A 55826-nucleotide genomic window follows, 5' to 3' on the forward strand; every position below is an offset into this window, starting at 1 on the left:
GTGATGCCCTTGAGCACCTCGTGCTGGCCATAGCGTTTGCGGACGTCTTCAAGGGCGATGAGGGGCATGCAGTTTCCTTTCCAGTCGGAGGGCCAGGCGGGACAGGGGCCAGCAGAGCACGAAGTACAGCAGCGCCGTATAGGCATACACGCCGAAGGGCTGGAACGTCGCGTTCACGATGATGGTGCTGGCCTTGGAGAGTTCGGTGAAGCCGATGATGGAGGTCAGGGCCGTGCCCTTGACGATCTGCACGGCGAAGCCCACCGTGGGCGCCACGGCGATGCGCAGCGCCTGGGGCAGGATCACGTGGCGCATCTGCTGGGCATAGCCCAGCGCCAGGCTGGCCGAAGCCTCCCATTGCCCCTTGGGAATCGCCTCGACGCAGCCGCGCCAGATTTCGGCCAGGAAGGCGGCCGACCACAGGATGAGCGCGGCGCCCGCCGCCAGCCAGGCCGGCACCTCCAGCCCCAGCAGCGCCAGGCCGAAGAAGGCGAGGAACAACTGCATCAACAGCGGCGTACCCTGGAACAGCTCGATGTAGGCGGTGGCGGCCCGGCGCAGGGCCGGCATGCGCGAGGTGCGCAGCATCAGCACCGCCAGGCCAAGCAGGGCGCCGCCCACGAAGGCCGCCAGCGACAGCAGCACGGTCCAGCGGGCCGCCATCAGCAGGTTGCGGACGATGTCCCACTGCGAGAATTCGATCATCGTGCGGGACTCCGGAACAGGCGCCGGCCGAGCTCGCGCAGGGCCTGGCGCAGCAGCAGCGACAGCGCCAGATAGAGGGCCGTGGTGACGAAATAGGCCTCGAAGGCGCGGAAGTTGCGCGACTGGATGAAGTTCGCCGCGAAGCTGAGCTCCTCGACCGCGATCTGCGAGCAGACGGCCGAGCCCAGCATGACGATGACGACCTGCGAGGACAGCGCCGGCCAGATGCGCGCCATCGCCGGCGCCAGCACGATGTGGCGGAAGATCTGCGCGCGCGACAACGCCAGGCTGGCGCCAGCCTCGTACTGGCCGCGCGGCGTGGCGTCGATGCCCGCGCGGATGATCTCGGCGCTGTAGGCGCCCAGGTTGATGACCATGGCCAGGCAGGCGGCCGGCAATTCGCCCATCTGCACACCGATGGCCGGCAGGCCGAAGAAGATGAAGAAAAGCTGGATCAGGAAGGGCGTGTTCCGGATCAGCTCGATGTAGGCCACGACGGGCGCGCGCAACCCGGCCGGGGCTGCGGTACGCGCCCAGGCGCATGCCAGGCCCAGCGCGATGCCGCCCACGCCGCCCACGGCGATCAGCAGCAGCGTCAGGCCCACGCCGCGCAAGAGCGCCGGCCAGTAGTCGAGGATGGCCCCGAAGGCGAATGCGTAGTCCACGCGCGCCCCGGTCTTACAGTTGCGCCGGCAGGGGCTCGCCCAGCCATTTCACCGCGATGGCGTTCAGCGAACCATCCTTCTTCGCCTGGGCCAGGATCTCGTTGACCTTGGCCTGCAGCGCGGACTGGCCCTTGTTCAGGCCGATGTAGCACGGCGAGTTCTTGATGAGGAACTTGGTCTCGGGCTTCTTCGGCGGCTTCCTGGCCAGGATGGCCGCGGCGACCACGTTGCCGGTGGCGATCAGTTGCACCTGTCCGGACAGGAAGGCGGTGATGGTGCCGTTGTTGTCCTCGTAGCGGCGGATCGTCGCCGACTCGGGGGCGATCTTGGACAGCTCGATGTCCTCGACCGAACCGCGCGTCACGCCGACGACCTTGCCGGCCAGGTCGCCGGCGTTCTCGGCCTTGATGTCGGCGGGACCGAACACGCCGTTGAAGAAGGGCGCGTAGGCGTCCGAGAAGTCGATGGCCTTCTCGCGTTCGGGATTCTTGCCCAGGCTGGAGATGACCAGGTCCACCTTGTTCGTCTGCAGGTAGGGCACGCGGTTGGCGCTGGTGACCGGCACCAGTTCGAGCTTCACGCCCAGGCGCTTGGCGATGAGGGCGGCCGTGTCGATGTCGTAGCCCTGCGGCTTGAGATCGACGGTGACCGAGCCGAACGGCGGGAAATCCTGGGGCACGGCGATCCTGATCGTGCCGGCCTTCTGGATGTCCTGCAGGGCATCGGCGCGGGCAAGGGGGCTTGCCAGCATCGCCACGGCGGCGAGGGAAGACAGCAGCAGGGTTCTGCGCAGCATGGAGGTTCTCCTGAGTGGCCTCTATTTATGCACACCAATACGGTATACAAAACTACTCAAGCAATCGCTATGCCAGGCTTGGTTCGCGGGGCTATGCCCGGTGTTTCCACGCAGGGAAGGGGATGACGGAGGCGTCGTGGTGCGCTCGCGCGCCACGCTGGTGCGGCGCGCCCCATCGTGGGGCGGGCCGCGTGCCGTCGTTCAGGTCAGCAGGGCCAGTACCAGATCGGCGTCGCCATCCTTGGCTTGGTCGCTGAAGTCGAGGGCTTCTTCGACGTGATGCAGGTGTTCGAGCATCAGCGCCACCGCGCGCTCGACGTCGCCTTCCTTGGCCGCGCCGAGAAAGGCGTGGTGTTCGTCGGAGGAACAGGCGGCGTCCAGCGTGGACTGATACAGCGCGGTGATGACCGCGCTGCGGGCCGACAGGTCGCGCAGCATTTCCGTCAGCACGGCATTGCCGACGACCTCGGCCAGCAGGATGTGGAAGTCCGACAGCAAGGTGTTGCGCAGGCGGGCATCCGTGCCGCCGATGGCCCGCCGCTCCTGGCGCAGGTGCTGTTCGAGGCGGCGGTAGTCGGCGGGCTTGGCCTTGGCCACGAATTCGCGCGCCAGCGCGGCTTCCAGGATGCGGCGCACCGAGAAGACCTCGCGAGCCTCGTTGATGCTGGGCTTGCTGACGAAGGCGCCCTTGTCGGGCACCGTGCGTATCAGCTTGTCCTTGGACAGCATGAGCAGGGCCGCGCGCACCTTGGTGCGGCTGACGCCGTAGGCGCGGGCCAGGGCTTCCTCGCGCAGGCGGGCGCCGGCCGGCAGGCGGCGGTCGACGATGGCCGATGCGATGTCCTGCGCGATCTGCTCGGCGCTGGCGTCGGAGGGGGGAGCGGAGCGGTCAGTCATGCCGCCTAGTCTAACCAAAATTGTGAAACCACTATTGAATACAAAATTTCCATCCAATATAGTGGTGGCGTTTCCGCTCATCCGCACGTGCGCCGCCGGCTGGCCATGCGTGCGCTTCTTCTCCGCCCCCGTTCATGCCCTCTTCCGTTTCCGCCCACATCGAGTCCTTCCTGGCCCGCGAGCACGGCCCGCAGATCGCCTTTCTGGCCGAACTGGTGCGCGTGCCTTCCGACAACCCGGGCGGCGATTGCGCGCCGCACGCCGAGCATGCGCGGGCATTGCTGTCGAATCTGGGATTGCAGGTCGAGGCGCACCCGGTGCCCGACGAGCAGGTGCGTGCCGCGGGCATGATCTCGGCGACCAACCTGGTCGTGCGCGTGCCGTTCGGTCCGGGCGGTCCCACCATCGCGCTGAACGCGCACGGCGACGTCGTGCCGCCGGGGCAGGGCTGGCGGCAGGATCCCTATGGCGCGCAGATCGAGCAGGACCCGGAGCACGGCCCGGTCATGTACGGCCGTGGCGTGGCGGTGTCCAAGTCCGACTTCGCCACCTATACCTGGGCCGTGCTGGCGCTGCGGCATGCGCAGGCCCAGGGCGCGGCGCTGCGCGGCACGGTCGAACTGCACTTCACGTACGACGAAGAGACCGGTGGCGAGATCGGACCGGCGCTGCTGCTGTCGCAGGGCATCAGCCGGCCCGACTATGCGATCTCTGCGGGCTTCGCCTACGGCATCACGTCCGCCCATAACGGTTGCCTGCATCTCGAAGTGACAGTCAGCGGCAAGCAGGCGCATGCCGCCATGCCGCACACCGGCGTGGACGCGCTCGAGGCCACCACCCACATCCTGCGCGCGCTGTACGACTTCCGCCAGCAACTGGGCCAGAAGCATTCCGCCACGCCGGGCATCGACACGCCGGGGCTCACGGTGGGCCTGATCCAGGGCGGCATCAATACTAACGTGGTGCCCGATCGCGTGGTGTTCCGTCTGGATCGCCGCATGATTCCCGAAGAGGCCGGCCACGATGCGCAGGCCGAACTGCGCGCCATCATCGAGGCGGCCGCCGCCCAGCGGCCGGGCATTTCGGTGGCGATCTGTCCGGTGCTGCAGGCCAGCCCGCTGGCGGAGCTGCCGGGCGCGCGCCCGCTGATCGATGCGTTGCGCAAGCACGCCAGCGAGGTGTTGGGATGCGATATCCCCGTGCATGGCGTGCCGCTGTACACCGATGCCCGCCACTACATGCAGGCGGGTATTCCGACCGTGCTGTATGGCGCGGGACCGCGGACCATCATGGAAGCCCGCGGACACAACTCGGACGAGAACTTGCGGCTGAACGACCTGGCGCGCGCCACGCGCGTGGTGGCGCTGGCATTGGCCGATCTGATGGCTTGATGAGGGCGCGTCGCGCACGTGCCCTGCGCACGGCTGGCCGACGAGGCATTCGCCCCGCCCGCCATGTGGCGGCGTGCCGCTCTCAGCCCGCCTTGCCCTGAGCCAGCAGGAAAGCGTGGGCCGTGCTCAGGCCCACGGCGACATCCGCGGCCTCGACCGTCTCCATCGGATGATGGCTGATGCCGCCCGCGCCGCAGCGGATGAACAGCATGCTGACGGGGGCGATCCGGGCGATCATCATGGCGTCGTGTCCTGCGCCCGACAGCAGTTCGTGCACGGGCACGCCTTGCGCCGCGACCGCTTCGCGCCAGGCCGCGCGTCCGGCAGCATCGCAGGCCACTGCAGGGGCGCGCAGCAGTTCTTCCGATTGCCAGGTCACGCCGCGGCGGCCGCAGGCCCGCGCAATGCACGCTTCGATGTCCGCCAGCGCGGCGTCCCGCACCGCATCCTCGGCGGCGCGCACGTCCAGGCTGAGGCGGCAGGCGCCCGGGATGACGTTGATCGATCCGCCCGGCACTTCCAGTTGCCCTACAGTGCCCACCAATCCGGCTTCGCGCGCGCAGCGCGATTCGACATACAGCGCGATCTCGGCCGCCGCGCAGGCGGCATCGCGGCGCAGCGGCATCGGGGTGGTGCCCGCGTGGCCGGCCAGCCCGGTCAGCGTCAGGCGGCGGCGCACGCTGCCCGCGATCGCGGTGACCACGCCGACGGGCAGGTCCCGGTCCAGCAGGACGGGGCCTTGTTCGATGTGGATCTCGAAGTAATGCGCCAGGCGGCTGGCGTCGGTGGCGGCCCGCGCGATGCCGTCCGAATCGCGGCCGGCATCCTGCATGGCCGTCCGCAGCGTGGTGCCGGCGGCATCGGTGGCCCGCATCAGCGCGCCATCGAAATGGCCGGCATAGGCCGACGACCCCAGGAAAGTGCTGCCGAAGCGCACGCCCTCTTCATCGGCGAAGGCCACGACTTCGAGGTCGTGGGGCAGGCGCAGTCCCTGCGCGTGCAGGTCCGCGACCAGCCCGATGCCCATGAGGATGCCCAGCCTGCCGTCGTACTTGCCGCCGTTGCGCACGGTGTCGTAATGGCTGCCCGTGACCAGGCAGGCGCTGGGCGCCGGGCCGGGACGCGCCAGGTAGCGGCCCACCACGTTGCCGATGGCGTCGATGCGCACGCTGTCGAAACCTGCCTCGCGCATCCATGCCGCCAACTGGTCCGCCACGGTCTGGTGCGCGGCGCCCAGGTAGGTGCAGGTCAGCTCGCCGGCAACATCGGTGTGCTGGCCCAGGATGTCGGCGCGCGCCAGGATCTGCTGGGCGGCGGGAAGAGCGCGTTCGGGCGTCATGTCGAGGAAGGCGAAGGACAGGGGGATGAGGGCATTAAACAATAATGCACAAATTTTGTATACATAATGATCCGGACCGCGAGGCGGCCCGGCCCCCCGTGCCGGGGCGTCCCTATACCGGTTCGGACACGCCCAACATCTCGCGCGCGTGGTTGCGCGTGGTGTCGGTGATGGTGACGCCGCCCAGCATGCGCGCCAGTTCCTCGATGCGCGCGTCGGGGCTCAGTTCGGTGATCTGCGAACGCGTGGTGCCGCGCGATTCGCTCTTGCTGACCCGGTATTGCGTGTTGCCGCAGGCCGCGACCTGCGGCAGGTGGGTCACGCACAGGACCTGATGGCGTTCGCCCAGTTCGCGCAGCAGCTTGCCCACCACCTCGGCCACCGCGCCGCCCACGCCGCTGTCGACTTCGTCGAAGATCAGCGTGGGAACGCGCGCGGCGCGGCTGGCGATGACGGACAGCGCCAGCGAGATGCGCGACAGCTCGCCGCCCGACGCCGCCTTGGCCAGCGAACGCGGCGTGGTGCCGGCATGGCCGGCCACGCGGAATTCGACCGTTTCGCTGCCTTGCGCGGACGGGGCTGCCTCGGCCAGCGCGGCGACGAAAGTGCCGCCCTGCATGGCCAGCGTCTGCATGGCCTGGCTGACTTCCTTGCCCAGATCCTTGGCGATCTTCTGGCGCGCGGCGGTGAGCTTGGCGGCCGCGGCGGTGTAGGCCGCCTGGGCCGTGCCGGCCTGGGCGCGCAGCGCCTCGATGTCGCCGGCGGCCTGCATCTCGTCCAGTTGGGCATGCAGGCTGTCGCGCAGCGCCGGCAGCTCCTCGGGCGTGGTCTTGAACTTGCGGGCCGTCTCGAACACCGCGCCCATGCGCGTCTCGACGTGGGCCAGGCGCTGCGGATCCAGTTCGACCTTCGAGAGGTAGTTGTTCAGGTCGGACACGGCCTCGCCGATGGCGATCTCGGCCGACTCCAGTTCGTCGCACAGCCCCTTCAGCGCGGGATCGTGGCGCATCATCTGCTGCGTGCGCTGCAGCGCCACGCTGACGCGGTGCCGCGCGGAGTCGTCTTCGCCGTCCAGCGCCTCGAGTACCTGTCCCGCGTCGTCCAGCAGCGACTGGGCGTGCGCCAGGCGGGTGTGTTCGCCCTGCAGGCTGTCCCATTCGTCGGGCGCCAGGGCCAGGGCGTCGAGCTCGTCGGCCTGCCATTGCACGCGTTCGCGGTCGGCGGCCAGCTTGCCGGCATCCTGTTCGGCCGTTTCCAGCTGGCGTTGCAGGTTGCGCCAGTGCTTCCAGGCGTGTGCCACCTTGTGGCGCAGTTCGACGTGGCCGCCGTGGGCGTCCAGCAGGTCGCGCTGGGCGTCGGGGCGCATCAGGCTCTGGTGGGCATGCTGGCCGTGGATGTCGACCAGGTGCTCGCCCAGGTCGCGCAGCAGGGTCACGGTGACGGGTGTGCCGTTCAGGTAGGCGCGGCTGCGGCCTTGCGCGTCGATGACGCGGCGCAGGGCCAGTTCGGGGCCATCGGCGTCCAGGTCACGCTCGGTCAGCCATTCCTTCAGATGGCTGGGCGTGTCGAACACCGCGGTGATGTCGGCGCGCGCCGCGCCTTCGCGCAGCATGCTGGCGTCGCCGCGTTCGCCCAGCGCCAGGGCCAGCGCGTCGATCAGGATGGATTTGCCGGCCCCGGTCTCGCCGGAGAACACGGTGAAGCCGGAGCCGAAGTGGATCTCGGTCTCTTCGACAATGACGAAGTCTCGGATGTGCAGGGTGCGCAGCATGGCGGGCGCGTGTGGCTATTCAACGTTATCGGTGGCCTGCGGCATCAAGTTCCAATGCAGCTTGCGGCGCAGGGTGGAGAAAAAGCTGTAGCCCTCGGGGTGCACGAAGCGCACGGTATGCGGGGCGCGCTGCACGGTGATGCGGTCGCCGGGCTGCAGGTCGGACCAGGTCTGCATGTCGAAATGCACGCTGGCGCCGACCTCGACGCGGCCCATGGCCACCAGGGTCATGCTGAGCACGCCCGTGTCGGGGATGACGATGGGACGGTTCGACAGGGTTTGCGGCGCCACCGGCACCAGCACCATGGCGTTCAGGCCAGGATGCAGCAACGGGCCGTTGGCCGACAGCGAGTAGGCGGTGGAACCCGTGGGCGTGGCCACGATCAGGCCGTCGGCGCGCTGCGCATACATGAAGGCGTCGTCGAGCTCGACGCGCACTTCGATCATGCCGCCGCGTCCGGCGCGGTTGAGCACCACGTCGTTCAGCGCCGAGGCCGAGAACATCTGCTGTTCGGCGCGCCATACGCTGCCCTGCAGCATCATGCGGTCTTCGATGCTGTAGTTGCCCTCGAGCACGCGGTTGAGCGCGGCGTGGGCGTCCTGCACGGGGATGTCGGTGATGAAGCCCAGCCGGCCATGGTTGATGCCGACCAGCGGCACGCCATAGGGGGCCAGGTGGCGCGCGGCGCCCAGCACCGTGCCGTCGCCGCCCATGACCACGGCCAGCGAGGCGCTGCGGCCGATTTCCTGCAGGTCGGCGACCGGGTACTCGTGGACCTGCGTGTTCCGGGCGGTGTCCGCCTCGATCAGCACCTTGCGGCCTGCCTGCGTGATGGCGTTGGCCAGCGCGCGCAACGCGCCGTCCAGGCCGCTGTCCTGGTGCCTGCCGATCAGGGCGACGGTGGGAAAATGCATGGTGGAAGTCTGTATGTATAGGTATGGGGAAAAGCGGGCGCGCCTGACGATGATTATAGGGGGCCGTTCGTGACGGACGCAGGAGAAAAGTCTCCCTTGCGCCGGCCGGCCGCCGCGCTTCCCATTTCCCCGGCTGTGCGAGGCTCCTTTTAGGGTTAACAGGCCCTAAGACGGCGCCGCGTCATCCTTCCACCTTGCGCGGGCGCCCGCTCGCCCGGCCTTCTTTTTCCCGTTATTTGCCGGTCATCGACCTCAGCACGCCGTCGCGGCGGATCAGGCCGTGATACAGCGCGGCCGCGAAGTGGGCCAAGAAGGTCGCGAAGAACAGGTACGCCAGCCAGCGGTGGGCGTGGCGCAGCCAGGCGAACAGCACCGGATCCGCCGGGGCGATGGCGGGCAATTGCACGCCCGCGCCCAGCACGATGGGATAGCCGCCCGCCGACTGCATGGCCCAGCCGATCAGGGGCATGGCGATCATCAGGGCGTACAGCGCGAGGTGCGAGCCATGCGCGGCCAGCCGCTGCCAGGCCGGCAGGCCCTCGGGCAACGCGGGCGGGGGCGAACGCCACCGCACGGCCAGCCGGATACAGGCCAGCACCAATACCGCGATGCCCAGGGGCAGGTGGATCGACACCAGCGCCGCGTGCCGTTCCGATATCGACGCCGTCATCCCCACGCCGATGAACAGCATGGCGACGATCATCGCCGCCATGAGCCAGTGCAAGAGGCGCGCGGGCAGGCTGAAAGTCGTCTTCATCATCGTTTCTCCGATTGCATGCGGGCGGCGCCGGGGATGCCGGCTTCTTCGCTGGTGCGCCGCAGGTAGGAATCCGCATAGGCGGCCGAACGGGCGGCCAGCAGCGGGTCGGCAGAGGCCTGCATGCCGCGCGGCAGGACCGTCGGGTCGTAGTTGACGTCGCGGCAGGGGCCGCTGTCCTGGGCCGTGACGGTATCGAGCACCAGTACGCCCGCATCGATCGTGGTGCGTTGCGCGGGCCAGTTCCGGGTGGCGTCGTCGACAGGATCATCGGCGGCCGCCAGGGTGAACAGCAGCTTCCAGCGTTGCGGGCCGGCGGCGATGCGGCGCGACAGGTCTTCCTGCAGGACGTCCGCGTCGCCGGCGGTGGCGGCGCTGCCCTGTGCGGCGGCCTGTTCCGGTTCCACGCGCCAGCGCACCGCCTGCCGCTTGCCCTGCGCATTCACCAGATAGAACGCATTCAGCGAGTAATACGTTTCGGTGGCATAGCTGGCGCTGGGCTTGGCCTGTTTCACCCAGGCCAGGAACGCGCGCATCTCGGGATGCCCGCCGACGAAGGCCTTGAGTTTCTCGGGGTCGGGCTTGCCGGTCTCGGGATCGGGGCGGCCGGCCAGCGCCTGCTCGTAGAACGCCTGCGGCGTCGCGAGCGGAAAGACGGGCATGCTGTTCATGCCGGTGCGCCATTGCTGCCCGTCGGGCGCGGTCAGCCGCAGCGCCAGGCTGCGTATCGGCACGCTGTTGTCCGGGGCGTAGGGGTTGCCGCCCGGCAGGGCGAAACGGCCGACCACGGGCGTGCGGGTGGCCTGGAAGAAGGGCGCGCTGGAATAGGCGCTGGCCGCGCCGTTGCCCTCGAAATAGCCGCTGACGCAAACCCCCTTGGCATGGTTGCGCCGATAACCGGGATGCTGGCCGCCGTTGGCCTGCAGCGCATCGACGACCTTTTCCGGTGTCAGCCGCTGCGGCGCCAGCCAGCCGCCCACGTAGCCGAAGGCGGCGGTCACGCCCGCCACGGCGACGCCGATCGCCGCCCAGCGCAGGCCATCGCGCCGGGGCGCGCGTCCTGAAGACATACGCTCCATGATATCCACTCCTGGGCCGCGGGCCCTGTGTCGAATTCCTGTAAGACGTTGGCCGGCCAGGCTTATTCCGCACGGAAGAAATTTTCTCGGACCAGGGAATAGTGCGCCGCCCGCGGCGTCTTACTATGTCCTGCGGCGTGCCGCATTCCCGCATTCACCATGGGCGACCCGCCTGCCATGTCCGTGACCGACCAAGACGAGCAACTGCGCGAAATGATCCCGCGTCTGCGCCGCTTCGCGCTCTGGCTGACGCGGGACGTGCATGCGGCGGACGATCTCGTGCAATCGACGCTGGAGCGCGCCCTGTCGCGCTGGTCCAGCCGGCGTGACGGAGGGTCGCTGCGCAGTTGGCTGTTCACCATCCTGCACCGCCGCTTTCTCGACACCCAGCGCAGCGCCAGGCGGCAGGCCGCGATGCTCGGCCGCCTTTACGAGCCCGAAGCGCCGCAGTGGCCGTCGGCCGAGGACGTGGCGGCCACGCGTGGCACGCTCGAGGCTTTCGGCAGCCTGTCCGACGAACACCGCGCGATGCTGCTGCTGGTGGCCGTCGAGGGTCATAGCTACCAGGAAGTCTCCGACCTGCTGGGCATCCCCATCGGCACGGTGATGTCCCGGCTGTCGCGCGCACGGCAGGCATTGCGGCGGCTCAGCGAGGGCGAGCAGCGTCCCGCCCCTCTACTGCGAGTGATGAAATGAATCAGGTCCCCAGCGAAGACGATCTCCACGCCTACGTCGACGGCCAGCTCGATGACGCGGCGCATGCCGCCGTCGAGCGCTATCTGTCACGGCATCCCGAGCGGGCGCGGCAGGTGCAGGACTGGCAACGGGATGCGCAACGCCTGCGTGCCGCGATCGCCGGGGTGCCGATGCCGCGCGTCAATCCGGCGCTGGATCCGGCAATGATCCGTGCGCGCCGCGCCGCGCGCACGCGCTCGTGGATGGCTATTGCTGCCTCGCTGCTGTTCTGCGTGGCGATCGGTTCGCTGGGCGGATGGCAGGCGCGGGGATGGCGCATGGCATCCGCGGTCGCGCCGATGAGCGACGCTGTCGCTGCGTACCGGTTGATGGTGGTGGACCGCACCGCGCCCGTCGACTTCGCGGCTTCCAGCCAGGACGAACTGCAGGGGTGGCTGGATCGCAATGTGGGCCTGGCGGCGAAGATGCCCGACCTGGCGCCCGCCGGATTCCGCCCCGTTGGCGGACGGCTGTTCGCCACGGAAAGCGGGGCGGCGGCCATGGTCATCTACCAGGATGCGGTGGGACGCACGCTCAGCTTCTACGTCCGGCCGCCCTTGTCCGCACATCGGCTGCTGGTGGCGGGCGAACGTACCGAAGGCGGATTGATCGCGCGATATGGCTCGAGGCAGGGCGTGCTGTATGCCATGGTGGGGCCCGCCGATGCGTTCTCGTTGCAGGGCGTCGCGAACGCACTGAACAGGCCGTAGGGGCCGTGCCGCCGGTCCGCTGGCGGCTGACGTTCTCATGACACCGGATGACCCATCGGCCGCCACGCGCCGGCCGGGCGCCGCCGCGCGCGGCGGCCTTTCCCGAAGTCCGCATTTTCGCGAAAAGTTGGCACGAGGATTGCTTGATAAAGGTCGGGGACGTCGTCCCGGTCAGTACGAGATCCATTGATTTTTCGTGGTTTTTTCTCGTATTGGTTGAAACCCTAGCAAGACCAAATGCTCAGTATAGTGAATAATTGCTCAGCCTACTGAGTATTTTGGTGCACACAGCACCCAATTGGTGCAACACGGCAGTTCCGATCAATCCGCTATTGCGCGAGTTCCGACCATGCTCACCAGAATGCTTATTCGTCTGCTCTGTTTCTCTACCCTGATTGCGGCGGCCTCTTCGCCGGCCCGGGCGCAGGATGCCAAACCGGCCTCGGCCTTTCCCGCCAAGACGGTCGAGATCACCGTTCCTTACGCCGTGGGCGGCGGCGTGGACATGCTGGGCCGCCTGATCGGCGACCAGATCGGCAAGCTGGGCCAATCCGTCATCGTCAGCAATCGGGGCGGCGCGGGGGGCATGGTCGGCACCAAGTATGTGGCGAGTCAGCCTGCCGACGGCCATCACCTGCTGATGACCAACGACGCCTACGCCCTGGCGCCCGCCATCTTCGCCAACCTTTCTTATGATCCCAGGAAAGATCTGGAGCCCGTGGTTGCCGTGGCCTATGCGCCCATGCTGGTGCTGGTGCCCGCCAACTCGACATTCCGCTCCTTCGGCGACATCGTGAAGGCCAGCAAGACCGCCAAGCTGTCGTGGGCGTCATGCGGCGCGGGCACCGATCCGCATCTGGCGGGCGAAATGATGAACACGGAATTCCACATGGAGAATGCCCATATTCCGTACAAAGGGTGCGGCCCAGCCATGGTCGACCTCATCGGCGGCCAGGTCGATTACGGGGTGATCACGATTTCTGGCGCGCTGGCGAACATTGCCGGAGGCAAGCTGGTGCCCCTGGCGATCACCTCGCAGACGCGGTCGCCCGTCTTGCCGGACGTGCCGACCATGCGCGAGCTGGGGGCGGCCGATTTCTCGCTTGACCAGTGGCAGGGCCTGTTCGTCCCCGCCGGCACGCCCGACAGCGTCAAGCAGGCCATCTACCGGACGGTGGCCGATGCCATGAAAGTCCCGACGATGAGGCAGAAGCTCGAAAGCCTGGGCTACATCATCGCCGACGAAGGCCCGGACAGTTTCAAGAAGATCGTCGACAGCGACCTGGAGCGTTTCTCCGCGCTGGCGAAACAGATCGGCTTGAAGGCGGATTGAGCAACCCCCAAAGAAGGAAGACGTCTTATGAGCAAGTTGAACATCAGCCTCTCCGTAGGCAACTATGACCGCACCCAGGCACTGTTCGACGGCCGCGTGGCCATCGAGGGCTGCAACGTGCATGCCGTGCCCCTGGAGCCCGAAGAGGCCTTCCACCGCGCATTCCGCTACGAGGAATTCGACGTGACGGAGATCTCCATGAGCAGCCTGATGATGAACACGGCGCGTGGCGAGAATGCCTATATCGGCATCCCGGCCGTGCTGTCGCGCGTGTTCCGCCAGTCGGGCATCTATATCCGCACCGACCGCGGCATCCAGACCCCGAAGGACCTGAAGGGCAAGATCATCGGCGTGCCGGAATACCAGATCACGGCCAACGTGTGGATCCGCGGCATCCTGCAGGACGAGTACGGGATCAAGCCCTCGGACATCAAGTGGCGCCGGGGCGGCATCGAGGAGCCGGGCCGGGGCGAGCGTTCGCCCCTCACGCTGAATGCCGACATCGACCTGCAGCAGGTTCCCGACGACAAGACCCTGTCGGGCATGCTGGAGGCCGGCGAGATCGATGGCTACATCGGCGCCCGCGCGCCGTCCTGCTTCCTGCGCGGCGCGCCCAACGTGGGCCGCCTGTTTGGCGATAACTACATCGAGGCCGAGAAGGACTATTTCCGCCGCACCAGGATTTTCCCGATCATGCATCTGGTGGGTATCCGCAAGTCGCTGGTCGAAAAGAATCCCTGGCTGCCTGTCAGCGTCTACAAGGCGTTCATCAAGGCCAAGCAGCTTGCGGTGCACGAGCTCAACGAGATCTGCCACCTGGCGGTCACCCTGCCGTGGATGGTGCACCACTACAACGAAGCCCGCGCGCTGATGGGCGACGATTACTGGCCCTATGGGCTGGAGGCCAATCGCCACGTCATCGAGACCTTCTCGCGCTATCACTTCGAGCAGGGCCTTTCCGAGCGCCGCGTGACGCCCGAGGAGATCTTCGCGCCGTCGTCGCTGGACCTGTCCAAGATCTGACGCGCGATGAAAGCCCCCGCCGTCGATTACATCGCTCCGGGCACTCTGGACGAGGCGCTGCGCAGTCTGGCCGACATCGACAACGCCCGCGTGCTGGCGGGCGGGCAGTCGCTGATGGCCATGCTGAACATGCGCTTCGCGTTTCCGGATTGCCTGGTCGACATCAACCGGATCGCGGAGCTGGCCTACATCCGTGACGACGGGGACGCCGTCCACATCGGCGCCATGGCCCGGCAGCGCGACGTGGAGTTCTCCGGCCTGGTGGCCTCGCGCCTGCCGATACTGCACGAGGCCATCCTCAACGTGGGCCACCGGCAGACGCGCAACCGTGGCACCGTGGGCGGCAGCCTGTGCCAACTGGACCCGTCCGCCGAGATTCCCGCCATCGCCATGGCCCTGGACGCCCAGGTGCACATCGGCAGCGTGCGGGGCCGGCGCAGCGTGTGCATGGCCGATTTCCCGGCCGGCTACATGACGCCCTCCTTGCAGTCCGACGAGTTGGTGCTGGGCGCCTCGTTCAGGCCCTGGGACGCGGGCCACGGCTCCTGTTTCCTGGAGTTCTCGCGGCGCCACGGCGATTTCGCCATCGTCTCGGCCGCCGTGCTGCTGCAGTTCGGCGCGGACGGCCGGGTGGCGCGCTGTTCCATCACGCTGGGCGGCTGCGCCGCCACGCCCGTGCGCATGGCCCAGGCCGAGTCGGCGTTGCTGGGCACCCAGGCCACGTCCCGGGATCTGGCCGCTGCTTCCGAGTTGTGCGGCGCCGTCGACGCCAGCAGCGATGCCTATACCCCAGCCTGGTACCGGCGGCGGCTGGCGCGCGTGCTCAGCGCGCGTGCCCTGGACAGCGCCGTCCGGCGCGCTACCCGATGAGAGCGAATCATGGCAGACCGTAATCCCCGCCTTGTCCGCATGCAGGTCAATGGCCAGCCGCGCGAGGGCATGGCCGAGCCGCGCCTGAACCTGGCGGACTTCCTGCGCGGCGAACTGAAGCTGACCGGCACGCACGTGGGCTGCGAGCACGGCGTATGCGGTGCCTGCACCGTGCTGGTCGATGGCCTGTCGGCGCGCAGTTGCCTGATGCTGGCGGTGCAGGCCGACGGCTGTTGCGTCGGCACCGTGGAGGGCCTGGCCCCGTCGGAAGAGGCGCTGGGGCCGCTGCAGCAGGCATTTCACGAACTGCATGCGCTGCAGTGCGGCTATTGCACCCCGGGCATTCTGATGTCGCTGACCGAGCTGCTGGACAGCAATCCCGATCCCGACGAAGAGCAGGTGCGCGACGTGTTGTCGGGCCATCTTTGCCGGTGTACCGGCTACCAGAATATCGTGGCCGCGGCGCTGCGGGCGGCTCGCGTCATGCGCGAAGCCAGGCAACCCGGGGAGGGCGGCCGCCATGCATGCTGACCCCGCCCTGAGCGCCACGCCAGGCATGGGCCAGAGCCCCGGCCGCGTAGAGGACGATCCGCTGCTGCGCGGCACCGCCCGCTTTCTGGACGACATACCGCTGCCGGATGCGCTGCATGCATGCTTCGTGCGCAGTCCGCACGCGCATGCGCGCCTGCTCGCCATCGATGCCGACGCCGCGCGCGCCATGCCTGGCGTGGCCGCCGTCTATACCCGCCAGGAACTGTTCGGCCACCTGACGTCGTGGCGCATGCCGCTGGGCTTCGCCCTGGCCGCCTTGCCCGAGAACACCACGCCGTTCGTGCTGGCCGGCGACGAGGTAGCCTTCGCGGGCGAGGCTTTCGCCGTCGTGGTCGCGCGCAGCCGCCAGCAGGCCGAAGACGCCGCCGCCGCCGTGCAGGTCGATTACGAGATGCTGCCTGCCGTGTCGGATTGCCGGCAGGGCGCGCGCGACGGCGCGCCGCCCGTTCGCACCGAACTGCAAGGCAATGTGCTTCAGGACTACACGCTGGCCTACGGCGAGTGCGACGCGGCCTTCGACCAGGCGCCCGTCGTGCTGCACGACAGCTTCTGGGCGCATCGCGGCGGCGGGCATCCCATGGAAGGCCGGGGCGTGGCCGCCTTGCCGGACGCCGCCACCGGCACGCTGACCGTGTGGTCATCCACCCAGATGGCGCACGAGCTGCACTACACCATCTGCCACATGCTGGACCAGCCCGAGCGCCAGTTGCGGGTGATCACGCCCGACGTGGGCGGCGGCTTCGGCGCCAAGTTCATGATCTACCCCGAAGAGATCGTCATCCCCGCCGTGGCGCGCGCGCTGGGCCGCCCGGTCAAGTGGGTGGAAGACCGGCGCGAGAACTTCCTGACCACCGTGCAGGAGCGCGACCAGTTCTGGACGATCTCGGTGGCGGCCGACCGGCAGGGCCGGCTGCTGGGCATCCGCGGCGAGTTCGTCCACGACAACGGCGCCTACACCCCGCAGGGCACCAACGTGCCCTACAACACCGCGTCGTCGATGAGCGGGCCCTACGTCGTGCCGGCCTTCTCGCTGCGCGCACGTGTCGTCTACACCAACAAGGTGCCCGTGGCGACCATCCGCGGCGCGGGCTACCCGCAGGCCGCGTTCGTGATGGAGCGCATGCTGGACCGGCTGGCGAACGAGTTGGGTCTCGACCGCCTGGAGTGCCGCCGCCGAAACCTGATTCCGCCCGAGAAGATTCCCTATACCAAGCCGCTGAAATCGCGCGCCGGGGTGCCGCTGGTGGTCGACAGCGGCGACTTTCCCGCGCTGCAGGCCCGGGCCGCCGAGGCCGTCGACTATGCGGGTTTCGAGGCGCGGCGTGCGCAATCGGCGGCGCGCGGCTGGCTGCGCGGCATCTGCATCGCCAACAGCGTCAAGCCCACCGGACGGGGCCCTTACGAGGTCGTGCGGCTGCAGGTCCTGCCCTCGGGCCGCATCGTGGCGCATACCGGTGCGCTGGCGATGGGGCAGGGCATCAAGACCACGCTGGCGCAGTTGTGCGCCGCGCGCCTGGGCGTGCAGCCCCAGGCCATCGAGATCGTCGCGGGCGATACCGGCCACGTCGGCTACGGCATGGGCGGCTTCGCCAGCCGGCAGGCCATGATGGCGGGCTCGGCCATCTGCGAGGCCGCCGACCGGATACACGCCAAGGCGCTGGCCGTCGCGGCGACCGTGCTGAAGGCACAACCCGGCGATCTGATGCTGTCCAATGGCGAAGTCCATACGCCGGACTTCAGCCAGCGCGTGCCGCTGGCGCGCCTGGCCATGCTGATGAAGGGCGTGCCTGGCTACGCCATGCCGGCTCCCGGCGATCCGGGCCTGGACGAGACGGTCTTCTTTCATTGCGACGCGCAGACCTATGCCGGCGCCTCGCATGCCTGCGAGGTCGAGGTCGATCCGATGACGGGCGCCATGCACGTGGTGCGCTACGTCGCGGTGCAGGACAGCGGCAACATCATCAATCCGCAACTGGCCCAGGGCCAGGTTCATGGGGGCGTGGTGCACGGCCTGGGCAATGCGCTGTTCGAATGGATGGGCTACGACGCCAATGCGCAGCCCCTGACCACCACCTATGCCGAATACCTGCTGCCCACCGCCCCGGAAGTGCCCGCGATCGAGGTGATTTTCCAGCCTTCGCCCACGGCGCTGAACCCGCTGGGCGCCAAGGGGCTGGGCGAGACGGCCACCATCCCGGTAGCCGCTGCCGTCATCGGCGCGGTCGAACACGCCCTGCGGCAGCAGGGCGCGCGCCTGTGCGAATTTCCCCTTACCCCGGTGCGCCTGGTCGAGCTGATCGATCAGGCGGCGGCCTCCCAGGCCGCCCAGCCCTGAACCGAACCACGACAAGACCGCCATGGAATTCACCAATCGCTTTCACATTCCCCTGCCGTTGGAAGACGCCTGGACGCTGATGCTGGACGTTCCGCGCATCCTGCCCTGCCTGCCGGGCGCGCGCCTGACGGGTACCGCGGGCGCCGATCAGTACCTGGGGTCGGTATCGGTCAAGCTCGGCCCGATCAAGCTGAGCTTCGATGGCCGGGCGGAACTGCTGCGCAAGGACGCCGCCACGCACACCGCCTGGCTGCGCGGTTCGGGCCTGGACCCGAAGGGACGCGGCGCGGCCCAGTCGGAATTCAGTTTCGCGCTGGCCGAGGCCGCGGCAGGCGGCACCGACGTCACCGTCCGGACCGATCTTCAGCTATCCGGCGCGGTCGCCCAGTACGGCCGCGGCAGCGGCATGATCGAGGAGGTGGCCGGGCATATCCTGAAACAGTTCGAGCGCAATCTGGCGGCCCTGGTGCAGGGCGGGGGCGATGCCGGCGCGGCGCCCATGCCGGCGACGGCGGCGGCCCCGGCTGCCGCGGCGAGCCCTCTCTCGGCTCCCGCGGCGGGTGGTCCCGCGCCCGCTGCCAGTACGCCTGCGGAGGCCCAGGCCATCCTGCTGCAGGCCCAGGCCGTGCTTGCCCAGGCCCAGGCCACGCTGGCCGCCGCCCAGCGGACCATGCTGGCCCGGCAAGCGGCGCCCGCGTCCGGCGAATTGAACATGCTGAGCATCGGACTCAAGGCGTTGTGGGCCCGCGCCAAATACACCGTCGGGGGACTTTTCGGCAGGCGTTGACCGTCCGTGCCGGATCCGGCCGGGATGCGGGTTCGGGGCCTGCCGCCTTATTTCCAAAAGATTCACTAGAATACGGGGCATGGATGATCGCGCACGCGCACTGCTCAAGGCGTTGATAGAACGCTACATCGCCGACGGGCAGCCTGTCGGTTCGCGCACGCTGTCCAAAGTCTTCGACCTGTCGCCGGCCACCATCCGCAACGTCATGGCCGATCTCGAAGACCAGGGCCTGATCCACAGCCCCCATACCTCGGCCGGGCGCATCCCCACGCCGCGCGGCTACCGCATGTTCGTCGACTCGCTGCTGGCCGTGCGCGCCTACCAACTGCACCAGCCCAGCGTCAGCGACATGCTGCCCATGTCCGACCCGGCCCGCGCCGTCAACGCCGCGGCCGCGCTGCTGTCCAATCTCTCCCAGTTCGCCGGCGTGGTGCTCACGCCCAAGCGGTCGCAGGTCTTTCGCCAGATCGAATTCATCCGCCTGTCCGAGCGCCGGGTGCTGCTGATCATCGTCACGCCCGACGGCGACGTGCAGAACCGCATCCTGGCCGCGCAGCGCGACTACACCGACGCCGAACTGACCGAGGCCGGTAATTTCTTCAATGTGCATTTCTCGGGCAAGTCCTTCGACGCGGTGCGCCGCACGCTGTCGACCGAATTGGCCCAACTGCGCGAAGACATCTCCAAGCTGATGCAGGCGGCTGTCGAGGCCAGCGCCGAAGCGGCCGACGACGGCGACGCCGTGGTCATCTCCGGCGAGCGCAAGCTGCTGGACGTCACCGACATCGCGTCCGACATGGACCGGCTGCGCAAGATGTTCTCCCTGTTCGAGCAGAAAACCGACCTGCTGCAACTGCTGGACGTCTCCAGCCGCGCACAGGGCGTGCAGATCTACATCGGCGGCGATTCGCAGCTCGTGCCGTTCGAAGAGGTCTCGGTGATCACCGCGCCGTATGGGGTCGACGGCAAGGTGGTGGGCACGCTGGGGGTCATCGGCCCCACGCGCATGGCGTACGAACGGGTCATCCCCATCGTCGACATCACGGCGCGGCTGCTGTCCAACGCACTGAGCCATAACCACCCGTAAAAATCCATCCAACACGACAAACGGCTTGTGCCGCAGGCAAGCCGTCACAGGGGGTGTGTGTGTTCCTACGCTTGTTCAAGTATTTGTGGCCCGAGCGTTTCCTGCCCGAGGCGCCGGCCCAGGGCGACCCGTTCGACGAGAATCCGCCCCTCACCGGGCCGGGCCGGGTCGGCGTCCTGCTGCTGAACCTGGGCACGCCCGATACCCCGTCCAAGGGCGACATCCGCAAGTACCTGCGCGAATTCCTGTCCGATCCGCGCGTCATCGAGATCCCGCGCTATCTCTGGAAGCCCATCCTGCACTGCCTGGTGCTGACGCTGCGGCCCAGGAAGCTCGAGCCGCGCTACCGCGGCATCTGGATGGAGGGCGGTTCGCCGCTGATGGTGTACAGCCGCCAGCAGGCCGACGGCGTGGCGCAGGCGCTGCGCGCGCGCGGCCGCGACGTCGAGGTCGAGCTGGCCATGCGCTACGGCAACCCCTCGGTTCCCGACGCCGTGGCGGCGCTGCGCCAGCGTGGTTGCGAACACATCCTGGCCGTGCCGCTGTATCCGCAATACGCCGCCAGCACCACCGCCACCGCGGTCGATGCCGTCAGCGCGCATGCCGCGCGGCTGCGCGACCAGCCGGCGCTGCGTTTCATCAAGCGTTTCCATACCGATCCGGGCTACATCGGCGCCCTGGCCGAGCGCATCGAGGCGCACTGGCAGGCCAACGGCCGGCCGCAACTGCTGCTGCTCAGCTTCCACGGCCTGCCGCGCTATTCCATCGAACTGGGCGACCCGTATTACCGCGACTGCATGCAGACGGCGCAATTGCTGCGCGAGCGGCTGGGTCTGTCGGCCGAGCAGATGGAAGTCACTTTCCAGAGCCGCTTCGGCTCGGCGCGCTGGCTCGAGCCGTATACCGAGCCCACGCTGAAGGAAATGGCGCGCCGCGGCATCACCTCGGTGGACGTGGCCTGCCCGGGTTTCGTGGCCGACTGCCTGGAAACCCTGGAAGAAATCAACCAGGAATGCCGGCATGCCTTCCTGGAGGCGGGGGGCAAGCAGTTCCGCTACATTCCGGCCCTGAACGACAGCCCGGCCTGGACGGCGGCGCTGACGGACATCGTCGACGCGAACCTGCAAGGCTGGCCGGTCACGCCGGGTCAGGGCCGATAAACGGGGTCGGAGCATCGGCGGGCGGCATCATGCCGCCCGGACAGTCCCCCGGAAGAGCGTCCGCATGAGCCAGCCCGCCGCGCGGCATGCTTCTTGCTGATGAATCCTGCTCGCGAGCGCTCTCGCAGGTTGAACCAGGAGGCTGCGTATGACCACCAAGCAGAAATCCCATCCCCGTACAGGCGAAAAAGATCCGCTCGAACGCGAGTTGGACGACGCCCTGGACGATACCTTCCCAGCCAGCGATCCGGTGTCGATCGGCACCGGAAAAGATCCCGAAGACCGCAAGACCGGCCATGACCAGTCGGTCGACGAGGCGCTGGAAGACACCTTTCCGGCCAGCGATCCCGTGGCCCCGGCCCAGCCCGGCAGGAAGTGACCGCCGTCCGGCCAGGACCGGCCGGGTGGCGCTGCGGCCCCGTTTTTGCGCCAAAAAAAATGCGCCACCCGTCCTCGATTTTCTTTCAAGACCGGACTTGAAACAGGGACATTCGTCCCCATCGTGCTGGGCGACCCCATCGAAACACATTCCGGAGGACCCCATGACGGCACCCCAAGAGCCTGTCGATTCCACCCCTGAGCAAGCCGGCGAAGCCGCTGCCGCCCCGGCGCTGGACAGCGTCGAGGCCCTGCAGGCCGAGATCGCCGCGCTGCGCGCCGAGCTCGAGGCCGCCCAGGCGGCCCAGAAGGCGGCGCAGGACCAGACCCTGCGCGCCATGGCCGAAGGCGAGAACGTGCGCCGCCGCGCCCAGGAAGACGTGTCCAAGGCCCGCAAGTTCGGCATCGAGTCGTTTGCCGAAAGCCTGGTGCCCGTCAAGGACAGCCTGGAGGCCGCGCTGGCCCAGCCCGAACAGACCGTCGAAAACCTGCGTGAAGGCGTCGAAGTGACCCTGAAGCAGCTGTCGTCCGCCTTCGAGCGCAATATGCTCAAGGACATCGCGCCGGCCCAGGGCGACAAGTTCGATCCGCATCAGCACCAGGCCATTTCGTCGGTGCCCGCCGAGCAGCCCGCCAACACCGTGGTGCAACTGCTGCAGAAGGGCTATGCCATCGCCGACCGCACCCTGCGCCCCGCGCTGGTCGTGGTCGCCGCCGGCAACTGATTCCGCCAGCCCCATCATGGCCCACGCCCCCTTCGATCCCTCGCAGGTCTTCGACCTGTTCGGCATGCGGCACGTCAGCCATGCCGATTTCGACGCCACCGTCGCGCAAGCGCCGGGGGACGATCTGCGGTGCGTGTTCCTGTGGGGCCAGGACTGTTACAACTGCAATCTGTTCAAGCAGACGGCGTTATTGCACCAGGACGCGCTGCTGGCCCTGGGCCTGACCTGGTTCGAGGCCGACGTCTATGCCGACGAGCCCCTGGGCCGCCGGTTCGGCCTGCATGGCGTGCCCACCTTCGTACTGTATCGGGCGGGCAAGCGGCTGGGCCGGATCACCGGCTGGCCCGGCCTGCCGCAGTTCACGGACGCGGTCAGGCGGCAGCAGGCCGGGGCGGCAGGCGGGTGACAACCTCTTGAAAACCCTGCGGCCGACCCCAGTTAGGCTGGGACCGAGTTTTTCGACGGGTTTTTACCAACTCTTCGCATTCCAGAATTTCATTCAAGGCAACCTACCATGAGCAAAATCATTGGCATCGACCTGGGCACGACCAACAGCTGCGTCGCTGTGCTGGACGGCGGTCAGGTCAAGATCATCGAAAACGCCGAAGGCGCCCGCACGACGCCTTCCATCATCGCCTACATGGACGATGAAACCCTGGTGGGCGCGCCGGCCAAGCGCCAGGCCGTCACCAACCCACGCAACACCCTGTACGCCGTCAAGCGCCTGATCGGCCGCAAGTTCGAAGAGAAGGCAGTGCAGAAGGACATCGACCTGATGCCCTACACCATCACCAAGGCTGACAACGGCGACGCCTGGGTCGAAGTGCGCGGCAAGAAGATGGCGCCCCCGCAGGTGTCGGCCGAAGTGCTGCGCAAGATGAAGAAGACCGCCGAGGACTACCTGGGCGAGGAAGTGACCGAGGCCGTCATCACGGTGCCGGCATACTTCAACGACAGCCAGCGCCAGGCCACCAAGGACGCCGGCCGCATCGCCGGCCTGGAAGTCAAGCGCATCATCAACGAACCCACCGCCGCCGCGCTGGCGTTCGGCCTGGACAAGACCGAGAAGGGCGACCGCAAGATCGCCGTCTATGACCTGGGCGGCGGCACGTTCGACGTGTCCATCATCGAAATCGCCGACGTCGATGGCGAGAAGCAGTTCGAAGTGCTGTCGACCAACGGCGACACCTTCCTGGGCGGCGAAGACTTCGACCAGCGCATCATCGACTACATCATCGGCGAGTTCAAGAAGGAACAGGGCGTCGACCTGTCCAAGGACGTGCTGGCCCTGCAGCGCCTGAAGGAAGCCGCCGAAAAGGCCAAGATCGAGCTCTCCTCCAGCCAGCAGACCGAGATCAACCTGCCGTACATCACGGCCGACGCCTCGGGCCCGAAGCACCTGAACCTGAAGGTCACCCGCGCCAAGCTGGAAGCCCTGGTCGAGGAACTGATCGAGCGCACCATCGAGCCGTGCCGCATCGCCATCAAGGACGCCGGCGTCAAGGTTTCCGACATCGACGACGTCATCCTGGTCGGCGGCATGACCCGCATGCCCAAGGTGCAGGACAAGGTCAAGGAATTCTTCGGCAAGGAGCCGCGCAAGGACGTCAACCCCGATGAGGCCGTCGCCGCCGGCGCCGCCATCCAGGGTTCCGTGCTGTCGGGCGACCGCAAGGACGTGCTGCTGCTGGACGTCACCCCGTTGTCCCTGGGTATCGAAACCCTGGGCGGCGTGATGACCAAGATGATCCAGAAGAACACCACGATCCCGACCCGCTTCTCGCAGACCTTCTCCACCGCCGACGACAACCAGCCGGCCGTGACCATCAAGGTCTTCCAGGGCGAGCGCGAGATCGCCGCCGGCAACAAGGGCCTGGGCGAGTTCAACCTGGAAGGCATCCCGCCGGCGCCGCGCGGCGTGCCGCAGATCGAGGTCACGTTCGACATCGACGCCAACGGCATCCTGCACGTGTCGGCCAAGGACAAGGGCACGGGCAAGGAAAACAAGATCACCATCAAGGCCAACTCGGGCCTGTCGGAAGACGAGATCCAGCGCATGGTGAAGGACGCCGAGGCCAACGCCGAGGAAGACCACCGCATCGCCGAGCTGGCCCAGACGCGCAACCAGGCCGACGCGCTGGTGCACGCCACCCGCAAGTCGCTGACCGAATACGGCGACAAGCTGGAAGCCTCCGAGAAGGAAGCCATCGAGGCGGCCATCAAGGAAGTCGAAGACGTGCTGAAGGACGGCGACAAGGCCCAGATCGACGCCAAGGTCGAAGCCCTGTCCACGGCCTCGCAGAAACTGGGCGAGAAGATGTACGCTGACGCCCAGGCCTCGCAGCAGGCAGCCTCGCAACAGGCGGCCGACAACGCGAAGCCGGCTGACGACAATGTCGTCGACGCCGACTTCAAGGAAGTCAAGCGCGACCAGTAAGGCGCGCTCCGCACGCACCCGCCCGGTAGCCGGAAAATCCGCCTACCGGGCGGGTTCGTTTAAGACGGACCTGAAATAGCGCTCCTTCCGGAGCCCATCGGACCATATGGCAAAACGCGACTATTACGAGATTCTTGGTGTCGCCAAGAACGCCTCGGACGAAGAACTGAAGAAGGCCTACCGGAAGCTGGCCATGAAATACCATCCGGACCGCAATCCGGACAGCAAGGACGCCGAGGAAAAGTTCAAGGAAGCCAAGGAAGCCTACGAGATCCTTGGCGACGAACAGAAACGGGCAGCCTACGACCGCTACGGCCATGCCGGCGTCGATCCCAATGCCGCGGGCATGGGCGGCGCGGGCGGCATGGGCGGCGGCTTCGCGGATGCCTTCGGCGACATCTTCGGCGAAATCTTCGGTGGCGCCGCGGGCGGCGGCCGCCGTGGCGGCGGTCCGCAGGTGTATCGCGGCGCCGACCTGAAGTATTCGCTGGAAATCACGCTCGAGCAGGCGGCCGCCGGTTTCGACACCGAGATCCGCGTGCCCAGCTGGGAGAACTGCGACACCTGCCACGGCTCGGGCGCCAAGGCCGGCACCACGCCCAAGACCTGCCGCACGTGTAACGGCGCGGGCGCCGTGCGCATGCAGCAAGGCTTCTTCAGCGTGCAGCAGACCTGCCCGACCTGCCACGGCAGCGGCAAGGAAATCACCGATCCGTGCCCCGCGTGCGATGGCGTGGGCCGCATCCGCAAGAACAAGACGCTGCAGGTGAAGATTCCGGCCGGCATCGACGACGGCATGCGTATCCGCTCCAGCGGCAACGGCGAGCCGGGCATCAACGGCGGGCCTCCGGGCGACCTGTACGTCGAGATCCACCTGAAGCAGCACAAGATCTTCCAGCGCGATGGGGATGATCTGCACTGCGAACTGACGATTCCGTTCACCACGGCGGCGTTGGGCGGGGATCTGCAGGTGCCTACGCTGGGTGGCAAGGCCGAGATCCAGATTCCCGAAGGCACGCAATCGGGCAAGACGTTCCGCCTGCGCGGCAAGGGCATCCGCGGCGTTCGTGCCGGGTATCCGGGCGACCTGTACTGCCACGTGGTGGTCGAGACGCCGGTGCGGTTGAGCGAGGAACAGAAGTCGATCCTGCGGCAGTTCGAGGCTTCTCTGAACGATGGCGGCGATCGTCATTCGCCGCAGAGCAAGTCGTGGACGGATCGGGTAAAAGAGTTCTTCAGCTGATCATCGCCGCAGATACGCGCTGGGCGGCACGCCCAGCGCTTTCCTGAACATGGCCGTGAAGGCGCTCGGGCTGTCGTAGCCGTGTTCCAGCGCCAGTTCCAGGACGGACACGCCGGCGGCCAGGCGCGGCAGGCACAGCAACAGCCGCGCGTGGCGCCACCAGGCGCCCGGCGTCATGCCGGTCTCGCGCTTGAAGGCGCGCGCCAGGGTGCGTTCATTCATGTGCGCGGCGCGCGCCCAGGCCTCAAGCGTGGCGCGCCGCGACGGATCGCGGATGAACTGCCTGCACAGCGCCGCCAGCACATTGTGGCGCGGCATCGGCACGTGCAGGGCCAGCGGCCGAGCGATCTCGATCTCGTCCAGGATCAGGGCCAGCATCCGGCCGGCGCGGCGATTCAGGTCGTGGTCGACGGGCACGTCCAGCGCGGCCTCGATCAGTTCGCGCAATAGCGGGCTGACTTCGACCACGCGGCATTCGCGAGGCAGGCTGGGCCGCACTTCGTGCGCCACGAACAGCGAGCGCATGCGCACGTCGCCCGCCATTTCGATGGCGTGCAGGGTGCCGGCCGCGACCCAGACCGCCCGGCCCGGCGGCACCACCCAACTGCCGTCCTCGACCCGCACGATCATCACGCCATCGATCGCCAGGATCAGTTGCGCCTGCTCGTGGATGTGCGCGGTGAACTCCTGCCCGGCCGCAGAGTCGGTGGCCAGCACGCCGATCTGGCGCGTTTTCTCGGTGGCATCCAGCGCGTGGAAGAAGTCGATGTCCATTTTGCGACGATGAATGGGTATACCGCGTGAGATTGACGAGCTCGGCAAACATACCATGGTCGGGTCGTTTTCTGTCCGGTCGCATTTGCCGCGCGACGCCATCATGCCGTTTCCCCCTCCTTCCCGTCCTTTCCGGATACGCCTGCCCCGGTTGATGCCATGCGCGGCCGTCCTGGCCGCCGCGGCCGCGCTCGGGGCGTGCACCGTCACCGAACCCTATGTCCCGCCTGTCGCCGACCCCGTGCAAACCGCGCCATTCGATGCCGCGCCGCAGGCCGGCGTGATGTCGGGCGCGCCCGTTGATCACTGGTGGCGCCTGTACGACGATCCGGTGCTGGATGCCTTGATCCAGGAAGCGCTGGCGCAGAACCGCGACCTGGCCGTGGCCGCCGCGCGCGTACAGCGGGTACGCGCGGCGCTGGCCGAGGCCGATGCCGCGCAACTGCCCGCGACGCAGGCGGCGGCGGGCGTCGACTACGGCAAGCATGGTCCCGACCAGACGGTGGCGGCCGCGCGCGACGAGCGCGCGGCCAGCCGTTTCGGATGGTCGCCAGGGTTTGCCGTGTCGTGGGAGGTCGACCTGTGGGGGCGCGTGCGCGGGCTGGTCGATGCGGCGCATGCCGATGCGCAGGCGCAGCGGGCCGCCGCCGACGCGATGCGCGTGACTGTGGCGGCCGAGACGGCCCGCGCCTATGCCCTGGCCTGCGCATTCGGCCAGCGCGTCGAGGTGGCGCAGCGCTCGCTGGGCGTGGCCGAGCGGATCGCGGCGCTGATTGCGCGCCAGCAGGCGCTGGGGTTGGTATCGGCCCTGGAGCAGGCGCGGGCGCAGGCTTTCGCCGACGATACCCGGGCTGCGCTGCCGGCGTTGGAAGGCGAGCGTCGCGCCGCCCTGTACGAACTGGCGACGCTGACCGGCCACGCTCCCGCGCAGGTGCCGGCCGCGGCGAAACAGTGCCATGTCGCGCCGGCGCTGGCGCAGCCGTTTCCCGTGGGCGATGGCGCCGCGCTGCTGCGCCGCCGTCCCGACCTGCGCGAGGCCGAACGCAGGCTGGCGGCCGCGCACGCCCGCGAGGACGTGGCCCGGGCGTCGCTCTATCCCGCCATCACGTTCGGCGGATCGGTGAATGCCTTGTCCACGTCCGGCGACCCCGGTTCGATCGGCGACCGCCATGCCGTGGCCTGGGGCATCGGGCCGCTGGTCAGTTGGGACTTTCCGAACCTGGCGGCCAGTCGCGCCCGGTTGGGACAGGCGCGCGCCGATGCCGATGGCGCGCGCGCTGCGTTCGATGGCCAGGTGCTGCGCGCGCTGCGCGAGACCGAGCAGGCGCTGGTGCGCTACGAGGCAGCGTGGCAAGGGCGCGACGCGCTGCGCGCCGCCCGCGATGCGCATGCGCGCGCGTTATCGCTGGCCGAGCGCGAGTTCCGCGCCGGCGCGCTGGATTCGCTGGGCGTGCTGGATGCCGAGCGCGGCCTGGTGGCGGTCGAGGCCAACCTGGCCGAGTCCGCGCAGCGCGTGGCGTTGGATCAGGTCGCCGTGTTCAAGGCGCTGGGCGGTGGCTGGCAGCCCTGATTCCCATTCCATTTCCTCATTGAAAAAGATCGCTGGTATGAGTACGACTGTTGAGAGAGGCGTTCGAGGCGCTGCGCGCGCGAAGCGGCTCTGGATCGTGGCGGGCGGGGCCGTGGCCGCTGTGGCCGTGCTGGGCTATGGCTGGCATTGGTGGAGCAGGGCGCGATTCGTCGAGTCGACCGACGATGCGTATGTGCGCGCCGACGTGGCCCCCGTCAGTCCGCGCGTGGCGGGCTACGTGACCGAGGTGGCTGTGCAGGACAATCAGCCCGTGCGTCGCGGCGACGTGCTGTTCGCGCTGGACGACCGCGACTACCGTGCCAGGGCCGATGCCGCCGAGGCTGCCGTGGCGACGGCGCAGGCTGCGCTGCGCGAGGCCGAGGCCGCGGCGTCGACGCTGGAGGCGCAGCTTGCGCAGCAGCCGGGCGTGGTGGCGCAGGCGCAGGCCGACGTGCAGGCCGCCCAGGCCGATGCGGCACGCCGCCAGGCGGACGCCAGACGCTATCGGGCCCTGCTGGCGGACGACGCGGCCAGCGGGCAGCGTTGGGAGCAGGCGCACGCCGATGCGCTGAAAGCGGGCGCCACGCTGGCGCGCGCGCAGGCCGCATGGCGCGTGCAGCGCGACGAGACCGCCGTGCTGCAGCGGCGTGGCATGCAACGTGCCGCAGCCATCGATTCGGCGCGCGCCCGGCTGGCGGTGGCGCAGGCGCAACGCACGCTGGCGCAGCGCGATCTGGAGCATACGCGCGTGCGCGCCGCGGGCGACGGCGTGGTCGGCCAGCGCAGCGTGCGCGTCGGGCAATACGTGGAGGCGGGCATGCCGCTGCTGGCCGTGGTGCCGCTGCGCGAGGTGTACGTCGTGGCCAACTTCAAGGAAACCCAGCTGGCGTCGATGCGCGCAGGCGAGCCGGTCGAACTGGATGTGGACGCTTTTCCGGACCATGCGCTGACGGGCCGCGTGTACGGCATCGCGCCGGGCTCGGGCGCGCAGTTCGCTTTGCTGCCGCCGGACAACGCCACCGGCAACTTCACCAAGATCGTGCAGCGGGTGCCGGTGAAGATTGTGCTGGATGCCTTGCCCGAGGCGGTTACGCTGCGGCCCGGCATGTCGGTGGTCGCGCACGTGGACACGAGCGAGGCCCATCCATGAGCCAGCCCGGTCATTCCGCTGAAGACACCGTCTCGCTGCGGGCATGGGTCGCCGTGCTGGGCGGCGTGTTCGGCTGCTTCATGGCCGGCATGAACGTGCACGTGACCAATGCGTCGCTGCCCGACATCCGGGGTTCGCTGGGCGCCAGTTTCGAGGAGGGTTCGTGGATCACCACCGCCTATCTCGTGGCAGAGATCGTGGTGATTCCGCTGACGGGCTGGCTGGTGCAGGTGTTCTCCACGCGCCGCGTGCTGCTGGTGGGCGCTTCGGGCTTCCTGGCCTTCTCGCTGGCGTGCTCGCTGGCGCCGACGATCGGTTCGATGATTCTGGCGCGCACCTTGCAGGGCGCATTCGGCGGCGTGCTGATTCCGCTGTCGTTCCAATTGATCGCAACCGAACTGCCGGTGTCCCGCCGGGCGCTGGGCATGGCCTTGTTCGCCGTGGCCAATAACGTGGCGCAGGCTGCCGGCCCATCGCTGGGCGGCTGGCTGACCGATACATACTCCTGGCGCTGGATCTTCTACCTGCAGGTGCCGCCGGCGATTGCGCTGATCGGGGCCATCGCCTGGTCCATCCGGCCGGCGTCCGTGGACATCGCCAAGCTGCGCAACGCGGACTGGGGCGGCATCCTGGCGATGGCCGTGGGCCTGAGCGCATTGCAGATCGTGCTGGAAGAGGGCGGGCGCAAGGACTGGTTCGCGTCCGGCACGATCGTGATGCTGTCGGTGATCGCGGGGCTGGGGTTGGCCGCCTTCGTGGCGATCGAACTGCGCCGCGCCCATCCGTTCATCAATCTGAAGCTTCTGGGCCGGTACAACTTCGGGGTGTCGAGCCTGATGCAGTTCCTGTTCGGCGCGGTGGTGTTCGGCGTGGTGTTCCTGGTGCCGAACTACTTTGCCCAGACGCAGGGATACAACGCGCGCCACATCGGCATGACGATGATCCCGTACGGCATCGTGCAGTTCGCAATGTCCTTCCTGACGCCGCCCATCATGCGGCGCACCAGTCCACGCTTCGCCATCCTGGCCGGGTTCGCGCTGGTGGCCGCGGGGTGCCTGATGAACATCCACCTGGACGCCGATGCTGCCGACAACGTGATCGTGCCATCACTGGTGGTGCGCGGGGTGGGGCAGTCGCTGATCGTGATCGCCCTGTCGGTGATGGCCGTGGACGGCGTCGAGAAGGCGCAGCTGGGATCGGCCTCGGGCGTGTTCAATATGGTGCGCAACGTGGGCGGCGCGATAGGCATCGCGGTCGCCAGCCAGATCGTCGTCGAGCGGCAGAAATTGCATGCCATGCGCATCGGCGAGGCGGTGACGGCGTATTCGCAGCCGTTCCAGGAGCACATGGCGGACCTGGCGCGCCTGGCCGCGCACCTGCACCTGTCACGCGCGAATGCGCTGCCCATGGAGCGGGTCGATGGCGTGCATCAGGCCGGGCTGGCGCTGATCGACGCCAATGTGATGAAGCAGGCGTTGTTGATGGCGTACAGCGACACCTTCCTGATCGCCGGGATCGCCATGGTGGCCTGCATGGCCGGGGCATTCGGCCTGCGGGGCGGGAAGCGGTGAGGAGCGGACGGCCAGATCAGGACGCTTTTATCCGACATTGCCAGTCAGGGATTCTCGCGCCCGCGCCTCCCGCTCCAGATAGCCCAGGGCCAGGGACTCCAACTGCCCAGGCAAGTTGCGAACCAGTTTCGCCGGGGCGTTGCCCTCTATCACGGGCTGCATCGGCCCGATCATCGCGGTGTTGAGCATGAAGGCGGCGGTGGCGACGTCCTCGAATTCCACATCGGCGGCCGTGGCCAGCATCTCTGCCAGCGCGGCCCGGCCTCTCCGCTGGCTTGCCAGGACGAGTTCGCGCGTGTCCAATTCGCCGGCAACGGCATAGAGGGCCCGGCCTTCCTCGAGGTTGATGGTCTTCGCCTTGACGAAGACCTTGACCACCGTGGACACCATGACGGCCAGCGGCGCGCCGTGCACGGACCGCGCGGCCTGCGCGACCGCTTCTCCGACCCTGGCCAGATGCCGCTGCAGCACGGCATACAGCAGTGCCTGCTTGTGCGGGTAGTACTGATACAGCGTGCCAACCGACACGCCGGCGCGCTCGGCGACCTTGACGGTCGTCAGCTTCTGCAAGCCCTCGGCCAGCAGAACCTGAATAGTGGCCTCGAAGATCGCGTTGACGGTGGCCTGCGATCTTGCCTGCAGCGGCTGTTTACGGGGTTTCAACGAGGAGGCGGCGAGCGTGGCCATATGCGAATTTCAAAACTGAAAGATCATTCATATTATGGCGGTTCAGGCGCACACCGCCACCCCGCGTTCATCATTCGAGGAATACCGCCATGACCGAAGCCACCCGCGCCCTCACATACAAGCTCGGCGATCTCACCGTCTCGCGCATGGGCTACGGCGCCATGCAGCTTGCCGGGCCGCACGTATTCGGCCCGCCCAAGGACCGCGCCGCGGCCGTCGCCGTGCTGCGCGCCGCCATCGACAGCGGCATCGACCACATCGACACCAGCGATTTTTACGGGCCGCACGTCACCAACCAGATCATCCGCGAGGCGCTGCATCCGTATCGCGACAACCTGGTCATCGTGACGAAGATCGGCGCCAGGCGCGGCGGCGATGCCTCCTGGAATCCTGCGCAGTCTCCCGAAGATCTGCAATCCGCAGTCCACGACAACCTGCGCAACCTGGGGCTGGACAAGCTTGATGTCGTCAATCTGCGGCTGATGTTCGACACCATGGGGCCGGCAGAGGGCGACATCGAGCCGCTGCTGGCGCCTTTGCTGGAGCTGAAACAAAAAGGATTGGTGCGCCATATCGGGCTGAGCAACGCCACGGCGGCGCAGGTGGAGCAGGGGCGCCGGTTGGCCAATATCGTCTGCGTGCAGAACATGTACAACCTGGCGCATCGCGGCGACGACGCCCTGATCGACTCCCTGGCGCAGGCGGGCATCGCCTATGTGCCGTTTTTCCCGCTGGGCGGGTTCTCGCCCTTGCAGTCGTCGGTGCTGGACGACGTGGCGGCGCGCTTGCAGGCCACGCCGATGCAGGTGGCGTTGGCATGGCTGCTGCAGCGTTCGCCGAACGTGCTGCTGATTCCGGGCACGTCGTCGGTGGCGCATCTGAAGCAGAACGTGGCGGCGGCCGATATCGAGTTGCCGGCCGAAGCGATGAAGGCACTGGACGGCATCGGAGCCGTGGCGAAGTAGGCTGGCTCCATGCGTGGCCGCCTGCCTGTCCTGGCGAGGCTGCGCCGCCCGGGGCTTGCGCCGACGAAATGTCCGCGTTCCCCGGGCGCTGTCGTGTCCTGTGGGCTGCGAAGCAAGGTCTGCTCGACGGCTTAGAACGCCGGCTTGTAGACCATCAGGAAATACACCGCTACCATCGCGGCAAACGCGGGATAGCCCAGCCATTCCCACAACTTGGCATAACGCCAGTACAGCGCCGGCAAGGTCGCCGCGTCGGTACCGTGCGCGGCCATGGCCATCTGCGCCATCCTGTATTGCAGCCACACCACCGGCAGCCAGCACGCGCCCGCCAGCAGATACAGCCCGATGCTGGCCAGTATCCAGGGCGTGTTCCACTGCCATCCCACCGAGTGCGCCAGCCACAGCCCGGACAAGGGCTGGAAGATCACCGCGGGCGTGGTGAACCAGAGATCCGCGCGCACCACCAGCCGCGACACCGCCGCGATGGCGGGCACGTTGCCCGTGCGGTTGGCGAAGAACAGGTAGAAGGCCGTGCCGAAGCCGGTGCCTACCAGCAACACCGAGGACATGATGTGCAAGGTCTTCATCGTCAGGTACATGTTCATGATTCGCTCTCTTCGGAAAACAACAGGATCAGCAAGGCAAGAATCGGGATGTTCTTCAGCACCGGGCCGAAGGGATGCCACAGGAACTCGGGCAGCGCGATGGCGATGACCAGCGAGTAACCCAGGATCAGCGCGGCCTGCGCGGCCCACAGCCTGCGGCCGGGACGCAGCAGGGTGGCGATGCCGAAGGCGGCATCCAGCGCGCAGGCGGCGTACAAGGCCACCCACGCCAGCAGGCCATGGACATGCACGCCCGCCAGCAAGGCCAGGCTGTCGGCCTGGGGATGGATGAACGCGCTGGTGATCGCCGTCCAGATCCATGTGATTGCCAATGCGCCGCGCAGCAGGGCGGGGCGCCAGGCGGCCAGGGCTTGCTGGCGCAGCGCGGGGGCGTCGCCGGGCGGAATGAAGGTCTCGATGCCGGCGGGCATCCGGCCCAGCACGGCGGCCACGGGGGCGGCATCGGCGCTATTGCCGGCGCGCAGCATGCGCCAGGTTTCGCGGGTGAGCAGCGAACCGGGCACGCGGTTCAGCAGGGTGGCGCCCAGGTTCATCAATCCGTCCGGGATACCGAGGCGCCAGGCGGGGGGAAAGCCCATCGATGCGCGGTAGCGGGCCAGCATCTGGCGGTACTCGACTTCGGCTCCTCCAACCACGTCGAGCACGAACGATTCGGTATCGTCCCGGTTCAGCAGCCGTACGACGACTTCGGCCAGTTCATCGATATGCACAGGCCGCAGCATCTGATGGCCGCCTGCGGGCAGCAGATGCACGGGCATCGATGCCAGCGTGCGGAAGTACCTTGCGGAAGTGCCTTCCGTGCCTGATACCAAGGCTGGCCGCAGGATGTGATGCACCATCCCCAAGGATTGCAGATGCCGGTCGGCGGCCAGCCTGGTGCGCAGGAATCGTGTATCACCCGTCTGCGCACCGAGCGCCGACAACTGGATGACCCGCTTCACACCCGCGCGCAGACAGGCGTCGAACAAGGCGGTGGGCGCCTCGCGCTGCACCCGATCAAACGTCTGCGCGCCGTGCTCGTTGACGATGCCGACGGCATTGATCACGACATCCACCCCTTGCAGCCTGGGCATCCAGGCATCGGCATCGAGATCGGCGGTGTAATCGATGGCGATCTCGCCTGTCTCGTGGGGCTGGCGTACGCCTTTGATGACGCGATGACCTCTCAGGACCAGAGCCCGGCACAGCGCGGCGCCGATGAAGCCGTTGGCGCCGCAGATCAGGATGTTCAAACGCGGGCCCTTGCATGGGCCGGCCCTGTCGTGCAAGCCGGATGCGTTCGTTCCGCTTGTGTCTGCAGTCTCTCCGAAAGTCCGGTTCATGACCTGCCTTCCTATTCTTTTATTTCAGATATTTCTGTATTGACAGAAATAATCGGTCCAAAAAAAGCGGACATGTCTTGCCCGCCTCCGTACCCCTCAGTCCTTCGACCGCCGCATCGTCTTGCTGATCTTCGCACCCAGCCCCAGTGTCTTCATCAAGGTCTCGGGTTTCAGGCGCAGCATCTCGTCCGACCAGGTCGTCATGGTCTCCAGAAATACCAGCGTGTCGCGCATGCGCTGCGCCATCTCGCGATCCTCGCGGCCGATCTCCGGGCTGTCCAGGCTGTCGCGCAGCATGGCCAGCGTGGGGTCGATCTCGCGCTGGCGGCGGCCCTCGACAATCAGCTTGAACAGTTCCCACACGTCGGTGGATGTTTCGAAGTGATCGCGTCGGTCGTCCTTGACGTGCACCACGCGGGCCAGCTTCCAGGCCTGCAGTTCGCGCAGGCTGTTGCTGACATTGGAGCGCGCCACGCCCAGCGTGTCGGTGATCTCGTCCGCCGGCACGGGGCGGCCCAGCAGGAAGAGCAAGGCGTGGATTTGTGCGACGGTGCGGTTCACGCCCCACCGGGAACCCATTTCGCCCCAGTGGAGAATGAAGCGTTCTGCGATTGGCGTCAGTGTCATGCCGCCAATTTATTGATTTCAGAAATTTCTGTCAAGACAGAAATTTTGTGTGCCCGCCCGGATGCTCGTCGGGCGGGGCACTCAGGCGGTCAATCCGGCCCGCACCTGTGCCGACCTGTCCCACAGATTCGGCAGCGCCACGCTGCTGTAGCCGGATACGAAGGGTTTGGCCTTCCCGGTCGCGGGATCGTATACATGCCGCGCAATCGCGCCGATGTTGCCGCCATACAGATGTACACTGATCGACGTGCGGTCGGGGTAGGCGTTCCACACCTTGTGCACGTCGCCCTCGGCCGGTGACAGTACTTCGATCTGTCCGGGCTGCAAGGCTACCGGTTCGCCATCCGCCACACAGGCGCCGTCCGTTACCCGATACCGCTGGCTGTACTCGCTGCCTCGCAGCATGCCGACATACCCCCACACCGCATGGTCATGCACGGGCGTGAATTGCCCCGGTCCCCAGACAAAGCTGACCAGGCTGAAGCGTTCCAGCGGATCGCAATGCAGCAGGAACTGCTGGTAGAACTCGGCATGCGGCACGGTGCAGGACTCGGGCAGCCAATCGTCGTGCGCGATCAACTTGGCCAGTTCGGCCTGGAGTTCGGGGCCGGCCATGCCGGCGGCGCCATGCCGATCGGCCAGGCGGGTGGCCGCCGCGATGAAGTCGCGCAGCCGATCGAGACGGCGTTCCATCATTTCTCCTCTACCCGCACCAGCACCCGGCCATGCGGCAATTGTCCAGCCAATAAAGGTGCAGCGTACTCGATGGCGCGCGACAGCGGAATCTCCTCGGCCATGCCGTCGATCTGGTCTCCGGGCAGGGTGGCGGCCAGGTCGTCCCAGGCGGCCTGACGCTGGGCCATCGGGGCATACACGCTGTCGATGCCTGCCAGCGTGACGCCGCGCAGGATGAAGGGCATGACGGTGGCCGGCAGGTCCGCGCCTTGCGCCAGGCCGCAGGCTGCGACCACGCCGCCATAGCGTGTGGCGGCGCAGGCGTTGGCCAGCGTATGGCTGCCGACGCTGTCCACCACGGCCGCCCAGTGTTCCCTCTGCAAGGGCTTGCCGGCGGCCGACAACTGCGCGCGGTCGACGATGGTGTGCGCGCCCAGCGCCCGCAGCCGCTCGTGCGCATCGGCGCGGCCGGTGCTGGCGGTGACTTCATAGCCGCGCCGGGCCAAGAGCGCGATAGCCGTGCTGCCCACGCCGCCGTTGGCGCCCGTCACCAGCACCGGGCCGCTGCCGGGCGCAACACCCAACGCCTCCAGGCGGCGCACGCACAGCATGGCGGTGTAGCCGGCCGTGCCCAGCATCATGGCGCGGCGCGCGTCCAGGCCCTCGGGAATCTTCTGCAGCCAGTCGGCCGGCACGCGGGCGTAGCCGGCCAGGCCGCCCCAGCGGGTCTCGCCCAGTCCCCAGCCGTTCAGCAGCACGGCGTCGCCAGCCTTGAATCCGGGATCCTCCGATTGCTCGACGACGCCGGCGAAATCGATGCCCGGCACCATCGGAAACTGGCGCACCACGGGCCCCTTGCCGGTAATGGCCAGCGCATCCTTGTAGTTCAGGGTGGAGTACTGCACGCGCACGGTCACCGTGCCTTCAGGCAATTGCCCGGCCTCGGCCTGGGTCAGTTCGGCGTGCGTGGCCTTGTCTTGCTGGGTCAGCATCAGGGCCGCGAATGTCATGATCCTCTCCTTCATCTTTGCTTCGAAAAACGCGCCAGGCCGGACACGCCCGTGTCCGGCCGGCATGATCGAGCGCTCTCAGCGTCCCGTGAAACGCGGATCCCGCTTGTCGCGGAAGCTGGATACGCCTTCCTGGTAGTCGGCGCTGCGGAACACGCGTTCGGTCTCGCGCCAGGCCAGGCCGGCCTGCTCGACCGGGCTGGCCGGCACGGTGGCGGCGGCGAAGCGCTTGAGCATTGCCATCACCAGCGGCGCGTTGTCCGCCAGCCGGCGCGCCAGCTTCATGGCTTCTTCCAGATGCCGGCCCGGTTCGGCCAGCCGGTTGACCAGTCCTACGTCATAGGCGCGCTCGGCTTCCAGCACTTCGCCCAGCAGCATGATCTCCATGGCGACCTTGTGCGGAATGCGCGCCGCCAGCGAGGCGATCATGCCGCCCGCGAAGCCCATCTTGGGCTCGGGATAGGTGAAGCGCGCATCGCGCGTGGCCACGCACAGGTCGCACATGGCGACCAGCACCAGCGCGCCGCCCACGCACCAGCCGCTGACCGCCGCGATCAGCGGCTTGTCCAGCGCCACCCCCACATTGGGCGTGAAGCTGCGGTAGTCGGGAGGGCTTTGCGCGTCGCGGTCGCGGCCGGACGAAAAGGCCCGCGTACCCGCGGCGGTCAGGATGCCCACGCGGTCTTCCGGCGTGTCGTTCAAGCGTATCCACGCCGCCGCCAGGCCGGCTTCCACCTCGGGGCCGATGGCGTTCAGGCGGTCGGGGCGGTTGATGGTGATGACGGCGATGCCGTCCCGCGATTCGTAGGTCACTGAATCGCTCATGCCCGTGCCTCCTGTCGCCGCGGGGTTCCGTGCAAGAAGAACGTACTCATAGCATCTCTCCTATCTGCTGCATCAATTTGGGTTTCAATACCTTGCCGTTGGGCGCCACCGGCAGGGTCGGCACGAACAGGATGCGTCCGGGCAGTTTGTAGGGCGACAGCCGCTGGGCCAGGTGCGCGCGTATCGCGGCCTCTTGCGGCGCTACGCCGGGCGCCGGTTCGACGACGGCGATGATCTCCTCGTTGCCTCCCACGGCATGGCCGAACACGGCGGACAGCTGCACGTCGGCATGGCTGTTCAGGGCCTGTTCCACTTCCAGAGGCGACACGTTGAAGCCGGAGCGGATGATCAGGTCCTTGGCGCGGCCGACGATCTCGATGCGCCCATCGGGAAGGCGGCGCGCCAGATCCTGGCTGTTGAACCAGCCGTCGGGCCGCAGCACCGTGGCCGTCAGTTCGGGCGCGCGGTAATAGCCGCGCATCACGTTGGGTCCGCGCAGCCACAGCTCGCCTTCCTGGCCATCCGGCAATTCACGGCCGTCCGGGTCGCACACGCGCAGGCTGACGCCCGGCGTGGGCGGGCCGACGGAAGTGCCTGGGGTCATGTCTTCGAGCCGCGTCCAGCAGGTGCCCGACGCTTCGGTCAGGCCATAGCCGTTGTGCAGCGGCAGGCCGAACAGGCCGCGCGCCTGGGCGCTCAGCGTGGGATCCAGCGGCGCGCCGCCCGCCGCGATGAAACGCAGCGCGGGCGCGGACAAGCCCTGCGCCGACGCGGCCTGCATCAGCCGCGCGAACATGGCGGGCGCGCCCTGAAGAATGGTGATGCCATCGCGCGCCAGGGCTTGCAGGCAGGCCTGCGGATCGAAGCGCGCGATCAGCCTGACATGCGCGCCCGAGGCCAGCGTGCCCATCAGGCCCGACGACAACCCCATCACATGCGTGATGGGCAACACGCCATAGACACGGTCGGCGTGCGTGACGCGCCTCAACGTGCGCATCAGATGCGCGATGTGCAGCAGGTTGGCATGCGTCAGCATCACCCCCTTGGGCTTGCCGGTACTGCCGGTGGTGTAGATCAGGGCCGCCACCTGCTGCGGACCGGCCTGCACCGGTTCGGCTTCGCTATCGCGCAGCGGCCCCGCGGCCACGTCGCCGAAGCCCGCCGCCACCACGGCGGCGCCATGCCGCTCGGCATGCGCCAGCGCGGCGGGCGACTGCGAGGTGACGAACACCACGCGCCGCGGCCGAGATAGTTCGACGATGGCGTCGACCTCCAGCGGCGCGCGTCGCGCGTTCTCCAGCACGGCCCAGGCGTCGATGCGGCCCGCCGCGAGAATCAGCGCGGCCAGCGCCGTGCTGTTCTCGCCGACCAGCATCACGCGGTCGCCCGCGCCTAGCCCGAGCCCGCGCAGAAAGGCCGCGGCCTCGTCCACGCGCGCCTGCAACTGGGCGTAGGTCCAGGCCGTGCCGTCATCGCTGAGCGCTGGCTGATCCGGCGTGCGTTCGGCCCAGTGACGCAGGCCATCGGCCAGCCGGACTTGTCCGGCCGGGATCATTGTGGCTTCACGTTCATGCTCTGCGTCAGTGTCTGCCACCGCTGCATCTCCTGTTCCACGTACTGTCCGAAGGCCTTGGGGCCGGCATGGGCGGGTTCGGCGCCCAGCGTGGCCAGGGTCTTGCGCGCCTGCGGTTGCGCCAGCGTGGCCTTGATGTCCTCGCTGACGCGCTCCAGCACCTCGGACGGCGTGCCGGCGGGCGCCCAGACGCCGTACCAGGCTGTCACGTCATAGTCCTTCAGGCTCTCGCCAATCGCGGGCACATCGGGCAGGAAGGCGGCGCGCTTGGGCGTGGTGACGCCCAGCGCCCGCAACTGGCCCGAGGTGATGAAGGGCAACGCCTCGTTGGCGAACACCATGGTCGATTGCTGGCCGATGGCCGCCTGGATGGCCTGCGCGCCGCCCTTGAAGGGCACGTTGATGATCTGCGCGCCCGACAGCAGCCGGAACAGCTCGCACGACAGATAGGGCGACGAGCCGATGCCCGAGGTCGAGCAGCTCAGGCCCTTGCCGTCCTTCTTGGCCAGCGCGATCAGTTCGGGGATGGTCTTGGCCGGCACCGACGGCGCCACCGCCAGGTAGTTGGGCACCGTCACCAGCTGTGCCACAGGGGCCAGGTCGCGGCGCAGGTCGTACAGGGGATCCTTGTAGAAGAAGTTGTTCAGCACGTTCGAGATGCTGCCCAGCAGGAAGGTGTAGCCGTCCGGGTCGGCCCGCGCCACGAACTGCGAGCCCAGCATGCTGCCGGCCCCGGGCCGGTTCTCGACGACCACGGTCTGCTTCAGTGTGGTGGTCAGGTGGGCCGCTACCATGCGGCCCAGGGTGTCCGATGCGCCGCCCGCGGTATAGGGCACGATCATGCGGATGGGTTTATCGTCGGGCCAGGCGGCCACGGCAGGGTGGGTGACGGTTGCTGCGAGTACCCATGCGCAAAACACGCCGGCGCGCCGGCGCGGGAATGCATTCATGTCTGTCTCCTCGCCCCTCCGGTGTATCCCGGAGGTGGTCTGTGTCTGTTCTGGGCGCGGCTGGCCGCGCGTTTATTCCTTGAACTGCCCGAAAGCTTCCATGGCGCGCACCGAATAGACGTATGCGGCGCCCGCGTTCAGCGCGATGGCGGTGCCCAGCGCCTCGGCCACTTCGGCCTCCGTCGCACCGGCCTTGCGCGCAGCTGCCGAATGCGACGAGATGCAGCCGTCGCAGCGCGTGGTCACGGCCACCGCCAGCGCGATCAGCTCGCGGGTCTTGGCATCCAGCGCCTTGCCCTGGCCCAACGCCTCGTTCAGGCCGCGATAGGCCTGCACCACCGGCGGATTGTGTTCGGCGAAAGCCCCGGCGGACTTGCGCAGGTTGGTCAGCGTATCTACCCAGTTGTTCAGCATCGTTGACATCTCCTTGTCGGAAAGTGGGACTGCGGATCAGTGCTTGGGCCGGGGCTGGATCAGGCCGCCTCCTTGCTTGGGCGGATGGGCGCGCAGGGCCTCTTCCACCGGGTCGGTGCCCCAGCCGGGGCGGTCGGGAACGATCAGGCGGCCGTCGCGATACTCGGGCGCGTGGGTGAACAGCTCGTCATCCCAGGCCAGGCGATCGATGTCGGTCTCCATGATGCGGAAGTTGGGCGCGGCGCACGCGAAGTGCGCGTTCATGAAGGTGCACAGGTGGCCGTAGAAGTTGTGCGGGGCCACGTTGACCTCGTGCGTGTCGGCCAGGTCGGCGATCTTCATGGATTGCCACACGCCATTCCAGACGGCATCGACAATGGCCACGTCCACCGCGTTGTTGCGCAGGTAGGGCATGAACTCGCGGGTGCCGAACAGCGTCTCGCACGAGCTGATGGGAAAGGGGCTGTGCTGGCGGATATAGGCCAGGGCCTCGGGGTTGTAGGAGTCGATCTCCACCCAGAACAGATCCTGGTCGGCGATGGCCCGCAACAGCTTCAGGTAGCCCTCGGTCTTGAAGTTGAAGTTCAGGTCCAGCAGGATGTCCATGTCGGGGCCGGCCCCCTCGCGCAGCGCTTCCAGGTTGTCGCGCAGGTTGTGGATCAGGCGGCGGTCGGCGTTCAGCTCGGGATAGAACGGCGCGGCGAAACCGGGCCGCCAGGCATGCGCCGGGCCGTCGTCGAACAGGAACAGATTGGTCTTGAGCGCCGTGAAGCCGCGTTCGCGCGCCTCGCTGCCCATGGCGCGCACGCCGTCCAGGTCGGTGACGGGCGGGCCGAAATACTTGGGATGGTTGATGCGCCAGGCCGGGCAGTGCGACCAGTACACGCGCAGTTCGTCGCGCACCTTGCCACCCAGCAGTTCGTAGCAGGGCACGCCCAGGATCTTGCCGCGCAGGTCCAGCAGCGCGTTCTCCAGAGCGCCGATGCCTTCGCCCACCACGCCGCCGGCGGCGGGCCGGGTGCGGCTGTAGGCCTCGGCATAGAAGCGCTGCGGTCCCGGCACCGGTGCGTTCACCAACCCCTGCGCCAATTGCTCGATGACCGCGCTGACGCCCGGCGACCCGAACCCCTCGTCGTATTCGCTCCAGCCCACGAGACCTTCGTCGGTCTCGATCTTGACGAAGTGATAGTTGCGCCACCCTGCATCGCACGACAGGGTTTCGACGTTGACGATCTTCATCCTGGTTGTCTCCTCTTGGGGCCGGGTGCGCCGGCAAAATGCTGCTGGTTCTTCTGCTTCTTTAAATCCTATTATTCGGGAATTAATTCTTTTAATTCAGGATTGATGTCGCGATACTACGCGCAAAGAAACGGGGTGACAACACGGAAATATGTTCGAAATTCCGATTCCTGATATCAAGAAATCATGATGCGGCGCGGCATTTCCGTGCATGTCTTGCCGAATGCGCAGGCGAGCCGAAGCCCCCGGAGGCCGGGGGCTCGTGACGTTGAAACCGGGGGATGCTTAGGATATTGAAATTCAAATCCCAATAAATGGGATTTGAATTTCAAATATTGATCTGTCTGCGAGGTCTATTCAGACGTGACGCGGTGCGTCAGGGCGCCTTCCTGGTGAAGTCGCCCGCCACTGAGGTGCTGAAGTCCTCGGGCTTCAGGTACTTGCGCAGGGCCGCGTTCACGGTGGCCGGCGTCAGCGCCTTCAGTTTCTCGTCGATCTCGGCAGACCAGGCGAACGTGCGGCCGGTCTTCATATAGTCGACCCAAACGCCCGCCAGCACCGAGTCCTGGGCGCGCGACAGGTTGCGGTAGTTCAGCAGCGCGGCCACGCCGTCACGCACCTCTTCATCGGTGAAGCCGTCCTTCAGCACGCGGGCCAGTTCTTCCGAGATGGCCTTTTCCAGGCGCTCGCGGTTCTGCGGCGCATAGATCGCGTAGAGGGTCCAACTGCCGGTGGGCTCGAACGACGAGGCCGTCATGTTGCTGCGCACGTTGTAAGACAGGCCTTCCTTCTCGCGCACGCGGGTCCACAGGCGCGAAGTCTCGGAGGTGCCCAGCAGGAAGTTGGCCAGGTACAGGGCCGGGAAGTCGGCGCTGTCGTCCTGCAGCTTGAGCGGGGCGCGCGAGATGTAGAACGCGTTGGCTTTGTCGGGCGTGGCGGTCTCGAACAGCTTGGCCGGCACGTCGCGGTACGGATTGTCCAGGCGCGTGTAGGCCGGGGCGCGCTTCCAGCCGTCCAGGCCCTTGGTCAGCGCGGCCTCGGCGGCCTTGGGATCGAAATCGCCCACCGCCGAGAACTTGATGTGGCCGGTGCCGTAGAACTTGTCGTGGAAAGCCACCAACTGATCGCGCGTCAACGCTTTGACGTCGGCCAGCGCCTCGTCGAAGCTGGGCGTGTAGCGCACGTCGTCGGCCGGCCACGGGTTGTTGTGGCGGGCCAGCGCGCGCGAGGCCAGGGCGGTGGGCTCGGTCATGGCGCTTTGCACCGAGGTGACCACCTGGCGCTTGTACTCGGCCACTTCCGACTCGGGGTAGTTGGCGTTGCGCAGGATATCCAGCACCAGCGAGATCAGCTCGGGCAGGTTCTCGCGCGTGGTGGACATGCCCACGGCCAGGTCGGTGCCCGAGCCGCTGAAGCTGACCTGGGCCTGCATCTTGTCGAAGCGGTCCTCGATGGCCTGGCGCGTCAGTTGCGGCGTGCCGCGGGTCAGCAGGTCGGCGGCCGCGTCGGCGATGTTGCGCTGGCCCTTCAGGGCCTGGGCGTCGCCGAATTGCAGCAGCAATTGCGCCTGCACGCGTTCGCCGCGCGTGGCCTTGGGCAGCAGGGCCACCTGCACCGGGCCGCCGGGCAGATCCAGCGTGCGCAACTGCGTCAGCTTGTCGATGTTGGCGGGCGTGGGGTCGAAGGCGGCCGCGGCCTTGAAGTCGGGATCGCCCTTGTAGTCCTTGAAAACCTGCGCCAGGTCGGGACGTTCGCCCAGCGGCGCGCGCTGCGGCTTCTCGGTGGGGATGTAGCGGCCTTCGGTGCGGTTGGCCTGCACCAGGTAGGCGTCGGCGGCGCGCTGCACGGCTTGCAGCTTGGCGTCGCGGGCGCGATCGCGCTGCAGGAAGAACAGGCGCCAGTCGCCCGAGGCGATGGCTTCGGACAGCGCCACGCCCACGCGCTCGGGGTCGTTATAGGTTTGCTGCCAGGCCGTCAGCCACTTGCTGCGGGCGCGTTCGAGTTCCTCGGCGGTGAAGGGCTGCCTGCCCACGGATTCCAGGGTGCTGGTCAGGGTGGCCAGGGCCTTGCCCTCGTCCATGTCGGCCTGCAGTTGCGCGCCGAACATGGCGATGCCGGGATCGTGCTGGTCCATGGTGAAGCCGAACACGTCGGTGGCTTCCTTGGTCGGCACCAGCGCCTTGTACAGGCGGCCCGAGGGCGTGTCGGCCAGGATGGTGGCCGCCAGGTCGAAGGGCACATAGTCGGGGCTGCCCGCGGCGGGGATGTGATACATGGCGGCCACCAGCGGCGTGCCGCCGGCGCGGCGCAGCGTGACGGCGCGTTCGCCGTCCTGGGTCGGTTCGACGGTGTATTCGGGCGGCAGCTTGCGTTTGGGGCGGGGCAGCTTGCCCAGCGTGTCCTGGATGTCGGTGAGCGCCTTCTTCGGGTCGAACTTGCCGGCCACGATCAGCACGGCGTTGTCCGGCTGGTAATACTGGTGATAGAAGGCCCGCAACTGGCCGATGTCGACGTTCTCGACGTCGGAGCGCGCCCCGATGGTCTGCTTGCCGTAGTTGTGCCACTGGTAGGCGGTGGCCTGCATCTTCTGCATCAGGATGCGGAAAGGGCTGTTCTCGCCGCTTTCCATCTCGTTGCGGACCACGGTCATTTCCGAATCCAGGTCCGACTTCAGGATGGTCGAATTGACCATCGCGTCGGCCTGCCAGCCCAGATACCACTTCAGGGTCTCGGGATTGGCCGCGAAGCTGGCGAAGTAGTTGGTGCGGTCGGCGGCGGTGGTGCCGTTGGCCTGCAGGCCGCGCCGCGAGAACTCGCCCAGCGCGTTGCGCATGGTGGGCGTGCCCTTGAACATCATGTGTTCCAGCAGGTGGGCCATGCCCGTCTGGCCGTAGTTTTCGTTACGCGAGCCCACCAGATAGGTCATGTTGACCGTGGTGGAGGGCTTGGAGGCGTCCGGCGCCAGCAGCACGCGCAAACCATTGTCCAGCCTGTACTCGGTAATGCCTTCGACCGAGGTGACTTCGGAGACGCCTTTGGGCAGCGGCGCGGCCCCGGCCTGGAAGGCCAGGAACGACGACACCAGCAGCACGGGCAGGCGGCATGGCAGTACCGAGAAGGAAAGACGCATGTTTCGTGTCCTGTTCAATTGCGGAATCCCGTTGGAGTTTATCCCTAGCCATTGGTTCACCGCCCGTCATGGGCTTGTCACGAATCTGTCGAAAAATGTCCGGCGGTTTCCTGACACGGGGTTGAAATGAAAACGAAGCAGCTGTTCGGTATTGCACTCATGGGCATGGCTGGGGTGTTCTCGGCTCCGTTCGCGGCCGCCGCGGAATGCGCCAAGGGTGATCTCGACAAGAAGTTCTGCGACGCCAACGGCGACATGGTGGCCGATGCCCCCTCGGATCCCAAGCAGTGGGTCGACCCGTCGGTGCTGATCTTCGCCTACACCCCCGTCGAAGACCCCGAGGTGTACCGCGGCGTGTGGGACGAATTCCTGCGCCACATGGAGAAGACCACCGGCAAGAAGGTGCAGTTCTTCCCCGTGCAGTCCAATGCCGCGCAGCTGGAAGCCATGCGCTCGGGCCGCCTGCACGTGGCCGGCTTCAACACGGGCAGCAACCCGCTGGCCGTCAACTGCGCCGGCTTCGTGCCCATGGCCATGATGGCCGACAAGAAGGGCGCCTACGGCTACGAGATGGAAATCATCGTGCCGGCCGACAGCCCCGCGCAGAAGATCGAAGACCTGAAGGGCAAGACCATCGCCTTCACGTCGCAGACGTCCAACTCCGGTTACAAGGCGCCGTCCGCGCTGCTGGCCAGCACCTACAAGATGCAGGCCGAGCGCGACTACAAGCCGGCGTTCTCGGGCAAGCACGACAACTCGGTGATCGGCGTGGCCAACAAGGACTACGACGCCGCCGCCGTGGCCAACTCGGTCATGTACCGCATGTTCGCGCGCAACGCCGTGGACAAGTCCAAGATCCGCACCATCTACAAGTCGCAGTCCTTCCCCACCACGGGCTATGGCTACGTCTACAACCTGAAGCCCGAATTGGCCGAGAAGGTGAAGCAGGCCTTCTTCTCGTTCAACTGGGAAGGCACGCAATTGCTGAAGGAATTCAGCAAGACCGAGCCGGCGCAGGAAAGCTTCATCCCGATCACCTACAAGGAACACTGGGCCGTGGTCCGCGAGATCGACCGGGCCATGAACGTCTCCTATACCTGCCAGTAAGCATGGCGGGAACCGCGCAGGCTGGGCACAACCCGCCGTTGCTCGCGCTGCAGGGGCTGGTCAAGCGTTATCCCACCGGTGACCTGGCATTGGACCACGTCGACCTGGCCGTGCCGCGCGGCCAGGTGCTGGCGCTGATCGGTCCGTCCGGCGCGGGCAAGAGCACCCTGATCCGCTGCGTGAACCGGCTGGTCGAGCCCTCGGGCGGCCAGGTGCGCCTGCAAGGGCAGGCCCTGGGCGGCCTGTCCGGGCGCGCGTTGCGGCAGGCCCGTCGCCAGCTCGGCATGATCTTCCAGGAATACGCCCTGGTCGAACGCCTGACGGTCATGGAGAACGTGCTGTCGGGCCGGCTGGGCTACACGGGGTTCTGGCGCAGCTGGACGCGCCGCTATCCCGAGGCGGACATCCGTCAGGCCTTCTACCTGCTGGAGCGCGTGGGGCTGACGGGTTTCGAGAACAAGCGCGCCGATGCCCTGTCGGGCGGGCAGCGCCAGCGCGTGGGCATCGCCCGGGCGCTGATGCAGGAGCCCCTGCTGCTGCTGGTGGACGAACCGACCGCCAGCCTGGATCCGAAGACCTCGCGCCAGATCATGCGCCTGCTGTGCGAGATCTGCCGCGAACGCGGGCTGTCCGCCGTCATCAACATCCACGACGTGGCGCTGGCCACGCAGTTCGCCGACCGCATCGTCGGCCTGCGCAAGGGCAGGCTGGTGTATGACGGTTCGCCCACGGGTCTGACGCCGGACGTGCTGACCGACATCTACGGCCAGGAAGACTGGAACGCTTCGGGTCATGCCGCCACCGGTGATGCTGCCGAGGCGGGCGAGGACGACGTCGCGCTGCGCGCGGCGTCGGCGGCGGCATGAGCGCGCAACGGCGTGCACCGCACGAAGGGGGTTCATTGAGCGCACCGCTGCGCTGGCGCCGGCCACCCTTCATCCGTTCCCCGGCGCTGCGCTACGGCCTGTGGCTGCTGGCGGCCCTGTACCTGGCCGCCGCGCTGGGCTCCATCCACGTCGACTGGAACCGCGTGGCCGAGGGCCTGGTGCGCGGCTGGCGCTTCGTGGCGGCGTTCGCGCATCCGGATTTCATCACGCGCTGGCGCGAGATCAGCGAGGGCATCATGGAAAGTGTGGCGATGGCCGTCGTGTCCACCGCCATCGGCATCGTGCTGAGCATTCCGATCGGCCTGGGCGCGGCGCGCAACATCAGCCCGCTGCCCGTGTATGCGGTGTGCCGGGGCTTCATCGCCGCCTCGCGCGCGTTTCCCGAACTCATCATCGCCATCCTGCTGGTGAAGATGTTCGGCTTCGGCCCGCTGGCGGGCATGCTGACGCTGGTGATCGCGTCCATGGGATTCCTGGGCAAGCTGCTGGCCGAAGAGATCGAGACGGCGGACCGCAGCCAGCTCGAGGCCGTGCGCGCCACCGGCGCCCCCTGGCCGCAGTGGATCGTGTACGCCGTGCAGCCGCAGGTCATGCCGCGCATGATCGGCCTGTCGCTGTACCGCCTGGACATCAATTTCCGCGAGGCCGCCATCATCGGCATCGTGGGCGCGGGCGGCATCGGCGCCACGCTGAACACGGCCTTCGACCGCTATGAGTTCGAGACGGCCGCCGCCATCCTCCTGCTGATCATCGCCATCGTAATGCTGTGCGAGTACGCCTCGGGGCACGTGCGGCGGAGGTTCCTATGAGCCCGCCGGGCCGCCCCAAGGGCGAATGCCGGAGTGCGCAGCACGGAGGTCATTTCCGATGAGCCCGCCGCTGAACCCGCCCGTACCCGTCTGGCGCCGCCGTACACCCGCTCAGCAGCGCTGGGCCTGGCTGGGCTGGATGATCGCCGCCCTGGTGTTCGCCTGGGGCTGGCAACTGATGTCCGACAACACCATCTGGGCCTTCGCCGCCGACGCGCCTGCGGCCGGATGGGACATGGTCTCGCGCATGTGGCCGCCGCGCTGGAGCTATCTGGACAAGCTCTGGCAGCCGCTGTGGGACACGCTGAACATCGCCACGCTGGGCACCGCCATCGGCGCGGCCATCGCGGTGCCGGTGGCCTTCCTGGCGGCGCGCAACACCACGCCCAGCCGGGTCGTGCTGCGGCCGGTGGCGCTGGGCATCATCGTGGCCTCGCGCTCCATCAACTCGTTGATCTGGGCGATGCTGCTGGTGACGGTGGTAGGGCCGGGCGTGCTGGCCGGCATCATCGCCATCGCGCTGCGCTCCATCGGCTTCGTCGGCAAGCTGATGTACGAGGCCATCGAAGAGATCGACGTGCGCCAGGTCGAGGCCGTCACCGCCACCGGCGCCAGCCGGCCGCAGGTGCTGGCCTACGCCGTGGTGCCGCAGATCCTGCCCGCGCTGGTGGGCACCACGGTCTACCGCTGGGACATCAACATCCGTGAATCCACCGTGCTGGGCATCGTGGGGGCGGGCGGCATCGGCCTGCCGCTGGCGGCTTCGGTAGACACGCTGGCCTGGCCGCAGGTCACGGTGATCTTCGCGGCCATCCTGGCCACGGTGTTCGTGGCGGAGTGGGTGTCGCATCGGGTCAGGCAGGCGCTGATCTGACGTCCATCGGGTGTCACTGCCTCAGGGAGCGGCGAGCCACCGCTGTCTTGTCGGGTCGCCAGCGCCTGGGCGCGCCACGGGCCTACAATCCCGCGTCTATCCCTTCCGATCAGCCCGCCCTTGCCATGAACGCCTCCGCCCAAGCCCCTGGCCCCGCCGGCGCCACGCTGGTGCCTTGCACCTACGACCGCCACGCGCCCGCCATCCTGGCCATCCTGAACGACGCGATCGTCAACACCACGGCGCTGTACGACTACAAGCCGCGCACGATGCAATCCATGGAAACCTGGTTCCAGGTGAAAACCGCGGGTGGCTTTCCGGTGCTGGGCTATGAGAATGCCGACGGCGAGCTGATGGGTTTCGCCAGCTACGGCACGTTTCGCGCGTTTCCGGCGTTCAAGTATTCGGTGGAGCATTCCGTCTATGTCGATCAGCGCTTTCGCGGCCTGGGACTGGGCGAGGCGCTGATGCGCGTGCTGATCGACGAGGCGCGCAAGAACCAGGTGCACGTGCTGGTGGGCGGCATCGATGCCAGCAACGCCGGCAGCATCAAGCTGCACGAGAAGCTGGGATTCGTCCATTCGGGCACGATCGCGCAGGCGGGCTTCAAGTTCGGGCGCTGGCTGGATCTGGCGTTCTATCAGCTGACGCTGGATACGCCGCAACAGCCGGTGGATGGCTGAACGTCCCTCGATAGCCTGCCTTCATACCTCCAACTATTCATTCGACCGCCTGGAGCGCGCAGCATGAGACTGCAACGAACGATCGACACCCCCGCGCGTGGCAGCCTGCCCGTGGATCAGCTGTGGCTGGCAGAGGACTGGGGCGTCATCGCATCCTGGGAGCGCGGCCGCGACATGGCCAGAGAACGCCCCGAACTGGCCGCTGCCGCCGCGCGAGGCGAACTGGTCATCCTGCCCTGGCGGGGCGGCGTGGAGCGCGCGCTGAAATCGGGCCGCAAGTTCGGTTCCTACCGCTACCTGGCCATGTGGCAGGGGCTGCGCGGCGAGGACCTGCTGATCGACCTGGACCTGGAGCGCGACATAACGTGCACGAAGCATGGGGTCTCGGTCACGTACACCCATGACTTCGCCAAGTTCACGGCGGACGAGGCTGCCTGACGGCTCTGGACGCGCGCGGCTACGACAGCAGCAGCCACAGCCCCGGCAGTGCCGGAGCCGCCACGCCGAGCCCCGCCGCCCACCTCGGCCAATAGGGCAGCAGCAGCACCAGGGGCAGCGCGGCCAGCGTCAGCAGCGCCGACCAGATGCCCAATCCCATCGACGTGTCGCCCCAGTAGGCGATGCACGGCCAGGTGGATAGCGCCAGCAGCAAGGCGCCGGCCAAGCGCAGGCCATTGCGCAGCGCAGGAGCAGGCTCCTCGATGTCGAAGACCTGTTCGAAATGGCGTCCCATGGCCAGCGCCAGCGCCGCGAAGCCGCCATAGGCCAGGCCCAATGCGAAGATCGGCAGCATCATGCCTCGGCCTCACGGTGGGTTGCGGCGGGGGAGCGGGCCTGTGGCCGCCTGGCGGTCAGCGGGCGGTGCATGCCGACTTTGCGGGCAATGGCGGCCAGCGTGATGCCCAAGGCCAGCAGCGTCAGGTCGATACCCGCCAGCAGCGCGTTCCCCTGCTGTATCGCCTGTCCGAGATGGACCGTGCCGGTCCAGGCATTGAGCACGGGCGCCAGCCCGAACAGGGCCGCGCCAAACCAGAGCTGTTCGCGCCATGCGGCGCGGTGAGGGCGCGTGGTCGCATGCAGCAGGCACAAGCCCCACACCACGAAGAACGCCTGGATTTCCCTGCCGCTGCGGCCAGCAAGGTCGGCGGGAATCAGTCTGTTGGCCCAGAACAGCGCGCCGATCGCGGCGGTCATGCCGGCGATGCCGGCCACGTTCAGGATCTGCACCAGCCGGTGGCTGGCCGGCGTGCGCCCCAGCTTCTTGCGCTCGGGCTCGCGCTTGACCACCCAGAGCACCAGGCCGGACGCCGCCATGAAGGTGCCGGTCAGGCCAAGAAAGAAGAAGATCCATCGCACCAGCGGATCGGCAAAACGGATCAGATGCAGCGCCGTCATGACGTTGTAGACCATGCCGGGATCAGAGGCGTCGGCCGCAGCGGGCACGGGCAGGGGCTGGCCGTCCGCGCCGCTGAAGCGCATGCGCTCGGAGGCGCCGCGATCGAGCAGGCTGGCCGCCCCGCGCCGCCGCAGCTCCACCACCGCCGAGGGCGTGCCGGGCCGGGCGATCTCGATGGACGCGACCTGATCCGCGCCCCAGTTGACCTGGGCCGCCGCCAGCATGGGCGTCAGCGCTTCCGAGGTGGCAGGAAGCTGCTGCGCGCGCGGCGCGATCGGCGCCACGGGCGGCGCACGCCTGCCCCACTCGGAATAGAACGCCTGTGCGTCGCCTCGGTAGGCCGCATCGATGCCTCAGGGCATCAGCAGCGTCATCAGCAGCATCAGGCCCGAGTAGGTGATCATCAGGTGAAAGGGCAGGGCCAGCACGGCGGCCGCATTGTGCCCGTCCAGCCAGGAACGCTGGCCCTTGCGGGGCCGCAGCGTGAAGAAGTCCTTGAAGATCCGGCGATGGGTGATGACCCCGCTGACGATGCCGATCAGCATGACCAAGGTGGCCACGCCGATGATCCAGCGGCCCGTGATGCGATCCATGCCGTACAGCTCGAAGTGAAAGCGGTACAGGAAGTTGCCCGCGTTGCTGTCGCGCGGGGACAGGACCTGGCCCGTGCCCGCGTCCAGTATTTCGCTGGGTCCGCGCCGGGCGGTCGAGCCGGCTTCGCGCCACGAGGCTTGCACCACGGGATCGCGTGGGCCGGGCAGGGTGATGGTCCAGGACTGCGCACCGGGCGCACGCTGCTGCAGCCAGTCATAGGCGCGTTGGGCGGTTTGGGTGTCAGGCCGCGAAACGTGGGTCTCCGGCTCCATCCACAGTTGTATCTCCTGGCGGAAGTAGCTGGCCGTGCCGGTCAGGAAGATGGCGAACAGCAGCCAGCACAGGATCAGGCCGGACCACGTGTGCAGCCAGGCCATCGATTGGCGGAAGCCCTGCTTCATGTCGCGCTCCCATACAGGACCCAGGCCGCGGCCGAGACGATGATGCCGGGCGCGGCCAGCCAGCCCCACGCGCGCAGGGCGTTGGAGACCGAGAAGGCCACGATGACCGCCGTGGTGTAGATCGCGAACGACAGCATGGTGGCCGTCAGCACGGCGCTGGCGCGCGGCATGGGCAGCGCCAGCGAAAGCAGGGCGGTCGAGCCCGCGGTCAGAAGATACCCGCCCGCCACGGCCGCGCACAGCCTCGAGGCCACGCCTGCGCGATAGGGAAGGTCCGCTTTGGGATAGCGGTCAAGAAGCGTGCGGAGTGCCTGCATGGTGGGCGGCCGGCGGACGGCGAGAGATGGAAGTCGACATCAAAGACAATCCGCGGCGCCGCATCCTGACGTGCGCCACGCAAATATTTTGCACTTAGAAGTAGAAATAGTATTTGTTATCATTAGCAAATAATGGGGAGTAGGAAAGCGGCATGACCGGCAAGATAACGGGGAACCGCGCCGCCACACGCACGGCGATCGCGGACTGCCTGGGCGCGGTGCGCCGCATGGTGGGGGCGCACGTCGGCAATCAGCAGGCGGCGATGGACCTGGTTCAGGAGGCCTGCGCGCAGATGCTGGCGCGGCCCGATCTGCAGGGCATCCGCAATCCTGGCGCCTATCTCTACCGTGCCGCCGTCAACATCGCCTACAACGCCACCGCGCGCTACCGTCGCGAAGCCATCGCCATGGAAACGTTGGCGGTGCATGTCGAGCAGGCCGTCGACGCGCGCGATCCGGCTCGTATCTATGATGATCGCAAGGCCCTGCAACGGGTCTCCGAGGCCATCGATGCCCTGCCGCCGCGCTGCCGCGAAGTCTTCATCCTGTATCGCTTCCACGACCTGGACCAGGGCACCATCGCCAGCCAGCTCGGCATCAGCCGCAACATGGTCGAGAAGCACGTCATCCGCGCCATGCAGGCATGCCGGGAAGCGCTGGCCGACGACGCATAGGCATGCGCGCAGCAGTTATCATCCCGAGCCAGGATGGCATTGCACCGCCGCGCACCGGCTGCGTTGCAGAAGCCGGATCCTGTTCCTGTCTGCGGGGGCGTATGCATGGCGGCTAGCCGCGATGATTTCAGCGAGGTGTCCGGCAATCCCGACGAGGCTGCGCTGCAATGGCTGATGCGATTGCGCGAGGCCGGTGACGGCCCGTCGTCGGCCGGGTTGCGGCGCGCCTTCTCGCTTTGGCTTCAGGCCGATCCCGCGCATCGGCAAGCCTATGAGAAGCGCGCCGCCGAATGGCAGGCGCTCGAGCCCCTGGCGCACCGATACCGTCTGGCCGCAGCGCCTGCCCCTTCGGCCCGGCGCCGATGGCTGGCTGGCAGCCTGGTCGCCGCGGGCGCGGCCTGTGCGGGCGTCGCCGCCTGGCAACTGTTGCCGCGGGACGGCGCCATCGAATTCGAACGCACTGCCGAGACTGCGCCGGGGCGCTCCGAAACCCTCGAGTTACCCGACGGCTCGCGCATCGTGCTGGATGCCAGCGCGCGCGTGGACGTACGCTACCAGGCGCGCAGCCGCGTGGTGGCCTTGCAGGGCGGCGCGGCCTTCTTCGATGTGGCGCGGGACGCGTCGCGTCCTTTCGAGGTCGAGGCGGGATGGGGCCGGATCACTGTGCTGGGCACGGCTTTCGAGGTCGAGCGTGCGCTGGACTTCACGAAGGTGTCCGTGCTGCGTGGCTCGGTGGGGGTGCGCCACGAGGCGGGCGGCTCGGTTGTGCTGACCGGCGGGCAGGGGGTCAGCCTGCAATCGCGTCACATGGGTGCTGTGCGTTCGGTGCCTGCGGACCATGTGGCCTCCTGGCGCAGTGGCCGCCTGATCTTCGAGGCCATGCCCTTGCAGCAGGTGGCCGATGCCCTGGTGCGCCGCGGCCTGGCTCAGGTGCGCGTGGCGCCCAATGCTGCGCAACTGCCGGTCACCTTCGTGGTGCGGACCGACGATGTCGACAGTGCACTGCAGGCCTTGCCGGACGTGCTGCCCGTGCGCGTGCAGCGCCACGGGGCGGAAATACGGGTGGCGCGTCGCTGAGGCCTGTGGCGGTGCGCGGCAGGGAACTGCTGCGCACCGGTTCAAGTCTCAGAACGTCAGTTGTGTGGTTAGCGTCACGCGGCGTCCGTTGCCCCACACCAGCGTCGAGCCCGAGGCAAAACGCCGGCGGTCGTAATAGGTCTTGTCGAACAGATTGCTGGCATTGAGCTGCATCTTCAACTGCATGCCGTTGGCCAACTGGTTCTCGTAGAACAATCCCAGGTCCACCAGCCCGTATCCGGGATTCCAGTCGGTGCGGGTATCGGGGTGGTAGCCGGGCGCGGTGGCCGGATCGCGCCAGGTGCCGTGCGACTTGCTCCACACGCGCCAGCCCAGGCCCACGTGTACCCGGCCCCGGTCCGCATGGTTGTACACGCGGACCTTGTTCCACAGCGACAGGCTGTGCTTCGGGGTGTAGGCCTTGCTGCGGCCGCGCGACCATTCGTCATCGGTCTTGCGGTACTCCGTGTCCAGATAGGAGTAGGAAACCGCCGCCGCCCACCAGTCGGTCATCATGCCCGACAGCGTCAGTTCCAGGCCCTGCGAACGCTCCAGCCCGCTGATGCCATAGCGGCAGTCGCCGGTGCCGTCGGTGCCGCCCGGCGTGCCGGGCGCGGGCGCCGCATCGGGGTCGCACTCCGAGTCGTCCTGCGTCTGGATGGGCATGTTGGTCTTGTCGATGCGGAACACCGCCGCGGTGAACATGGCGCGCGCGTCGAACAGATCCTGCTTCAGGCCCACCTCGTATTGCTTGCCCTGGATCGCATCCATGATGTAGTTGCCGCTCATGTCCAGCAGTGTCAGGCTGCTCTGCGGCGAGAACGAGTCTCCGTAGCTGGCGTACACGGTCGTGGCGGGCGTGATGTCATGCATGATGGCCACGCGAGGCGACCACTTGCTGACGCGTGACCGCGTCGTGGCGCCCGCCCCGTAGGCGCGGCTGTCGTATCGCGACCATCCCATCGCCAGCATCAGGCGGGTCTTGTCGTTGGGCAGCGTCAGGGTGTCCTGGAAATACAGGTTCACGTCGTCGCGCCGCGTGGGATAGCCCAGCGGGTCGGCCCGGATGCGATCCCGGTGGCCCCAGTCGCTGTACTGCGGATCGTAGATGTTGATCGGCCCGGGATAGTAGGGCTGGCCCGGACGCGTTTCCGCGGCCACCACCCGGCCACTGCTGCGTGACGTGGTGTGGCCGTAGCCGAAACCCGTCAACCAGGCATGATTGAAATCCCCGGTATCCACGGAGCCGCTGATGTCCAGCCCGCCCGACCATTCGTGCGAGGCGCTCTGGCGGCCGCTGACATAGCGCTGCACGTTGCCCGCCGCATCCGGGCCGTTGCCGGCATTGAGCAGGCGCGTGTTCTGCCACCAGCCGTCGGTCTGCTGGTACGTTGCGTAGGCATTGACGTTGAAGTACTGCGACGGACGCCAGCCCAGGTCCCACAGCACGGTGTCCGTCTGGGTCTGGACGCGATCGTCCTTGCTGCCCCAGAAGAAGTCGCGCGGCACGTCGTAGTACTTGCCATAGTCGGGCCTGGACGCGCGCGTGATGCGCACGTTGTTCTCCTGCTCGGGCACCGACTGCATGTCCATGCGCTCGTAGGTCAGGGTGGTGTCCAGGCGCGCGTTCGGCGCGTAGGTCAACGCCGCCAGCACGCTCTTGGGGCGCTGCCAGATGTGGTCCTGGTCGTCTTCGTAACGGCTGTAGCTGCCCACCAGGCGGTACAGCAGCGTGCCTTCCTTGTTCAGGGGACCGGTCATGTCCGCCATGCCGCCGTACGAGCCCTGGTCGTCGACGTGGGTGCGCAGGATGTACTGGTCCTGCGCCTTGGGCCGCTTGTACTGGTAGTTGATGATGCCGCCCGGTTCGGCCGCGCCGTAGTACAGCGCGGCGGGGCCGCGCAGCAGCTCGATGCTTTCCATGCTGTCGGCGCTGCGCGCGGCGGAGGCCCCGCTGTAGGTGCGCTGGCCGTTGATCAGCAGCTGGCCGGTGCTGCCGGTACTGAAGCCGCGCACATTGATGTCGCGCGACATGCTCTGGCCGGAATCGCCGTTGTTGCTGTTGGTGGTCACGCCCGCGAAGTACTCCAGCGTGTCGTACACATTGGCGTCGTTGCGGTCCTGCATCAGCTCGGCGCTGGCCTGGTTGACCGTGAAGGGCGTCTGGCGCGGCGGCAGCGAGGTCTTGGTGGCCACGGAGCTGGGCCGG

54 protein-coding genes and 1 pseudogene (2 of these 55 only partly in view) are annotated in these 55826 nt (G+C 67.6%); 28 read left to right on the top strand and 27 right to left on the bottom strand.

The features are described from left to right. The 5 genes from A7W11_RS13175 to A7W11_RS13195 all read right to left on the bottom strand — a co-directional run. Positions 1-68: the beginning of an amino acid ABC transporter ATP-binding protein gene (locus A7W11_RS13175; protein WP_066412692.1), read on the bottom strand. Its footprint begins 661 nt before the window's first position; the window shows 68 of its 729 coding nt (coding positions 1-68); the start codon lies at positions 66-68; the stop codon falls past the left edge of the window. Continuing rightward, on the bottom strand, positions 49-705 hold the full coding sequence (locus A7W11_RS13180; RefSeq protein WP_066412710.1) for an amino acid ABC transporter permease: 657 nt from the start codon (positions 703-705) through the stop codon (positions 49-51). Before A7W11_RS13180 ends, A7W11_RS13175 begins: the two co-directional genes overlap by 20 nt. Beyond that, positions 702-1370, bottom strand: coding sequence for an amino acid ABC transporter permease (locus A7W11_RS13185; RefSeq protein ID WP_066412719.1), 669 nt, complete (start codon positions 1368-1370; stop codon positions 702-704). The genes A7W11_RS13180 and A7W11_RS13185 overlap by 4 nt, the downstream gene beginning before the upstream one ends. 13 nt (positions 1371-1383) lie before the next feature. Then, on the bottom strand, positions 1384-2166 hold the full coding sequence (locus tag A7W11_RS13190; RefSeq protein WP_066412721.1) for a transporter substrate-binding domain-containing protein: 783 nt from the start codon (positions 2164-2166) through the stop codon (positions 1384-1386). 201 nt (positions 2167-2367) lie between these two features. Beyond that, positions 2368-3063: a GntR family transcriptional regulator gene (locus A7W11_RS13195; RefSeq protein ID WP_066412723.1), complete on the bottom strand. Its 696-nt coding sequence runs from the start codon at positions 3061-3063 to the stop codon at positions 2368-2370. A 134-nt stretch (positions 3064-3197) separates the two neighbouring features. On the opposite strand from A7W11_RS13195, the gene A7W11_RS13200 reads away from it, so the two are divergent. Next, positions 3198-4454, top strand: a complete 1257-nt coding sequence (locus A7W11_RS13200) for a M20/M25/M40 family metallo-hydrolase (protein ID WP_066412725.1) — start codon at positions 3198-3200, stop codon at positions 4452-4454. A gap of 82 nt (positions 4455-4536) precedes the next feature. On the opposite strand, the gene A7W11_RS13205 is transcribed toward A7W11_RS13200, so the two are convergent. The 5 genes from A7W11_RS13205 to A7W11_RS13225 form a co-directional block, all read right to left on the bottom strand. Then, positions 4537-5793 (bottom strand): allantoate amidohydrolase, encoded by a 1257-nt coding sequence (locus tag A7W11_RS13205; RefSeq protein WP_066414028.1) that lies wholly within the window; start codon positions 5791-5793, stop codon positions 4537-4539. A 112-nt stretch (positions 5794-5905) separates the two neighbouring features. Next, positions 5906-7564 carry a DNA repair protein RecN gene (gene recN / locus A7W11_RS13210; RefSeq protein WP_066412735.1) on the bottom strand — a complete coding sequence of 553 codons (1659 nt, stop codon included), beginning with the start codon at positions 7562-7564 and terminating at the stop codon, positions 5906-5908. 15 nt (positions 7565-7579) lie between these two features. Next, a complete protein-coding gene (locus A7W11_RS13215; RefSeq protein WP_066412743.1) occupies positions 7580-8479 on the bottom strand; it encodes an NAD kinase in 900 nt (299 codons plus the stop codon). A 232-nt stretch (positions 8480-8711) separates the two neighbouring features. Next, on the bottom strand, positions 8712-9239 hold the full coding sequence (locus tag A7W11_RS13220; RefSeq protein ID WP_066412746.1) for a cytochrome b: 528 nt from the start codon (positions 9237-9239) through the stop codon (positions 8712-8714). Beyond that, positions 9236-10315: a catalase family peroxidase gene (locus A7W11_RS13225; protein ID WP_066412750.1), complete on the bottom strand. Its 1080-nt coding sequence runs from the start codon at positions 10313-10315 to the stop codon at positions 9236-9238. Before A7W11_RS13225 ends, A7W11_RS13220 begins: the two co-directional genes overlap by 4 nt. Positions 10316-10492: 177 nt before the next feature. Here A7W11_RS13225 and A7W11_RS13230 point away from each other — a divergent pair, with 177 nt between their 5' ends. The 15 genes from A7W11_RS13230 to dnaJ all read left to right on the top strand — a co-directional run bounded on the left by A7W11_RS13230 (position 10493) and on the right by dnaJ (position 25690). Then, complete coding sequence (locus A7W11_RS13230) at positions 10493-11011, top strand: sigma-70 family RNA polymerase sigma factor (protein WP_066414030.1); 519 nt, start codon at positions 10493-10495, stop codon at positions 11009-11011. Beyond that, positions 11008-11760 carry an anti-sigma factor family protein gene (locus A7W11_RS13235; RefSeq protein WP_066412753.1) on the top strand — a complete coding sequence of 251 codons (753 nt, stop codon included), beginning with the start codon at positions 11008-11010 and terminating at the stop codon, positions 11758-11760. The genes A7W11_RS13230 and A7W11_RS13235 overlap by 4 nt, the downstream gene beginning before the upstream one ends. 361 nt (positions 11761-12121) lie before the next feature. After that, positions 12122-13093 carry a Bug family tripartite tricarboxylate transporter substrate binding protein gene (locus A7W11_RS13240; RefSeq protein WP_066412755.1) on the top strand — a complete coding sequence of 324 codons (972 nt, stop codon included), beginning with the start codon at positions 12122-12124 and terminating at the stop codon, positions 13091-13093. Positions 13094-13120: 27 nt separating this feature from the next. Next, entirely contained in the window at positions 13121-14116 is a 996-nt protein-coding gene (locus A7W11_RS13245; RefSeq protein ID WP_066412758.1) for an ABC transporter substrate-binding protein, read from the top strand. Between the two features lie 6 nt (positions 14117-14122). Then, entirely contained in the window at positions 14123-14986 is an 864-nt protein-coding gene (locus A7W11_RS13250; RefSeq protein WP_066412764.1) for an FAD binding domain-containing protein, read from the top strand. Positions 14987-14995: 9 nt separating this feature from the next. Further along, positions 14996-15517 carry a (2Fe-2S)-binding protein gene (locus A7W11_RS13255; protein ID WP_066412770.1) on the top strand — a complete coding sequence of 174 codons (522 nt, stop codon included), beginning with the start codon at positions 14996-14998 and terminating at the stop codon, positions 15515-15517. Further along, positions 15507-17873, top strand: coding sequence for a xanthine dehydrogenase family protein molybdopterin-binding subunit (locus A7W11_RS13260; RefSeq protein ID WP_066412773.1), 2367 nt, complete (start codon positions 15507-15509; stop codon positions 17871-17873). Before A7W11_RS13255 ends, A7W11_RS13260 begins: the two co-directional genes overlap by 11 nt. A gap of 22 nt (positions 17874-17895) precedes the next feature. Beyond that, positions 17896-18660: an SRPBCC family protein gene (locus A7W11_RS13265; RefSeq protein ID WP_173678816.1), complete on the top strand. Its 765-nt coding sequence runs from the start codon at positions 17896-17898 to the stop codon at positions 18658-18660. Positions 18661-18739: 79 nt separating this feature from the next. After that, a complete protein-coding gene (gene hrcA, locus A7W11_RS13270) occupies positions 18740-19747 on the top strand; it encodes a heat-inducible transcriptional repressor HrcA (protein WP_066412776.1) in 1008 nt (335 codons plus the stop codon). Between the two features lie 59 nt (positions 19748-19806). Then, entirely contained in the window at positions 19807-20907 is a 1101-nt protein-coding gene (gene hemH, locus A7W11_RS13275) for a ferrochelatase (protein ID WP_066412781.1), read from the top strand. A 148-nt stretch (positions 20908-21055) separates the two neighbouring features. Beyond that, positions 21056-21286, top strand: a complete 231-nt coding sequence (locus A7W11_RS13280) for a hypothetical protein (RefSeq protein ID WP_066412783.1) — start codon at positions 21056-21058, stop codon at positions 21284-21286. A gap of 163 nt (positions 21287-21449) precedes the next feature. Continuing rightward, positions 21450-22010, top strand: a complete 561-nt coding sequence (grpE, locus tag A7W11_RS13285; RefSeq protein ID WP_066412786.1) for a nucleotide exchange factor GrpE — start codon at positions 21450-21452, stop codon at positions 22008-22010. 16 nt (positions 22011-22026) lie between these two features. Next, positions 22027-22416, top strand: a complete 390-nt coding sequence (locus A7W11_RS13290; protein ID WP_066412793.1) for a YbbN family protein — start codon at positions 22027-22029, stop codon at positions 22414-22416. A 108-nt stretch (positions 22417-22524) separates the two neighbouring features. After that, positions 22525-24447: a molecular chaperone DnaK gene (dnaK, locus tag A7W11_RS13295; RefSeq protein ID WP_066412796.1), complete on the top strand. Its 1923-nt coding sequence runs from the start codon at positions 22525-22527 to the stop codon at positions 24445-24447. Positions 24448-24553: 106 nt separating this feature from the next. Further along, complete coding sequence (gene dnaJ / locus A7W11_RS13300) at positions 24554-25690, top strand: molecular chaperone DnaJ (protein WP_066412804.1); 1137 nt, start codon at positions 24554-24556, stop codon at positions 25688-25690. On the opposite strand, the gene A7W11_RS13305 is transcribed toward dnaJ, so the two are convergent. Further along, complete coding sequence (locus tag A7W11_RS13305; RefSeq protein ID WP_066412808.1) at positions 25691-26464, bottom strand: AraC family transcriptional regulator; 774 nt, start codon at positions 26462-26464, stop codon at positions 25691-25693. It abuts the gene before it with no gap. 103 nt (positions 26465-26567) lie between these two features. Between A7W11_RS13305 and A7W11_RS13310 the strand changes: the two genes are divergently transcribed. From A7W11_RS13310 to A7W11_RS13320, 3 genes are read left to right on the top strand one after another with little or no spacing between them, the layout of a single operon-like run. Next, on the top strand, positions 26568-28034 hold the full coding sequence (locus A7W11_RS13310) for an efflux transporter outer membrane subunit (RefSeq protein WP_066414034.1): 1467 nt from the start codon (positions 26568-26570) through the stop codon (positions 28032-28034). 37 nt (positions 28035-28071) lie between these two features. Next, complete coding sequence (locus A7W11_RS13315) at positions 28072-29184, top strand: HlyD family secretion protein (RefSeq protein ID WP_066412810.1); 1113 nt, start codon at positions 28072-28074, stop codon at positions 29182-29184. After that, the gene (locus tag A7W11_RS13320; protein WP_066412811.1) at positions 29181-30755 is read left to right on the top strand and encodes a DHA2 family efflux MFS transporter permease subunit; all 1575 of its coding nucleotides are present in this window, start codon (positions 29181-29183) and stop codon (positions 30753-30755) included. The genes A7W11_RS13315 and A7W11_RS13320 overlap by 4 nt, the downstream gene beginning before the upstream one ends. Before the next feature lie 27 nt (positions 30756-30782). Here the strand turns inward: A7W11_RS13320 and A7W11_RS13325 are convergent, their stop codons facing one another. Beyond that, on the bottom strand, positions 30783-31442 hold the full coding sequence (locus A7W11_RS13325) for a TetR/AcrR family transcriptional regulator (RefSeq protein ID WP_066412812.1): 660 nt from the start codon (positions 31440-31442) through the stop codon (positions 30783-30785). An 89-nt stretch (positions 31443-31531) separates the two neighbouring features. Here A7W11_RS13325 and A7W11_RS13330 point away from each other — a divergent pair, with 89 nt between their 5' ends. Next, positions 31532-32407 (top strand): aldo/keto reductase family oxidoreductase, encoded by an 876-nt coding sequence (locus tag A7W11_RS13330; protein ID WP_066412815.1) that lies wholly within the window; start codon positions 31532-31534, stop codon positions 32405-32407. 131 nt (positions 32408-32538) lie between these two features. Here A7W11_RS13330 and A7W11_RS13335 read toward each other — a convergent pair whose 3' ends face one another. The 11 genes from A7W11_RS13335 to A7W11_RS13385 form a co-directional block, all read right to left on the bottom strand. Next, positions 32539-33012, bottom strand: coding sequence for a DUF2269 family protein (locus A7W11_RS13335; RefSeq protein ID WP_066412817.1), 474 nt, complete (start codon positions 33010-33012; stop codon positions 32539-32541). Further along, the gene (locus tag A7W11_RS13340; protein WP_066412819.1) at positions 33009-34265 is read right to left on the bottom strand and encodes an SDR family oxidoreductase; all 1257 of its coding nucleotides are present in this window, start codon (positions 34263-34265) and stop codon (positions 33009-33011) included. Before A7W11_RS13340 ends, A7W11_RS13335 begins: the two co-directional genes overlap by 4 nt. Before the next feature lie 186 nt (positions 34266-34451). After that, a complete protein-coding gene (locus tag A7W11_RS13345) occupies positions 34452-34982 on the bottom strand; it encodes a GbsR/MarR family transcriptional regulator (RefSeq protein ID WP_066412821.1) in 531 nt (176 codons plus the stop codon). 81 nt (positions 34983-35063) lie between these two features. Further along, positions 35064-35675 (bottom strand): cysteine dioxygenase family protein, encoded by a 612-nt coding sequence (locus tag A7W11_RS13350; RefSeq protein WP_412778730.1) that lies wholly within the window; start codon positions 35673-35675, stop codon positions 35064-35066. Next, positions 35675-36667 carry an acrylyl-CoA reductase (NADPH) gene (gene acuI / locus A7W11_RS13355; protein WP_066412829.1) on the bottom strand — a complete coding sequence of 331 codons (993 nt, stop codon included), beginning with the start codon at positions 36665-36667 and terminating at the stop codon, positions 35675-35677. Before acuI ends, A7W11_RS13350 begins: the two co-directional genes overlap by 1 nt. 78 nt (positions 36668-36745) lie before the next feature. After that, a complete protein-coding gene (locus A7W11_RS13360) occupies positions 36746-37492 on the bottom strand; it encodes an enoyl-CoA hydratase/isomerase family protein (protein WP_066412831.1) in 747 nt (248 codons plus the stop codon). Between the two features lie 46 nt (positions 37493-37538). After that, positions 37539-39086, bottom strand: a complete 1548-nt coding sequence (locus A7W11_RS13365; protein WP_235816864.1) for a class I adenylate-forming enzyme family protein — start codon at positions 39084-39086, stop codon at positions 37539-37541. Then, positions 39044-40015: a Bug family tripartite tricarboxylate transporter substrate binding protein gene (locus A7W11_RS13370; protein WP_066412838.1), complete on the bottom strand. Its 972-nt coding sequence runs from the start codon at positions 40013-40015 to the stop codon at positions 39044-39046. Before A7W11_RS13370 ends, A7W11_RS13365 begins: the two co-directional genes overlap by 43 nt. A 72-nt stretch (positions 40016-40087) precedes the next feature. Continuing rightward, positions 40088-40429 carry a carboxymuconolactone decarboxylase family protein gene (locus tag A7W11_RS13375; RefSeq protein ID WP_066412841.1) on the bottom strand — a complete coding sequence of 114 codons (342 nt, stop codon included), beginning with the start codon at positions 40427-40429 and terminating at the stop codon, positions 40088-40090. Between the two features lie 36 nt (positions 40430-40465). Continuing rightward, positions 40466-41668, bottom strand: coding sequence for a mandelate racemase/muconate lactonizing enzyme family protein (locus A7W11_RS13380; RefSeq protein WP_066412844.1), 1203 nt, complete (start codon positions 41666-41668; stop codon positions 40466-40468). A gap of 376 nt (positions 41669-42044) precedes the next feature. Beyond that, entirely contained in the window at positions 42045-44798 is a 2754-nt protein-coding gene (locus A7W11_RS13385) for a M16 family metallopeptidase (RefSeq protein WP_066412846.1), read from the bottom strand. A gap of 126 nt (positions 44799-44924) precedes the next feature. Here A7W11_RS13385 and phnD point away from each other — a divergent pair, with 126 nt between their 5' ends. The 6 genes from phnD to A7W11_RS13415 all read left to right on the top strand — a co-directional run bounded on the left by phnD (position 44925) and on the right by A7W11_RS13415 (position 49596). Then, entirely contained in the window at positions 44925-45905 is a 981-nt protein-coding gene (phnD, locus tag A7W11_RS13390; protein ID WP_066412858.1) for a phosphate/phosphite/phosphonate ABC transporter substrate-binding protein, read from the top strand. A 2-nt stretch (positions 45906-45907) separates the two neighbouring features. Then, positions 45908-46771: a phosphonate ABC transporter ATP-binding protein gene (gene phnC / locus A7W11_RS13395; protein WP_218188589.1), complete on the top strand. Its 864-nt coding sequence runs from the start codon at positions 45908-45910 to the stop codon at positions 46769-46771. Between the two features lie 35 nt (positions 46772-46806). Continuing rightward, positions 46807-47601 carry a phosphonate ABC transporter, permease protein PhnE gene (gene phnE, locus A7W11_RS13400; protein WP_235816865.1) on the top strand — a complete coding sequence of 265 codons (795 nt, stop codon included), beginning with the start codon at positions 46807-46809 and terminating at the stop codon, positions 47599-47601. A gap of 58 nt (positions 47602-47659) precedes the next feature. Then, positions 47660-48475 carry a phosphonate ABC transporter, permease protein PhnE gene (gene phnE / locus A7W11_RS13405; protein WP_066412863.1) on the top strand — a complete coding sequence of 272 codons (816 nt, stop codon included), beginning with the start codon at positions 47660-47662 and terminating at the stop codon, positions 48473-48475. 125 nt (positions 48476-48600) lie between these two features. After that, positions 48601-49158 (top strand): GNAT family N-acetyltransferase, encoded by a 558-nt coding sequence (locus A7W11_RS13410; protein ID WP_066412866.1) that lies wholly within the window; start codon positions 48601-48603, stop codon positions 49156-49158. 63 nt (positions 49159-49221) lie between these two features. Continuing rightward, positions 49222-49596 carry a hypothetical protein gene (locus A7W11_RS13415; protein WP_066412869.1) on the top strand — a complete coding sequence of 125 codons (375 nt, stop codon included), beginning with the start codon at positions 49222-49224 and terminating at the stop codon, positions 49594-49596. A 19-nt stretch (positions 49597-49615) separates the two neighbouring features. Here the strand turns inward: A7W11_RS13415 and A7W11_RS13420 are convergent, their stop codons facing one another. The 3 genes and pseudogenes from A7W11_RS13420 to A7W11_RS13430 all read right to left on the bottom strand — a co-directional run bounded on the left by A7W11_RS13420 (position 49616) and on the right by A7W11_RS13430 (position 51866). Then, on the bottom strand, positions 49616-49954 hold the full coding sequence (locus tag A7W11_RS13420) for a DUF3325 domain-containing protein (protein ID WP_235816866.1): 339 nt from the start codon (positions 49952-49954) through the stop codon (positions 49616-49618). Beyond that, positions 49951-51549, bottom strand: a pseudogene (locus A7W11_RS28770) (PepSY-associated TM helix domain-containing protein). The gene A7W11_RS13420 and the pseudogene A7W11_RS28770 overlap by 4 nt, the downstream one beginning before the upstream one ends. Beyond that, complete coding sequence (locus tag A7W11_RS13430) at positions 51546-51866, bottom strand: hypothetical protein (protein WP_066412875.1); 321 nt, start codon at positions 51864-51866, stop codon at positions 51546-51548. The pseudogene A7W11_RS28770 and the gene A7W11_RS13430 overlap by 4 nt, the downstream one beginning before the upstream one ends. Before the next feature lie 152 nt (positions 51867-52018). Here A7W11_RS13430 and A7W11_RS13435 point away from each other — a divergent pair, with 152 nt between their 5' ends. Next, entirely contained in the window at positions 52019-52540 is a 522-nt protein-coding gene (locus tag A7W11_RS13435; protein WP_066412878.1) for an RNA polymerase sigma factor, read from the top strand. A gap of 105 nt (positions 52541-52645) precedes the next feature. Next, on the top strand, positions 52646-53617 hold the full coding sequence (locus A7W11_RS13440; protein ID WP_066412882.1) for a FecR family protein: 972 nt from the start codon (positions 52646-52648) through the stop codon (positions 53615-53617). Positions 53618-53665: 48 nt separating this feature from the next. Here A7W11_RS13440 and A7W11_RS13445 read toward each other — a convergent pair whose 3' ends face one another. Continuing rightward, positions 53666-55826, bottom strand: the 3' portion of a protein-coding gene (locus tag A7W11_RS13445) for a TonB-dependent siderophore receptor (protein WP_066412884.1). Its footprint extends 407 nt past the window's final position; 2161 of the gene's 2568 nt are visible here — the last part of the coding sequence; its start codon lies off the right edge, out of view — the gene reads right to left on this strand; the stop codon is at positions 53666-53668.

The organism is Bordetella ansorpii (genome assembly GCF_900078315.1).
In the GTDB taxonomy this organism is placed as follows: Bacteria; Pseudomonadota; Gammaproteobacteria; order Burkholderiales; family Burkholderiaceae_B; genus Bordetella; species Bordetella ansorpii.

Excerpts from the sequence above, each read along its gene's own strand:
- A7W11_RS13180 (WP_066412710.1), bottom strand. The coding sequence starts at position 705 with ATGATCGAATTCTCGCAGTGGGACATCGTCCGCAACCTGCTGATGGCG.
- A7W11_RS13190 (WP_066412721.1), bottom strand. The coding sequence starts at position 2,166 with ATGCTGCGCAGAACCCTGCTGCTGTCTTCCCTCGCCGCCGTGGCGATG.
- A7W11_RS13195 (WP_066412723.1), bottom strand. The coding sequence starts at position 3,063 with ATGACTGACCGCTCCGCTCCCCCCTCCGACGCCAGCGCCGAGCAGATC.
- A7W11_RS13200 (WP_066412725.1), top strand. The coding sequence starts at position 3,198 with ATGCCCTCTTCCGTTTCCGCCCACATCGAGTCCTTCCTGGCCCGCGAG.
- A7W11_RS13205 (WP_066414028.1), bottom strand. The coding sequence starts at position 5,793 with ATGACGCCCGAACGCGCTCTTCCCGCCGCCCAGCAGATCCTGGCGCGC.
- recN (WP_066412735.1), bottom strand. The coding sequence starts at position 7,564 with ATGCTGCGCACCCTGCACATCCGAGACTTCGTCATTGTCGAAGAGACC.
- A7W11_RS13215 (WP_066412743.1), bottom strand. The coding sequence starts at position 8,479 with ATGCATTTTCCCACCGTCGCCCTGATCGGCAGGCACCAGGACAGCGGC.
- A7W11_RS13220 (WP_066412746.1), bottom strand. The coding sequence starts at position 9,239 with ATGATGAAGACGACTTTCAGCCTGCCCGCGCGCCTCTTGCACTGGCTC.
- A7W11_RS13225 (WP_066412750.1), bottom strand. The coding sequence starts at position 10,315 with ATGGAGCGTATGTCTTCAGGACGCGCGCCCCGGCGCGATGGCCTGCGC.
- A7W11_RS13230 (WP_066414030.1), top strand. The coding sequence starts at position 10,493 with ATGTCCGTGACCGACCAAGACGAGCAACTGCGCGAAATGATCCCGCGT.
- A7W11_RS13235 (WP_066412753.1), top strand. The coding sequence starts at position 11,008 with ATGAATCAGGTCCCCAGCGAAGACGATCTCCACGCCTACGTCGACGGC.
- A7W11_RS13240 (WP_066412755.1), top strand. The coding sequence starts at position 12,122 with ATGCTTATTCGTCTGCTCTGTTTCTCTACCCTGATTGCGGCGGCCTCT.
- A7W11_RS13245 (WP_066412758.1), top strand. The coding sequence starts at position 13,121 with ATGAGCAAGTTGAACATCAGCCTCTCCGTAGGCAACTATGACCGCACC.
- A7W11_RS13250 (WP_066412764.1), top strand. The coding sequence starts at position 14,123 with ATGAAAGCCCCCGCCGTCGATTACATCGCTCCGGGCACTCTGGACGAG.
- A7W11_RS13255 (WP_066412770.1), top strand. The coding sequence starts at position 14,996 with ATGGCAGACCGTAATCCCCGCCTTGTCCGCATGCAGGTCAATGGCCAG.
- A7W11_RS13260 (WP_066412773.1), top strand. The coding sequence starts at position 15,507 with ATGCATGCTGACCCCGCCCTGAGCGCCACGCCAGGCATGGGCCAGAGC.
- A7W11_RS13265 (WP_173678816.1), top strand. The coding sequence starts at position 17,896 with ATGGAATTCACCAATCGCTTTCACATTCCCCTGCCGTTGGAAGACGCC.
- hrcA (WP_066412776.1), top strand. The coding sequence starts at position 18,740 with ATGGATGATCGCGCACGCGCACTGCTCAAGGCGTTGATAGAACGCTAC.
- A7W11_RS13280 (WP_066412783.1), top strand. The coding sequence starts at position 21,056 with ATGACCACCAAGCAGAAATCCCATCCCCGTACAGGCGAAAAAGATCCG.
- grpE (WP_066412786.1), top strand. The coding sequence starts at position 21,450 with ATGACGGCACCCCAAGAGCCTGTCGATTCCACCCCTGAGCAAGCCGGC.
- A7W11_RS13290 (WP_066412793.1), top strand. The coding sequence starts at position 22,027 with ATGGCCCACGCCCCCTTCGATCCCTCGCAGGTCTTCGACCTGTTCGGC.
- dnaK (WP_066412796.1), top strand. The coding sequence starts at position 22,525 with ATGAGCAAAATCATTGGCATCGACCTGGGCACGACCAACAGCTGCGTC.
- dnaJ (WP_066412804.1), top strand. The coding sequence starts at position 24,554 with ATGGCAAAACGCGACTATTACGAGATTCTTGGTGTCGCCAAGAACGCC.
- A7W11_RS13305 (WP_066412808.1), bottom strand. The coding sequence starts at position 26,464 with ATGGACATCGACTTCTTCCACGCGCTGGATGCCACCGAGAAAACGCGC.
- A7W11_RS13310 (WP_066414034.1), top strand. The coding sequence starts at position 26,568 with ATGCCGTTTCCCCCTCCTTCCCGTCCTTTCCGGATACGCCTGCCCCGG.
- A7W11_RS13315 (WP_066412810.1), top strand. The coding sequence starts at position 28,072 with ATGAGTACGACTGTTGAGAGAGGCGTTCGAGGCGCTGCGCGCGCGAAG.
- A7W11_RS13320 (WP_066412811.1), top strand. The coding sequence starts at position 29,181 with ATGAGCCAGCCCGGTCATTCCGCTGAAGACACCGTCTCGCTGCGGGCA.
- A7W11_RS13325 (WP_066412812.1), bottom strand. The coding sequence starts at position 31,442 with ATGGCCACGCTCGCCGCCTCCTCGTTGAAACCCCGTAAACAGCCGCTG.
- A7W11_RS13330 (WP_066412815.1), top strand. The coding sequence starts at position 31,532 with ATGACCGAAGCCACCCGCGCCCTCACATACAAGCTCGGCGATCTCACC.
- A7W11_RS13335 (WP_066412817.1), bottom strand. The coding sequence starts at position 33,012 with ATGAACATGTACCTGACGATGAAGACCTTGCACATCATGTCCTCGGTG.
- A7W11_RS13345 (WP_066412821.1), bottom strand. The coding sequence starts at position 34,982 with ATGACACTGACGCCAATCGCAGAACGCTTCATTCTCCACTGGGGCGAA.
- A7W11_RS13350 (WP_412778730.1), bottom strand. The coding sequence starts at position 35,675 with ATGGAACGCCGTCTCGATCGGCTGCGCGACTTCATCGCGGCGGCCACC.
- acuI (WP_066412829.1), bottom strand. The coding sequence starts at position 36,667 with ATGACATTCGCGGCCCTGATGCTGACCCAGCAAGACAAGGCCACGCAC.
- A7W11_RS13360 (WP_066412831.1), bottom strand. The coding sequence starts at position 37,492 with ATGAGCGATTCAGTGACCTACGAATCGCGGGACGGCATCGCCGTCATC.
- A7W11_RS13370 (WP_066412838.1), bottom strand. The coding sequence starts at position 40,015 with ATGAATGCATTCCCGCGCCGGCGCGCCGGCGTGTTTTGCGCATGGGTA.
- A7W11_RS13375 (WP_066412841.1), bottom strand. The coding sequence starts at position 40,429 with ATGCTGAACAACTGGGTAGATACGCTGACCAACCTGCGCAAGTCCGCC.
- A7W11_RS13380 (WP_066412844.1), bottom strand. The coding sequence starts at position 41,668 with ATGAAGATCGTCAACGTCGAAACCCTGTCGTGCGATGCAGGGTGGCGC.
- A7W11_RS13385 (WP_066412846.1), bottom strand. The coding sequence starts at position 44,798 with ATGCGTCTTTCCTTCTCGGTACTGCCATGCCGCCTGCCCGTGCTGCTG.
- phnD (WP_066412858.1), top strand. The coding sequence starts at position 44,925 with ATGAAAACGAAGCAGCTGTTCGGTATTGCACTCATGGGCATGGCTGGG.
- phnC (WP_218188589.1), top strand. The coding sequence starts at position 45,908 with ATGGCGGGAACCGCGCAGGCTGGGCACAACCCGCCGTTGCTCGCGCTG.
- phnE (WP_066412863.1), top strand. The coding sequence starts at position 47,660 with ATGAGCCCGCCGCTGAACCCGCCCGTACCCGTCTGGCGCCGCCGTACA.
- A7W11_RS13410 (WP_066412866.1), top strand. The coding sequence starts at position 48,601 with ATGAACGCCTCCGCCCAAGCCCCTGGCCCCGCCGGCGCCACGCTGGTG.
- A7W11_RS13415 (WP_066412869.1), top strand. The coding sequence starts at position 49,222 with ATGAGACTGCAACGAACGATCGACACCCCCGCGCGTGGCAGCCTGCCC.
- A7W11_RS13420 (WP_235816866.1), bottom strand. The coding sequence starts at position 49,954 with ATGATGCTGCCGATCTTCGCATTGGGCCTGGCCTATGGCGGCTTCGCG.
- A7W11_RS13430 (WP_066412875.1), bottom strand. The coding sequence starts at position 51,866 with ATGCAGGCACTCCGCACGCTTCTTGACCGCTATCCCAAAGCGGACCTT.
- A7W11_RS13435 (WP_066412878.1), top strand. The coding sequence starts at position 52,019 with ATGACCGGCAAGATAACGGGGAACCGCGCCGCCACACGCACGGCGATC.
- A7W11_RS13440 (WP_066412882.1), top strand. The coding sequence starts at position 52,646 with ATGGCGGCTAGCCGCGATGATTTCAGCGAGGTGTCCGGCAATCCCGAC.